Source organism: Pseudoalteromonas rubra, assembly GCF_000967655.1.
Classification (GTDB): Bacteria; Pseudomonadota; Gammaproteobacteria; order Enterobacterales; family Alteromonadaceae; genus Pseudoalteromonas; species Pseudoalteromonas rubra_A.
This window is the reverse complement of the sequence record NZ_JXYA01000044.1, coordinates 1-48,071: the sequence shown is the minus strand read 5'-3', so window position 1 is coordinate 48,071 and position 48,071 is coordinate 1. Positions and strand designations below refer to the sequence as shown.

Genomic DNA, 48,071 nt, shown 5'->3' with positions numbered 1-48,071 from the left:
TAAGCTTTCCGTTTGGCTTTCGCTTCACTTGGCTCGTTGCTTTTCAGCGTTGTGCCCCGTGTCGGTGGATGCGCATTATAGGGAAATCGAAACTCAGCGCAACCCCTTTTTTGAAGAAAAGTGAGAAAAACGGCGCGTTCGAATAAAATTTATACCAAACTAGGCATTTTCCACTAAAACCAGGTTAAATTGGATTCGATATGAAGTAAAAGAGAGAGATTTAGAGCTGCCCAGCGGTTAATTAACGGTACTAGCAGAGACCATAAAGGAAGGGGGTATGTCGAAAAACACAGAAGTGTGTACCACTACCAAAGGCTTCTTAACGACATAGGTCAGTTTCTCTTATGATGCGCTCGACTAACAAACCGCTTCATAAAAGTATCGCTTGTGCTTTTTTGCTGAAACACCGGACTGTTCTACTTCCATCATATTATTGTCATCAAGACAGACCTGAAACTCATTACAACCAGTCACTGCACTTAATGGCATAACCAGTTTAGGATTAGACCAGGAATCACCGAAACCAACTTCCAGTTCATGGAGGTCCTCAAATTCAGCTGACAGCTTATAGGAAGAACCCGGAAAGATCTGCGTCAGGGTAAGCGCTTTGATCTCTCCTTTTTGACATAGAAATGCAAAAATTGGCTTTGATGTTTTGTTTTCGTATGTAACGGCAATATTTGTAATCACGGCAGCATTCTCTGACTGAATAATCTATGTGCAAACTATAGATTTCTGACAGATAAAAGCAATTACGGGCCATTACAGTGCGTACCCTTATCTTACACTAGTTACTGACATGCCGCCGGAGCTGATTAAACTGCCATAACACATTCAGGATCTGCCAATTGCCCGACTTGTTCTTATATAGATGCATATAAATGTTTATAATTTATCGCCCCATTTTTAGCTAAATTTGCTACGCTAGCGAATCCAAAAGAACGACTAAAATCGAAAGGACTATCATGTCGACCACAACGTGCCAAGACCAGCCTAACGACTCCCCTATTTTACTTGCGCTGATCTGTGCCATGCTTTTTTGGGGCATGAGCTGGATCTCCGGAAAAATAATCGCCGACGTGGCTCCGGCTCAGGTCACCGTATTCTACCGATTGTTTCTGGCTGCTATCAGCATGCTGCCGATTATGTGGTTAATGAACAGACTCAAGCTACTGAGCCTGCAATATGATAGACGCGCGCTAGCCTGGTCGTTACCCGCGGGCATTTTGCTGGCAGTATACAATGAGTTGTTTTTTCTCGGGCTGGCCGACGGACTCCCTGGCAAGGGCGGTATGCTGGTCACGACCTCAAATCCAGTGTTTACCTTTATTCTGAGTGCCGTTTTACTGGGCCAAGCCATTAACCGGCGTCAGGGCGTTGGACTTGCACTGGGTTTGGGCGGCGGACTGCTGATGATTGAGGTGTGGCATTTCAATCTCGAACAAATATTGGCTGCAGGTAATCTGTACTTTATTCTTGCTGCGCTGACCTGGGCCTTTCTGACGTTAATCAGCCAACGTGGCACCCGCTATGCGGATTTCATTACCTTCAGCACACTCATGTATTTTTGGGCCTCATTGATCAGTTACGGGTTTGCGTACAAGCACGCTCCGTTCACCAGTGCCGCACAGTATCCCGCGTATTACTGGCACCATTTACTCTTTTTGTCGATTGTTGTGGTGAGTATTGCCACCAGCGTATTCTTTTTAGCAACACAAAAGCTTGGTCCCAACCGCTCAAGTTCTTTTGTCTTCGTCGTACCGGTTACCGCGATGGGATTGTCGGCCTGGTACTTTGGTGAGCGACTCAGCCTTGGGGTTGCAGTGGGTGGTGCTTGCGCTTTGTGCGCGGTCTATTTGCTGAATAAAAAAGCGTCGGGTTAAACTGTCAGAGGACAAAGCCGACTCTCAGATCGGCTTTGTGATTGTCATCGCGACTAATTGATGTCCTTCTTTAAGTTTGCAGCACTGAAACGGTCAAATAAAACGGGCAGTACGAACAAAGTCAGCAAAGTTGAAGTAAACAAACCACCGATAACCACACTGGCTAAGGGTTTCTGAACCTCTGAGCCCACACCCGCTGATAACAAAATTGGCATGAGCCCCAGTGCGGAGGTAAGCGCAGTCATCAATACCGGACGCAACCTTGAAGCGGCCCCTTCTTGAATGGCCGTAGCTCTGTCCTCTCCTGCGGCAATGCGCTGATTAATACTCTCTACCAGCACCACCGCGTTTAACACAGCAACACCAAATAAAGTAATAAATCCTACAGACGCCGGTACTGATAAATATTGCCCGGACAGGTATAAAGAAAAGATGCCACCAATCACTCCCAGTGGAATGCTCAGCATAACCAGGGCCGCCTGACCTGGCGAATTAAAGGTCACGAACAGCAGCAAAGCCATCAGTAACAGGGCACAGGGCACCACCAGTGCCAATCGCTTTTGAGCACGCTGCTGGCTTTCAAACTGACCTCCAAATTCAATGCTGTAGCCCGGCGGCAGTGATAATGCGCTATCCATCTTCGCTTTAATATCCGTGACAACACTGCCCATATCTCTGTCCGAAACATTGGCTTGCACAACAATTCTGCGCTGCACGTCATCACGGCGGATCTGTACCGGACCTTCGGCAAACTCAACGTTTGCCACTTCTTTTAAGCTCACCCAGGCACCTGTGGGTGACAGCAGCCTGAGAGATTCAATTGCAGCGGGGTTGCGCCTGGCCGGTTCAGCCAGCCTGACGTAAATGTCATACCTTTCATTGCCATTGACTATCTGCCCTGCAGCGCTGCCCCCTAAACCACTGCTGACCAGCTCCATTACATCATTAACGGAGAGCCCGAAACGTGACAACGCCTGCCTGTTCGGTGTGATCACCAGTTGTGCCTCTCCACTTAACTGCTCCAATGCCACATCCGTGGTGCCCGATACTGCCTTTACCAGATGCTCAAGTTCTTCCCCTTTTTGCGTCAACACCGCCAAATCGGGTCCGAATAATTTAATGGCAAGCTGAGCTTTAACGCCTGACAATAGCTCATCAACACGCGTTGCTATCGGCTGAGAAAAGTTAAAAAGTAAACCCGGATGAACCGCAAGCGCCGCTGCCATTTTTTCTTGCAAGGCAGCGCGTGTATGGGCATTTTTCCACTGTTCAACAGGTCGCAGCCCGATATAGATTTCGATATTGCTCACCGGCTCAGGATCGCCCCCCAGCTCAGGGCGACCAATGCGGCTCAATGCATAAGTAACTTCTTCAAATTCCAATAACGTTTGTTCCAGTTTAGGTGCAACCGATAAGGCCGTATCCAGGCTGGCAGAAGGTGCCAGCGTTACACGCAAATTCAGCGTTCCTTCTTCCAGCTCCGGAACAAACTCAGTGCCAATTTGCGTCAGCGTGTATACCGCGAACATAAACAGCACCGAGATTGCACTAAGGAGTGCTTTGCTGTAGCGCTGCGCCAGTTTCAGTAACTGATGATAATACGCTTCGACCTTATCCAATACCGGATTGCGCCTCGCTGGTTTGCGGCTTTTCAGCAAGTAGCAGGCCAAGGGCGGCACGACCAGTAAGGCAATGACCACGGCGCACAGCATGGCCAACATAATGCTGGTTGCCATGGGCACAAACAGCTTGGCCTCAACGCCCTCGAATGAAAATAAGGGCAAAAAAACCAGCAAGATAATTGCAGAGGCAAAAAAGATAGGCCTAGCAACATCCTTTGCTGCTAAGCTCACCAGTTCATGAAACGGTCTGACGGCACTGCCGGGTGATGTCGACGACTGAGCGTGTCGTTGCAAGATACGCTCAACCATAACCACGGAGCCATCGACCAGCATACCTATGGCTACCGCCAACCCACCGAGTGACATTAAATTGGCCGACATGCCCATCACAGACATCAGCCCCAAAGCCAGAATGATGGCCGCAGGTACGGAAAGTATAACCAGTATTGCCGCACTCAGATTAAGTAAAAACAAGACCAGCACCACGGCAATAAACACGAAGGCCAGCAACAGCGCCTGGGCGACCGTGCTCACGGCCTTGTCGATCAGCATGCTTTGATCGTAAAACGGCACAAATTTAACCCCCTGCGGCAGGGCTCGGGTGATCTGAGCTACTTTGTTGTTGATCCCGTCAATGATCGCTTTGGTGTTGGCCCCCATACGTTTGAGTACGATCCCACTGACAACCTCCCCCATCAGCTGCTGTTTACCGGCGTTATCTCGCCGGGTCATGGTCACTGCCCCCTGGCGGATCTCACCTCCCAGTTTAACCTGTGCAACATCGCTCACCCGGACCACAGTGCCGTTGTCCGTCTTGACGGGCACCTGGCGAATTTGCGCCAGGCCTGCTTCACCACTTGCAAACCAGCCAACCCCTCGGATCACCAGTTGCTCCTGACCCCGCTCAAGATACCAGCCACCAGCATTACGATTATTATCCATCAGGGCTTGCTGAACCTGTGCCTGAGTGAGTCCGTAGGCCAGTAAACGTGCAGGATCTACATCCACCTGATATTGCTTAACCTGCCCACCAAATGACAACACATCAGTCACCCCCTCTACTGGCATCAGCAAACGTTTAACCACCCAATCATTAAGGCTTCGCAGCGCCATCTCGTCAAAATCCGAGCCGGGCTCTGCTACCAGCAGGTATTGATAGACCTGACCCAGCCCGGAGGTATTGGGGCCCATATCCGGTGTTCCAACGGAATTCGGGATCAGTGAACGGGCAGCCTGGAGCCGCTCAAACACCAGTTGTCTGGCAAAGTAAATATCCGTGCCTTCCTTAAACACCACAGTCACCCCGGATAACCCTGTTTTCGACACTGAACGCACCTGCTCAACATCCGGTAGCGCATACATCACTGCTTCAATGGGATAAGTGATCAATTGCTCCACTTCCTGCGCCGCTAATCCGGGCGCTTCAGTATTGACAGCAACCTGAATATTGGTCACATCCGGAAAAGCATCCAGATCCAGGCGAGGTATTTGCCACAATGCCGCCGTCAGAGTCATAAGCGCCAGCAATAACACCAGAGCACGGTATGCAATTGCACCTTGAATGAGTTTATTTAGCATCTTTCGCGCCCTCAGTGATTGTGTGGATCAAAGCCACTTTTGGCCAATTCGGAAGCAACAAAGAATGCCCCTTCAACAACCACCCTGGCACCAGATTCAATCATCTGTGAGGACAATGCCGACTCAATAATGACCCTATCTCCTATCTGCTTGTTGCGCAGCACAGGAGTGGCAATAAACTCACCCGCCTCATGCTCCACAAATATTTGCCACTGACCGTCAGCGCCCCGGACCAAGGCTGATTCAGGCACCGCGATAACCGCTTTTGCGGTGTTAAACATAAAATACGCACTGACGAACATCCCCGCATGTAAGGTATCGTCCGGGTTGTCTACCTCCAGACGAACAACCCGGGTACGCGTCAGTGGATCCAGTGTATGCCCCTGCTGGATCACCTTTGCCGGATAACGCCGAAGATTATGTTCAATCTCAACGGGTGTGCTGGTATCAATCGGGCTTTGCTGTGTAGCTGCTAGCCTGACTTCGACCCACAGGGACGATTCATCGGCAAGTTTCATAATCGCCTCTGAGGGCTCAAAGCGCTGGCCCTGAGCAAAATTATCCGCCAGAACAATCCCGCCACGCTTTGCAGTCAAAGTGTATATGCCCAGCGACTGAGTCTCTTGTAACTGGCTGACATCAGACGGGCTCATCCCCATTGCAAATAACTTACCCTGTGTTGCCTTAAACCGGGCTTTGGCTTCAACCTGCTGATTTTCGCTCAGGCTCGTATCGGTTAATTTTGCGAACCGCTGCCACTGGCTGGCAGCAATAAGATAATCTGCCTGCGCCTGCGCCATATCCTGGCTAAATAGGGTAACCAGCTTATCGCCCGGCTCAACTATCTGGCCCAATACGGCATGACGGCGCTCAATGACAGAATCAATCCGCGGCGTTACCACATAGCTGGTGTAACTGTTGGCCTTAAGTTCGCCCGGTGCATAAAGTGGCATGCGTTCATATGCTGGCTGGATTGTCTCCAGCTTTAGATTGATCTTTGCTTGCTGGGCTTGATTAAGCAGCACACTTTGTGCGTGAGGCTGCGCAGCATGAGCAGCACCTGCAGGGCGGTGTTGTTCTGTATGGTTGTGGTCTTGGTCGGCACTTAAACCCGCATCGACCCTCAGTGATATCAGTAGTAATCCAGCTGCATAGCTAAAAATACGTTTGTTCATGGTTATCTAAACCTCTTAACTCGTGGCTTGTCACACATCTAAACTGTCGGCAAGCCACAGCCTGTTTGTTGCAGGCAAAAGGAGACTGACTCATTGCACTGCCCTGTTGTCACATAGCAACAGGCACACGGAAGCAATCCGTCAAACGACAAAAAATATGGCTGATCTGAATACGATCAGAGAGAAACAGAGTTAAGCGATGGGAGGTTTAAACTGAGATTCAATCCGTCGGCGAACCTGAGTGTCGCCGGGTAAAAAGGCGGGGTCACAATTGATAAGGCCGGACACCATAGCAAGCCGGGCTGACATCCAAATAGTATGACTGCCACTACAATGGCCACAATGGTGACAGTCGGAGATCACATGTCCCTGCTCATCAAAAATAAGCCTGTCCGAGACAGAATAGTTGTCATCATGAACGTGCTTAGTTTGCAGGTGTGCCTGATCAGGTTGATGAAAGTTGCCGGGATCGACCGCAGCAGTCACCGATTGAACGCCAATCAGTAACATCATAATTATGCTGAGCAGACCCTGTAGTAAACGCAACTTACCTTCTCACGATTGATTAAGTTGCCAGCAATATAGGCGGGCCAGGAGGCGATGTCAATGCCTCTTTATAGCCTATGGTATTGATATGAAATAACATTATTGTTTTTAGTCGAGCCATTTATACATGATATGGCTATCAGTGAAGCCCAAACGAGGATGACGATAAGCCTTTGGAATTGTTCCGATTATTTGATACCCCAGCCTTTGCCACAGCTGCACCGCCACCTGATTACTGGCAACCACAGAGTTGAACTGCATAGCCAGGTAGCCCCGCGCTTTTGCCTCATTTTGCGAATGCTCACACAAGGTGCGCGCAACCCCTTTACCTCTTGCCTGAGTTGTGACCATATAGCCACAATTGCAAATATGATTGCTCGGGCCCATCGCATTGGCTTTTAAATAATAGCTTCCGAGGATCTCGTCACCTTCGACCATAACATAAGCACAGTCTACTTTTTCGCACCACAGTGCATAGGCCGCCTGCTGCGACATGTCGGGGTCAAAAGCATAGGTCTCTTGTTGTTCAATCACCGCTTTAAAGGTTGGCCAGAAACGTTGAAAGTCGCTTTGTGTCATTATTCTTATCATTTTTTCTCCTGCTTCACGTCTAGTCTTATTCGAGCACTTGCCTACATAAAACCGCACTAGTGATCTCAATCAGCTTTTGTAGCGTATGAATTTCATTCAACTACACCATGTTTTGACTATAATTTATAGCCCGTCGCCTGATAACAGCCGTATTTGATCAGCGCAATCCAACACGCCGTGACTTGAAAGGAGACACAGCAATGCAAGCAAACGACCGCCCTGGTACCTGTCCGATACTACATAACAGCCCCACTACAGAGCAAATGACCCAGCCCAAGTGGTGGCCCAAAACACTGAACCTCGACATACTGCACCAACACGACAGCAAAACGGATCCAATGAACCCAGACTTTTGCTATCGCGAAGCGGTAAAGCAACTCGACTTCGACGCCCTCAAACAAGACCTGCATGCGCTGATGACCGATAGCCAATCCTGGTGGCCAGCTGACTGGGGGCATTATGGTGGACTGATGATCCGCATGACCTGGCATGCCGCCGGGACATATCGGATAGCCGATGGCCGCGGGGGTGCGGCCACCGGAAACCTGAGATTTGCACCGCTCAACTCATGGCCAGATAATACCAACCTCGATAAAGCGCGCCGTCTGCTTTGGCCAATTAAACAAAAATACGGGAACCGACTGAGCTGGGCAGATCTGATAGCCTACGCCGGCACCATAGCGTATGAGTCTATGGGGTTAAAAACTTATGGATTTGCGTTTGGCCGCGAAGACATCTGGCATCCGGAGAAAGACATTTACTGGGGTCCCGAATCTGAATGGCTAGCCACCAGTGACAGCGACAACAGTCGCTATCACGGCGAGCGGGAGCTGCACAATCCATTAGCCGCTGTAATGATGGGCCTGATCTATGTCAACCCGGAAGGGGTGGACGGCCAGCCCGATCCGCAAAAAACGGCCGAAGATGTGCGCACAACATTTGCCCGTATGGCAATGAATGATGAAGAGACGGTTGCACTGACCGCAGGTGGACACACGGTTGGCAAATGCCATGGTAATGGCGATGCAGAGGCGCTCGGCCCCGAGCCTGAAGGGGCTGATCTGGAAGCACAGGGGTTTGGCTGGCTCAATGACGGCGCGACTGGCAAACATGCCGTGACCAGTGGACTGGAAGGTGCCTGGACAAGCCAGCCGACCCGCTGGGACAACGGATATTTTCATTTACTGCTCAACTATGAGTGGGAACTGAAAAAGAGCCCGGCAGGTGCCTGGCAGTGGCAACCCATCAATGTAAAAGAAGAAGATAAATATCCGGATGTTGCCGACTCACAACAACGCCACAGCCCGATCATGACCGATGCCGATATGGCGATGAAAGTAGACCCGGAGTACCGTAAAATTTCGCAGCGTTTTTATGATGACCCGGATTATTTCTCCGAGGTATTCGCCAAGGCCTGGTTCAAACTCACGCACCGCGATATGGGCCCGGTGTCACGTTACATCGGACCAGACGTGCCGACAGAGACCAGCCTCTGGCAAGATCCGGTTCCGGTGGGTAATACCAGCTACGACCTTCAGGCGCTCAGGCAAGCCATCGCGGCCTGCGACCTGAGTATTGCAGAGCGCGTTGCGACGGCCTGGGACAGTGCAAGAACATTTCGCGGCTCAGACCGGCGTGGTGGTGCCAACGGCGCGCGTATTCGCCTGGCACCGCAAAAGGATTGGCCCGGGAACGAACCGGCTCGACTAAATAAAGTGCTGGCCACCCTCACTCCCATCGCAGAGCAACACAACGCCAGTCTGGCAGACACCCTGGTGCTGGCAGGTAACCTTGCTGTTGAGCAGGCCGCACAAGCGACAGGTTTTGACATTCAGGTGCCGTTTACGCCCGGACGAGGCGACGCCACCGATGAGTTAACGGATACCGAGGCATTTTCCGTCCTGGAGCCGCTGCATGATGCGTTTCGTAACTGGTTAAAAGCGCCCTATCAGGTGAGCCCGGAAGAGCTCATGCTGGACAAGGCCCAGTTGCTGGGACTCACAGCCCTGCAGATGACGGCACTGCTGGGTGGCATGCGTGTACTCAACACCAATCATGGCGCCACGCAACATGGTGTATTTACAGAGCGGCCTGAAGTGTTAAGCAACGACTTTTTTGTCACGCTGACCGACATGCAGTACCAGTGGCAACCTAAGGACGAGCACACTTATCAATTGATTGACCGCAACAGTGGCGAGGTGGCGTGGACGGCAACGCGCGTCGACCTGGTATTCGGCTCTAACTCCGTATTGCGCAGTTATTCCGAATTTTATGCTCAGGACGATAACCGCGAGAAGTTTGTGCAAGACTTTGTTGATGTGTGGGCTAAAGTAATGCACGCCGATATGGCATAAGGACCAAACGACACCGGCTCGGAGTGAGTCGGTGTCGATGGGATTAGGCTTTGTTTTGTTGCAACCAGCGGTCGAGGCTGTTGGCAAATTGTTGTTTTTCGGCCTGCCCCAGCGGAGGCGGGCCACCACTGACCATACCGCTGCTGCGCATGGTATCCATAAAATCGCGAATGTTCAGCCGGGAACGAATGTTTTCCCGGGTAAATTCTTCACCGCGCGTGCTTAGCGCTAATCCGCCTTTCTCTATGGCCTCTGCCGCTAGCGGAATGTCACTGGTGATCACTAAATCCCCCGCGTTCATACGGCGTACAATTTCGTTGTCGGCAACGTCAAAACCACTGCTAACTTGTAGCTTATGAATATAAGGGGACGGCGGTGTTTTAATATACTGATTTGCAACGAATGTGACTGGCATCTGGGTTCTGGCTGCGGCACGGAATAAAATTTCGCGGATCACCACAGGGCACGCGTCGGCATCTACCCATATGTGTTTCTTGTTGTCCAAAATTGGCTCATTTGTTTTATTGACTATGCGGCAAGTGTACAACTTGCCGCAACCAAGCAAAAGCGTGAATTAAGCTAAAGCGTGAATTTAGATAGCAGCCCTTCTTGCTCATGGGCATGTTGCGCCAGTACTTTACTCGACTCGAACTGACGAATAGCAAAGCTCCCTACTTCTACGCTAATATCGTTGATATTAGAGGTGTTTTTGTTAATTTCCTCAATCACCACACTTTGCTCTTCTATGGCCGTTGCAATTTGAATATTGCGATCCATGATGTCTTTCACGGCCTCGGATATTTCATTAAGCATGCCCGTGGCTTGCTCCGTTTGCTCTACACAGAGCAAGGTTTTATCGCGACTACTGCCCATGGCGCTTTGGACCTGAATAGACGAGGCCTGGATCTGCTCTATCATCGACTTGATTTCGGTGGTCGACTCTTGTGTTTTGGTTGCCAGTGAACGTACTTCATCGGCAACCACAGCAAAACCACGACCCTGCTCGCCTGCCCGAGCCGCTTCAATGGCGGCGTTCAGCGCCAGCAAGTTAGTTTGCTCGGCAATACCATTTATAACGGAGAGGATATTTTCAATACTCTGACTGTATTCCGCCAGTTGTGTGCTCATTTCGTGTGAGGTGTTTATTTCATCCGCCAAGGCGCTGATCTCACCCCGTGTTTTCTGGAACACTTGCTGACCTTGAGCCGCTTTTTCGTTGACCGAGGTTATAGACATCGCCGCGTTTTGCGCGCTGCCGGCAATTTCACTAGAGGTGGTGCTCATTTCGTGCATTGCCGTTGCCAGCCCCTCAATATGCTGTACCTGCTCAGTAAGCTGAGAGCTAGACTGATTTGCCAACGTCCGGGCCTCATCACAGCTGGCAACCACCATATCAGCCCGCTGTTTCACATCAGTTACCAGCGCGTGTAAAGAGCCCAAAAACTGGTTGAACTCCTGCGCCACCTTGCCGCACTCATCCTGATGCTTAATGCGTACGCGCTGGGTCAGGTCGCCACTGCCCGAGGCGATGTTAGTGATCGCATCGTTAAGGTCTTTCAACGGTTTAAGTAGCTGGATTGCCAACGCCCGACTTAAAAATGCGCCCAGCAAAATGGCCACCACGGCCAGCACCAGCGTGCTCATAGACAACTCTCTCAAATCGCGAAATACCAGCGCTTTGTCGAGCAGAACCGCCAGATACCAGTCGGTACCGTATTGCTGAGACAAAGGATAGAAGTACAGCAACTTAGCTTCCCCTTTTACCGTCACCTCCAACAAGGTTTGCTCTGCCGATTTATGCAACTGAGGTGACAAAGCACTGAGTGGCTTGCCATTGAGTTTGGCATTTTGGTGAGAAACGATGGTCCCTTTGCTGTCGACTAAAAAGGCGTAGCCCGTACCATCAAAGTTAACTGCGTTAACGCTTTTGGCGATGGTATCCAGGCTGAGATCGCCGCCAATGGCGCCGCGAAACTGGCCAGCAACATTTATAGGTGCTACGACTGAGAGCAATAGCTCACCGGTCGCGGCATCCGTATAGGGGCTGGTAAATACGGTTTTACCTTTATCTCTGGCCAGCTTGTACCACCCCCGCTCACGAAAATCGACATCCGGCGGGTTTTGTCGGTTCGGATTGTTTGACCTCAAGATAGGCTCATTACTCAAGGTGCCAAACGACAGTAAAAAAGCCTCTTTAAAATACGGTGATTCAAGCCCTTTTTGAAACTGTTCCGGGCTAAAATCGGCCTCAATCTGGCTGCGCAGCAACCTTATCAAAGCCGCTTTTTCGGCCAGCCAGTTGTCTATGCCCAAGGCCAGTAATTGTGCGGAATCGCTCACATAAGCCGTGGTTTTTTTATTCATGGAATTGTTGACCAGCCAGTAAGTGGTAATGCTGATCACCAGTATGATCACAAAGATAAGAAGCGCCGATGCCAAAGAGAATTTGCTGCGGATTTTCATATAATTTAGGCCAAATAAAATCACCCTTTACCAAAGTGTTGTCTATAATTCGATTTATCGCAACTAACGCAACAAATTTGGTAACTTGCTATGAACCACGCGATCTCCTCTGTGACTAAAGCCATCCTCGTCGCCCTGTGCGTACCTTTAACTTGCGCCCATGCTAACACTGAACGTGCTGTTACCATGGCCGATATTGAAGCGCTCGAAGCTCAGCTTAAGGCCTTAAAAGCACGCTTTGAGCGGCAAAATCCAGCTACCGCACAACCGGCACAAAACACGCAATCTGCCAGCGCAGCGGCACCTGCCAAGGCACAAACAACCCGGGCCCCAGCTGCAACTACAACTGCAAAATCACCACCCGCAGAAGAAAAGCGCCAACTGGATGTCTATGCGACCATGCGCCCTACTTATGGTCGACTTGAAACCAATGGCGAGGATAACTGGGATGTCCGCGATGCCTTATCTCATGCCGGGCTCAAGGTAACACACGAATTTGATCAGGACTGGAGTGCAGAGCTGCATGGCGAGTGGAGCATTGATGTTGCTAATGAAGGCAATTTTGGCCGCTCCCGGCGCGCCTATACTGCGCTCAATACCCCCGTTGGGCGTTTTGGTATTGGTAAACAGCGACCAGCACAATATCTGTTTATTGCTGAGTACGTGGATATCTTCAATCACGCGAACAGTCCGTTTGCCTATGACCCCGAGAGTCTGTTCTTTGTTGATAACCTGATCAGCTACCGGCTCACGCCCGGACCTTTTACCTTTGTTGCGGTGGCCCAGTTTAATGGTGAATCAGGCAGTAACTCTGACGACTTAGTCAATGTGGGCCTGAGCTATGACGCCAATGACTTACACGCTGCGATCACTTATCAGCAAAACGATGTTTATGCAGACGATATCCAGCTTGGGGACAATAATCTCTGGGCGACTTCGCTCGCTTATCAATTTACTCCCCGCTTCTATGCAGCAGTTGCCTATCAGGACAAAAACTATGACAGACGCGCTCCGGGCGCCGATCGCAGCGGACACACCTTTGATCTGTCATTCGCCTATCAACTGGCCAAAGCCTATAAACTTAAAACCGGTTACTTTGACTTTGACGACGGTTATCAGGATTCAGATCCCGCTGCCGGGGGCTTTGATGGCTACAACGTGACGCTGGAATGGAGCCCAATTAAGGCACTCAGAGTGCACCTTGAGTACCTGAACAAGTCGTTCGTCAATGGCGATGACTTCGACTCGATTTCCATCGGTTTCCGTTACGATTACAAAACTACAATCGAATACTAGCACTTGGTATTATAAAGAACGGGAGACTGGCCCTGCCATTGCTGCCACAAGTGTGGGTCGAGCACCAGTTGACACATAAAGTGAGCAACATTGGCTCGACTGGTTTTTCCCGCATCAAAAATGGCGTCGCGTAGTGGAGATGGATGCGCTTCGTAGGCTGTGACCTCAGGCTCATTCACCAGAGAATCCGGGCGAACAATGATCCAGTCAACGCCCGTTTCTGCGCTCGAATACGCGCGCAACGTGCGTGCCGCAGCTTCATTGTCAGGATGAGGTGGCAAGCATACCCGCAGTAATGCAACCACAGCGCGATGCGCCAAAGATGGGCGCTCACTTTTTGCTTCATCACGACATCCGGTGCTGTTCATCAGGATAAATTTAACCGGGACGTCAGTGTAATTTCTGACGATGGCCTGACACACATGATTGACCGCATCTGTGACCAGACGCCGAGGATGACCAAATATGCCCTGAAACGTAGCCCGATGCCCAAGACAACAAATAACCGCCGTCACCCCCTTTATCATCGTGTCCAGTTCACTGCTGCTGAATTCAGCAATATTGCCTACTCTGACATCCAGTTGCGGGTAAGCCCTGAACACCTCCAACTGTGCGCTGTTTGGTCTTACCAATACTCTGACCTGTTGCTGGGCCAGCAACAGCTGCTCAACAACCAGCTTACCCGTTGCGCCGCTTGCACCAATCACTAAGATCATACCACCTCCTGTGCCTGTGTTTTCTCTGAGTGTAGCGTAAAAGGGACGGGGTAAAACAGGCATGAAAATATGACAATTGGTAAGCAAATTTATCAGCCGGCCTGCAAGGCCGGCTAAATTCTGAGAGCTAGTTGAGTTCCTTGTCTTGCCAGAACTTGGTGCCCTTGATGGTCGCTTGCAATGCCAGGCCGCTTTCGGTCAATGTATACACCGTCACATCACCATAATAGACCTCTCCTTCGATCGAGGCCCCTTTGTCTGCGGCTCTTGCCGCCGCATCGGCGTTACCCCCAAACGTCCAGCCCGACTCGACAAACTGATTCATTGCGGCTTTGGTGTGAAACACCATCACAATACGATAATCTTTGGCGCCCAGGCCAAGCCCGACACCGCCCTCCGCCATATTCATGTACGTTGATTTGCCCGAGGTGTTATCTTCCACCACGCCATAACCCGTACCGGCGGCGACAAAAATGATGTTCAGATTTGCATTGGAAAACACCGCATACCCCGGCGCATTGCTCAGCTGAGCGCGAACATCCGGTTTTTTGCTATACAGCTTGGTTAGCGTCTCTCGTTTCATTTTCTGGATTTCTGCGCGCTTTTGCGCGGCATCGCCCGGGCCCATAGATGCACAGGCACTCAAGAATACAGATAAAACAACCGACATCAGCAATGGAATTGTACGCATACCTTTTTCCTTTTACAGTTGACGCAGGCAGTAAGGTTACCGCCCGCAGAAAAGTATCATCTTAAAGGTAGGCAGGTTAGGCGCAGCTGAACAGACAATGAGGGTAAAAAAAAGGCCGCATAAAGCGGCCTCAACACACATCATGGGTAATCATGAAGGGATAAATGTGAAAACAAGACCATTGTAGCGTGGCAGTTATAAAATAAAATCATATTATTGCGTTTGTTTAATTCGGTATTTTCGATTGGTTATTTTCGTCTTGTTGATAATTGCGCCCTTAACACAGTTAAGTCAATGGCTGCGCCTGGATCATCGGTACTCTTATTGTCTTTAATGGTGCGACAAGCAAACCTTTTCCTGTTGGAGACAAAAAAGCACAGCCACCTGTATATAAGTTATTTTTGGTTTAGCAAAAATGCAGACAAAAAAAAGGCCGCATAGAGCGGCCTTAATACACATCATGGGTAATCATGAAGGGATAAATGTGAAAACAAGGCCATTGTAGCGTGGCGGTTATAAAATAAAATCATATTATAACGCTCATTTTACTCGGTATTTTCGATGATTTATATTCTATCTCGTTTACGTGTGATCAGCCGCTAAGAGCAGTTAGACCACTTGCAGCGCCCGACTCACCTGGGCCATTGGTGTTTTTGTTAGTTAAATCAAGCCACTCTGAGGTATCATTGCGACTACCCTGTGAACCTTTTGACTGCTCTGATATGTATCACCTGATTTTTATCACCCTGGTATGGGCGTTTTCGTTTAGCCTGATCGGCGTATATCTGGCCGGATCGGTCGATCTTTGGTTTGCCGCTCTGAGCCGCATTGCGCTGGCAGCTCTGGTTTTCTTGCCGTTTATCCGCTGGCAACAAACGGCGCGCCCTGTGATGCTAAGATTGATGACAATTGGCGCTATTCAGATAGGCGCTATGTATGGCTTTTATTATCACGCCTTTTTATTCCTGTCGGTGCCAGAAGTGCTGTTGTTTACCGTGATGACGCCGGTATACATCACTTTGCTCAATGACGTGTTTGCAGGGCAATTTAATGCCCGCTACTTGCTGGTTGCACTGTTGGCCACACTGGGCGCTGTGGTGATCCGTCTGACGGTGCCTAATCCGGACTTCTGGCTGGGCTTTATAATTGTTCAGGGTGCCAACCTGTGTTTTGCTTTGGGTCAGGTTCTGTACAAGCGCCTTGCTGAGCAGCACACGCTGGTACATCATCAGTGCTTTGGCTTTTTCTTTCTTGGCGCGCTGGTCGTATCCTTGTTCAGCTTTGCGCTGTTTGGCGATTTAGCGCGATTACCCGCAACTGCTCAGCAATGGGGGATCCTGGTTTATCTGGGCCTTGTTGCTTCTGCTTTGGGCTATTTTGTCTGGAACAAAGGGGTCACCCTGGTGTCGGTTGGCGCACTGGCAGTGATGAACAATGTGTTGATCCCGGCCGGGATCCTGGTGAATATCCTGATCTGGAATCGCACTGCGGATCTGTTCAGCTTAGGACTGGGCAGTGCGATTATCTTCGCGGCTTTAGGGCTCAATCAGTACTTTGATGCACGTAAGCATTAAAGTGCCTTACGAAATCGGATCTGAACATCCAGCAAGGTTTGCGAAGACGTTGCTGGAGGGGTGAGCTCGGCAATATGGTAGTCATGGCTCACCAGCATTTGCAGCATCGTTTTAAATTGGTTCATGGTCTTCACTTCAATGTGACTGATACCCTGCTCTCGACACCAGCGCTCCTGTTCAAGTAACAAAGCCCGTGCCATCCCTTGCCCTCGATACGCTGGTATCACGGCGCCCAGCCAACTATAAAACTGCTTTGGTGCCTGCTCAAACCCCAGTTTGTAAGCAACCGGCTGGCCATTGCAGCTGACTATCAACGCCAGGTAAGTGCGCCCCGCCAGCCTCTGAAGGATTTGCTCGCGGGTTTTGGGGTTTGAGAACTCCGGGATCTGCTGCTCAACCACCAGCATATCGTCAATACTGCCCTGATGAATATGCCACTGTGCTTGCGTCATGACTTAACCTCTTCAAAATGATGTGATGCATTACCGTGCGTGTTTATGCGTTATCGCCTGCGCTTTCCACGTTGACCCAGTACCCGCTTTTTGTCGCGCTGTCGGCGAGACTTTGTAGAGTTTTGCCGCTCATTTTTAGGCTCCCGGGTCAGGTCGGGCTCATAGCCACTCAGCCATTGTGGTGTCAGGCGCTCATCCAGCAGCACTTCAATCTCCTCCAGCAACCATTGTTCATCAATGCTGACCAGGGAAATGGCTGTGCCTGCTTCTCCGGCTCTGCCGGTGCGCCCGATACGATGGACATAGTCTTCCGCCACATAGGGTAATTCAGCATTGATCACATAATTGAGTTGCTGAATATCGATACCCCGTGCCGCCACATCGGTGGCGACCAGCACACGAATTTCGCCGTCCTTAAATTGTGCCAGCGCCTTGTTACGTGCCCCCTGGGATTTGTCGCCGTGGATCGCCTGGGTTTTCAGGCCATCTTTATTCAGCTCTTTGGCGTATTCATCGGCCTGCTTTTTGGTACGAGTAAAGATGAGCACCTGATGCCAGTTTTGCTTGCCTATCAGATGTGCGATCAACTCTCGTTTACGCTCCTCATCCACCGCATAGAAAATTTGCTCAACCCGCTCAGCAGCCTGGTTTTGTACTTCAATTCCTATGCGCTTGGGCTCCTTCAGCCAGTCTTTGACCTGATTGAAGATAGCCTCATCAACGGTGGCCGAAAACAGCAATGTTTGTCGGCTGGCTGGCATTTTACGCATAATGCGGCGTATTTCGCCCATAAAGCCCATGTCCAGCATACGATCGGCTTCGTCAAATACCAGATACTCTATCGCGGATAGATTTAATGTGCCTTTGATCAGGTGATCCAGTAGTCGGCCAGGTGTTGCAACCACAATGTCAGCGCCTTCACGCAGTGCTTTTTCCTGAGGCCCAATATTCGACCCGCCATGCAAACACACAGTTACCAGCTCAGTGCAAGCGGCATAGGCACAGGCATGCTGTGTCACCTGTTGTGCCAGCTCTCGGGTTGGCGCCAAAATCAAAGCACGCACACCTGAGCCAGGTTGCTCGAGTAGCCGCGTCATAATCGGCAGCATAAACGCGGCGGTTTTGCCGGTGCCCGTTTGCGCACATGCCAGCAGATCGTGACCTGCCAGGATCACTGGAATACTTTGCGCCTGAACAGGGGTCGGCGTGGTAAAGTCAAGCGCCTTCAGCCCTTCTAACAGGGCAGGCGCTAAGGCAAGAGATTCAAAGGACATGTTTTTTGTACAACTCAAAAAAAGAATGGCGGGAGTATAGCAAAAATGTCGCGCGTCGCGTGCAATTGATATTGCAGCCTATTTTAGCGTCAACTCCATATAGACACTCAGGGGATCGGGTTCGTAGCTGCCAAAGGCGTCTCGTTGCACAAAACCCAGCGAAGCATACAAGCCTATTGCCTCGGTTTGGCGGATCCCGGTTTCCAATCGCAGTATCCTGAATCCAGCTTGCCTGGCGTGGCCAATTAATGACTGCATGATCCGCTTGGACACACCAAGTCCCCGATAAGGTGGCTGAACATACACACGCTTCAGCTCGCCATACCGTGTCTGGTCGATGTCCTCAGCCGTTTGTGGCACTAATGCACCGCACCCCACCACAGCGGTTTCTGTGCGGGCGCCAACAAAATAAACACCGGGTGCAGCTAACTCATCCGCCGGGATCAGCTGGTTACTGCTCGGTGGATACAATGTATTCATCAACTCATCTATGTCTCTCAGTAACTGCGACACTTCCGGGTGATGCGGATCAAGATTTATTATTTCCATAACGAGATTTTACCTTGCTAGCCTGGTCATCATCACGGCACGACACATGACGATGTTTGATGACCGGGCATGATATAGAGACTAAAATACTATGTTCTTTATAATGATACTAGCTTATTTTCCGAGCTCAAATCGTACCTCTTAAAGTTACAAAGTCAAATTTCTCCCCAAAACATCCCCACGGGGTGTCAAAATGACTAAAATACCACCAATCCTGCCGACTATTTAGTCGCTCTAAACCCAAATACCGCTGAAAGCATGCATATCGGCCACATTTTTTATATTATCCGCGCGCATATAATTCTAATCATAGGACAACAAGTATGAGTAATACCCCTGAAGGGCTGTCAGCAGAGGCGCTTGCCACTGACATGACCCAAAGCAGTCGGGGTCGCTGGACACAGCACGACACTAACTGGGTACTGAGCCTGTTTGGTACGGCTGTCGGCGCCGGTATTTTGTTTCTGCCTATCAATATAGGTATTGGCGGATTTTGGCCGTTGGCTATCATGGCATTGCTGGCCTTTCCAATGACCTATCTGGCTCACCGTGGGCTGGCGCGCTTTGTACTTTCTTCAAAAAATAAAGATAGTGACTTTACCGATGTCGTTGAAGAGCATTTTGGTGCCACCGCTGGCCGATTAATCTCCCTGCTCTATTTCTTCTCAATCTTCCCTATTTTATTAATCTACGGCGTCGGACTGACCAATACCGTAGACAGCTTTATGGTAAATCAGCTGGAAATGGCATCGCCTTCGCGGGTATTGCTGTCCGCTCTGCTGGTCGCAGGCATGATTGCCATTATGCTGGGCGGCGAAAAACTGCTGTTGCGTGCCTTTGCACTGCTGGTTTACCCGCTGGTTGGGATCCTGCTGATGCTGTCACTGTATCTGATCCCGCACTGGCAAGCGCCGGTTGTCACAACACCGGATATCGCCGGCTTGAGTGAAACCCTGTGGTTATCTGTACCCATTATTGTTTTTTCATTCAGCCACGCTGCGGCCATTTCAAGCTTCGCCAATGCGCAGCGCCGTCACTATGCTAATGGTGCCTCACACAAGTCTGAAGCCATTTTGCGTAATACCTCGCTGATGCTGATTGTCTTCGTGTTGCTGTTTGTTTTTTCATGTGTGCTGTCACTGAGCCCGGAGCAAATGCGCGAAGCCAAAGCGGCCAATGTGTCTGTGCTGTCTTACCTTGCTAATGTGTACGACAATCCGTTTATTGCCATGCTGGGTCCGCTGGTTGCCTTTATTGCCATTACTTCTTCTTTCCTCGGCCACTTCCTGGGCGCACGTGAGAGCTTTAATGGCCTGCTGAGCAAGCAGTCGTCTTTGTCTGTGGGTTTGATTGATAAGCTAGGTGTTGGCCTGATGTTTATCGCCATTTGGGTCTGTGCGGTCATGAACCCCAGCATTCTGGATATGATGGGCGCCATCTCTGGGCCGATTATTGCCATGATCCTGTTCATCATGCCAACCATTGCTATTTTTAAAGTACCGGCACTTAAGCAGTATCGCAACCACCTGGGTACCTACTTTATCCTGCTGGTCGGCATTTTAGCGGTTTCTGCACTGCTGTATAATATGGCGGGTTAAGCAGCCGTCAATTGGATAAAATGAAAAGGGCCTAAGCGCCCTTTTTTTCTGCCACACAGGCCCGGTTACGCCCCTGATGTTTGGCGTTGTAAAGCGCTTCGTCTGCCGCAGCGATCAGCGCTTCCAGGTCCTGGTAACACTCACCCCGAGTATTGCTGGCCACACCGGCACTGATGGTCACCACACCACTGTCAGAGTCCTCATGCACAATCCCCAGCGCTTTTACCGCAGCAACAAATTGATCAGCAAGTTGTTTCGCCCCGTCAGGCTCAGTGTCTGGCAATAAAATCGCAAACTCCTCACCGCCATAGCGATACACCCCATCCATAGGCCGACGTATCTCACCGTCTATGGCACTGGCAACGGCTTTAAGCGCATCATCACCGTTAAGATGACCGTATCGGTCGTTAAACTTTTTAAAGTGGTCAATATCCAGCATCACCACGGAGCAGGTATGCTGCTGGCGAACACTTTGCTTAAACTGACGTGCCCCTTCCATATCAAAAAAGCGACGATTGAACACTTTGGTCAGACCATCGTAATAAGAGTAGCGCTTTAGAGTATCGGCCTGTTGTTTGTATTTCAGGTGAGTCTTTACCCGGTTGATCAGGGTCTTGGCGACGATGGGCTTAGGAATAAAGTCGACCGCGCCGGCATCCCAGCATAAGTCCTGCTGCTGCTCGCTGATGTTGGAGGTCACAAAAATAATCGGAATATCTGATAATCCTTCCATATCCTGTAGCTGTTTACAGGCCTCAACACCGGACATGCCTTCGAGCACCCAGTCCATCAGGATCAGATCCGGTGGCGTAGCACGACAAAACTCAATCGCCTTTTCTCCGGATGTCACCATTTGTACCGAACAAATCCCCTCTAAAAAGCATGAGATGACTTTTTGCGTCAGCATTGAGTCTTCAACAATTAGCACCAGACTCTCGCTCAGGTCTTCAATTTCCTTAAACAAAGTATATTTACCTATTACAGTGATTCTTCGGCTTAATCAGGACCGGACTTTTCCGGTCTTGATTGCAATTATAGCAGGCGCACAAATAAACACCCGTTAACATGATATGACTAACTTATCATGCGTGCTGCTTATCTGAAAAGGATTAGAGACTTAGGATCAGTCATTTAGCTCCGTGAATCGCATTTGGACGTAGTACACACTTTGCCAGCTTATCAATCCGCCTCACCTTTGTGGTTGTGCTGCCTGCGCCACAGAGCAGGTGTCACCCCGTAAGCCGCTTTAAACTGACGAATAAAATGAGTGGGATCAGACCAGCCCAGCTCTTCGACCAAAACCGCAATGGGTGTGTGGGTATGCATTAGCCGGTTACACGCCTCACCAAGGCGCTTTTTAGTCAGCCACTGCCCCACAGAATACCCTGTTTCACGCTTAAACAAAGTTGCCAAATAGGGTGCGCTGACAAACACCGCGTCGGCCACACTTTGTAATGACACCGGCTGTAACCCCTGGCTTTCTATGTAGGACAGTGCCGCAACCACTTTAGGATGCATACCCGCACGCCAACTCACAGGTTGCAGTGCCAGTGACACTTCGTGCAACAACAAAAACACAAAGCTTTTCATGACTTCCAGCGGCAACGATTGCGCAAGCGCCAGCTCAAATTGCTGATATAAGGTCTGCACAAATTCAATACGTTCGGCCGATAAGGTTAATGCGGGTAAAGCGCCGAGCCGCACCTGCTGAAAAGGCTGCAATAAAGTACTGCCAGGTTCAAGCCCCAGGCAATCCGGGCAAAAGCTCATCCAGTGAACGTGTAAGTCGGACCCCGACAACAAAGTATGTGGCATCCCGCCGGGCACCAGTACAAACATCCCCTCGGTGGCCGTGAAGGTCTCCCCGTGTAACATATCCAACGAGCCCGAGCGGATAAAACTCAAAACACTTTCACTGTGTGTGCCGTGTGGCTCCTGCGCCAGCCTGGCCACTTTCATCTGACCACAGGCTGCAACATGATTGGTCATCTTGATCCACCCACAATCTTAAAATAAGCCGATTAATGCAAAAAACCAACCATAACATCACCAAGCTTTATTGGGAATAATAGACACAGATAAAACAATACACCGATTTACAGGAGACACGCATGACTTTTTCACTCGTTTTAATGGGCTTGACTATCCATGTGCTTGTGTGGGAAAAATTACCCGACTGGGGCACCTGGTTCACTAAGCTGGTTGAGCGCTTACCTGCCCCGCTGGCCTATTTGTATTCAGCCTGGCATTGCCCTTACTGCTTTGGCTTTTGGATTGCCTTAGCCCTGCAGCTGCTCACCGGGGTCTATACTCTGCCTGAGCTGGCTGCGCTAACGGAAACATTCGGTCTGGCTGGCACAATCATGGCCATGAGTCTGGATGCGCTGGTCACCGCACTGTTGATTATGGTTGGCAGCCTGGCCCTCAAAGCACTCGCATTACCGGCCATAAAGGGTTTCGAATTGACCCAGACATTTAAAGCCGGCATGTCGCAAGCGCAAAGCACACAGGAGCAACAGCATGACAACGCATAGATTCAGTACAGCCCGGCTGGAAGCCATCCCGGCGTCCAGGCTAATTGATGAACTCAGCCCGGCCCAGTTCAATCAGCTCATGCACCTGCTGACCCCAAAAACCTTGCACTTTTTGCCCGACGACTGGCAACAGTGCCCGCAAACTCCGGCGCAGCTGACCGACTGGCTGGCGGACAAACTCGCTCGCTGCGGGCTGTTACTAGTGCAAAATAAACAGGCACAGTTTATCGGCCTTGTCATGCTGCACTTTTCGGCCAACACGGTACAGCTGGGTTATTTGATCGGCGAAGCACACTGGGGCCAGGGCTATGCCAGTGAGCTATTACAGGGGCTGGTCGCGCATTTGCAAGCAGCTCAGTCCAATGTGATACTCAATGCCGGCGTTGCAGAGGACAATCCAGCGTCAATCAAAGTGCTGGAAAAAGCCGGTTTTGTCCCTTGCCAGCCACATTCGGAAGAAGCTGGTACACAGCGCTACTACACCTTATCCTAAAGTAGATTGACTTGAGCATAGCGGTCGCTTCTGCTACTTTGCTCCGCAATTAACAACAACTTGCGGAGCAAGGCCTGACAGGTCTATGAGCATGCACTATACCCCTTTCAGCCAGACACAAATAACGGAACTTCTGACACTTTACGCGCAATTGCCCGCCGAACAGCAAATTATGCTGGAGGTGCTGGCATTGATTGGCAAACCGGTTGCTATTAGCAGGCTCAAACGCTTGCTGAAGTTATTGGTCGACGCACAGGTGCATGAACTGCCTGCTCTCAATCAGGGCATGCTGGCGGAGCAAAGAACGGCGCTGGTCGAAGCCGGATTGCTGATCAGCAACCAAAAGGGTCTCAGGGTAGCACCGCTCATAGAAGTGTCACTGTGTTATAACGCGCTGCGTCAGGATCGCTTTATCAGCACACTCAATTGCGCCGAACAAGTCGTGCCTATCATTAACCTGTATGAATGGGAGCGCGATTTTGCAGACGAACAGCGCTTTATCCGCGACTTGCTGATACTGGGCCAGTACGACAAAGCCACGGCTTTGCTGTCTTTTCACAAGAATCCACAGTATCTGGACCATAATACCAATCAGGTACTGATCAGCACTTTGTTTTTTCCAGCAGACGTCGACCGTCTGGCCGAGCTGCCACCGCAGTTGCTCTATCAGGCGTGTGCCACATTGGTTCATTCATTGCAAAGCGACTGTCAGAACAACTTTGCCGCACTCAAGCTTATCGAGCAACTGTGCGAGCGTCAGCCTGACAATCAACAGCTGCATTGCTTACTGGCCGAGCAATATCTGTACCGTGCACAACTGGACGCGTGTATTTCTGCGCTTGGCAACGACACCAGTTGTTATGCACTTCAGCTGCGTGCCATCGTTGCCATGTGCTCTGGGGATCAGCAAACTGCACTGACTTTGTTTGAACAAGCCATTGTGGCGAAAAACAAAATTGCCCGCCGCAAACAGCAATATCTGGGCGGCCTGCCGGGCCTGTTCCATAAACTGGCAGTGCTGATCCAGGCAAGTCAGGGGCAGCCTCAGCTGTTTAGCACCGTTCGCGAGCTGGTTCGCACCGAATCCGCCGACAGAAAAGCCCCTACCTTTAACTATGCCATTTTGAACTTACTGGAATATCTCGCCGAGTGCCTTAATAACGGCCAGTCATTTAGCGAGCAGTATCAAGATTATGAGGTGCTCAGGAAAGCGCAGCCCTTTAACTTTGCGCTGTTGCAGTTGCTGATTGCCCTTGCAACCCACTGGACGGGTGCCCATGTGCATGCTGCCAGGCTTAGTCGCCTCAGCGAGGCCTGCACCACCTTCACCTCAATGCAGCAACCTTTATTTGCCTGTATGGGCGCAGATCTGCTGGTACTTAATCAGGCGCCGGTCCCGCCCATAGCGCAGCGTTTGGTGCTTAACTTTGCTGCTATGGTGGAGCAAAAAAGCGACTGGGAGCTGGCACTGGAAAAGCTGCAAAACCTGTCGCCCGCTGCCACAGCCCCTGCAGATAAGTCGCCACAAAGCCATCGGCTCATCTGGCAACTTGAACAATCACGATTCGAACTGACCCTGAAACCTCGCGAACAAAAGCTCGGCAAAAATGGCTGGAGTAAAGGCCGCAATGTGGCGCTGAAACGCTTGATCGACGAGCCCGAGCAGTTTGACTATCTGAACGACAAAGACAAAGAGATCATTGCAGCCATTCGGGTGTACGAGAATCACAGCTATTACGGTGGTCGCACCTTTGAACTGGAAGGCGCAAGTGCGCTTAGCGCGGCCGCTGGCGCCCACAACCTCTATCTGGGCGATGATTTTAGTCGAGAAATTGAACTGACAGAATATCCGGCTGAACTGCAGATCCGCGACAACGGTGACGAGCTGCTGATCTCAATACCTAACCTGCCACAGGGCATAGACTATCGCTTGCAGCTGGATGAACACACCCGAGCCGGCGAGTACGCCTTTTACCCGCTGCAGGGGCACCGCTACGGCTTTACCCTGTTCACGCGCCAGCACCTGCAAGTTGCCGAGATCATCGGCGAGAGCGGCCTGGTTGTACCTAAGACCGCCAAGCCCAAGCTGCTCGCAAGTATCACTGCCATCGCCCCGCTGCTGAATATTCAGTCCGACCTTGAAGGCGTCGAGACCGGGCTCACCACAGTGGAAGCTGCTGAAGAGCTGGTGATCAATATCACTCCTTATCAGGGCGGCCTCGAATTTCATTGCGTCAGTATGCCCTTTGGCGATCAGGGCCCAATGTTGCACCCCGGTATTGGCAGCCCCAGCCTGACCACAGAAATTGACGGCAAGCGCGTCGCTACTCGGCGAGATTTGGCGCAGGAGCAAGGCTTGCTCGAATTACTGGACGAGCACTGTCCGGCATTTTTGGCGATGGCAGATAATCGCCTGCAACTGGACGACACAGAAATGGCGCTGGAAGCCCTGGAGCAGCTCGAGCACTGTGTTGGCGCGCCGCCAGCGGGATTTGCGCTGCGGCTGCGCTGGCCGCGAGGGAAAAAATTCCGCCTCAGTAAAGCGCTTGAATCTCAGCATCTGGCGCTGGCAATGACCAAGCAAAATCAGTGGTTTGACGTGACCGGTGAGCTACAGGTCGACGATACTCAGGTGATCGAGCTGAAAAAACTGCTCAGCCTGATGGCCACCAGCAACGGCCGCTTTGTCAGCCTGGATGGCGAGCAAATTCTCGCCCTGTCACAGGACCTGCGTAGTCAGCTCGCAAAACTCAATGAAGTCACGGATCAGGGGCAGTTCCATCCCCTTGCCAGCGGTCTGGTGGCCGAAGCAACAACAGGTATGCGGATGAAAACCCTGCCCGCCTGGGAAGAACAAAGCAAAAAAATGCACCAGGCCAATACGCTGGCGCTCAGTGTCCCCTCCACCTTGCAGGCGCAACTGCGCGATTATCAACTTGCCGGGTTTGACTGGGCCATGCGCCTGGCGCACTGGGGCGCCGGGGCGTGTCTGGCTGATGACATGGGACTGGGTAAAACCCTGCAGGCACTGGCCGTGATCCTGGCGCGTGCCAGTGAAGGGCCAACGCTTATCATCGCACCGACCTCAGTGTGTTTTAACTGGCAACAAGAGGCGAGCAAGTTTGCGCCGGTGCTGAACATGACGCTGTTCAGCGATCACAGTAGCAGCCAGGAGCGCGAACAGCTGCTGGCACAGGCAGGGCCATTCGATTGTGTGGTCATCAGTTATGGCCTGCTTCAACGTCAGGCTGAACTGCTGAAAAGCAAACACTGGCACACCATTGTCGCCGATGAAGCGCAGGCACTGAAAAATCCACTGGCAAAACGCACCGTAGCAGCCTGTGCGCTCAAAGGTGAGTTTAAAATGATCACCACAGGGACGCCCATTGAAAATAACCTCACTGAATTGTGGTCACTGTTTCGCTTTGTTAACCCCGGCCTGCTCGGCAACCTGAAGCGCTTTAATGCCCGCTTTGCTCAGCCAATGGAAAATGCCGAGCAGGATAAACTGGCGGCGCACAAAGCACGTCAAAGCCTTAAACAACTGGTGAAACCCTTTATTTTGCGGCGTCTGAAAAGCCAGGTACTCACCGAGCTACCAGAGAAAACCGAAATTAACCTCACCGTCTCACTCAGTGATGACGAAATGGCCTTTTACGAGGCGCTGCGACAACATGCAATCGATCAGATCACTGAGTCTGCCAGCACCAGCTCGGCGGCAGAGCAGCGCATTAAAATGCTCGCAGAGCTGACTAAGCTGCGCCAGGCCTGTTGTCACCCTAAACTAGTGATGAGTGAAAGCACGCTGCCCAGCAGTAAGCTGGATGCCCTCAGTGAGCTGCTTGACGAATTACGGCAGAATAACCATAAGGCGCTGATCTTCAGCCAATTCGTGGGCCATCTGCAGATCATCAAAACGCTTCTTGAGCAACGCGGAGTGACCTACCAGTATCTGGACGGCAGTACACCAGCCGCGCAACGCCAGGAGCGGGTCAATGCCTTTCAGCGTGGTAATGGCGAGGTGTTTTTGATCAGCCTTAAAGCCGGTGGCTCGGGGCTGAACCTGACCGCCGCAGACTATGTGATCCATATGGACCCTTGGTGGAATCCGGCGGTTGAAGCGCAGGCCTCAGACAGAGCACATCGCATGGGCCAGCAGCGCCCGGTGACCATTTATCGCCTCATCGCCAAAAACACCATAGAAGAAAAAATTGTGGCGCTACACCAGCATAAACGCGATCTGGCTGATCAATTGCTGGCAGGCAACGAGCAGGCCAGTAAGCTGTCGGTGGAGGATATGCTTAACTTGCTCAAAGAGACCTTTTAAACGCTGGCCACTGCAATGTAGCCAGCGGCTTTGATCAATGGTGATGATGGCTGAGCAACGGCTGAGAAGAAAACTGATGCAGTACCAGCTGGGGGTCAGCCAGATCGATAAACACTGATCCCATCACGGTATTGCCCTTCCAGGTCCAGTTCTCATGTTGATGGCTATTTAGCGATACCGCGATCTGGTTAACTCCTGCCTTAAACCAGCTTGCAGGCAGATGTACATATTGACCATAAACGCGCATCTTTTTCTCGCCATTAATGAATAAGTGCGCATGACCTGTCAGACTCTGTTGTACGTTTTCCGCCACTGCGGGCGAGTTAAGCACATAGTTGACGATGTCAATGCTCAGGTTGAGACCATCAGATTCATCCCGTACGACGGTCAGAGCAACCCGGGGCAGCAGGCTTTGCTGCTCAATTTCCAGGCTTTTGTGCTGGTGAATGTCTTTATCAGCGTACGCCGTCATGGTGGTGAAAAACAGGCCAAGTGCAATTAAAGTAGCGAATATTTTCATTATGTTACTCCTATTCACGACCCGGACCGCCGGGTCCTCTGCCACCACAACTGGTTAACGCATTACTTTGTAATTCACCGGCAAATCTATCACCAATGGTGTATGGAAATGTGGGGGTTAGCTTACCGTTATCATTGCGGGCCGTTACATGATAATGATAACCGCGCGCCTCATCATAATGACCATTGTATTGGTCAAGATAATTGCCCCCCTGCGCGCTCAGCGCACTGTTCCAGTAAAAGTCTTCTTTGAAGTAACCATTTTCGGCCACCAGCTCATTGCGCGATAAAGTGCGCACCACAGTATCAAAACCCGGTCCACTGGCAACGTTGCGTGTGCCCTGGCTGACATCATATTGGTCATTAAGCACACAACTACGTGCGCCATCGCTGCATCCTGTCGGTGTATTGGCGCGATAGTCACGGACTTCCCAGCTACTGATAGCTAATTCCCCTTCAGACTCCCACGGGCCGTATATGGCGTAACCATCCGCGGCATATCCATAAACAGGAGAGTGTCCGGCACCTGTGTCACCGACCATGTCGGCCAGGCAGGACGAATAATAGTGGTGGTGATAGTCACCTTGTGCAGCATGACCGCCACACATATCCACGTCATATTGTTCAGCAACCGGTGCCAGCGTTTGCCATACCCTTTCATTGTTGTAGCTATGACCATCGCCCCAGTTATACACTGAGGTACCATTGACCCAAAACCCGACTGTGCCTAAACCCGTTTCACACCTCTCAGTGTTCTGTGTGGGCTGATTTGGAAACGTACCGGTTTTATCCATCACTTCAGGGCAGACCGGTCCGGGCGGCCAATAGCCCTGTCCGGCATCCAGTGCACAGCTGCTGTTACTGTTATAGCCGATATCCTGACCGAACTCGACCACATCACCAATCGCAACTTGCGGCGAGCCGGTGGCAAAATCCGACGCGGCTCTGGGCCGGGAGGATAAACTTGACAGCATCTCCTGATCAACTGTCACCTGATAATCAGGGATACCTGATGCAGTGACCACGGTATAATGTTGCCCGGATTGCTCCTGCGCGCTCACTGTCTGCACATTAACCTGAGCAAGCTGTCCCTCCCCATCCAGCATAACAGCGGCAGTTGCACCATCAGCGTTAAGGATCCAACCAGGTAGCGTATTGTGTTGATCCGGGGTTTCCTCACCGTCGCCCTCGCCCGGTCCCGTCTGAGCATCCCCCTCATTTTTATCTTCATCCTCTGAGTCCGGCGCGGTGTCACCATCACTGCTGTGTGTATCAGAGTCAACATTATCTGAAGCCCCATCAGGGCTCTCATTTTCCTGACTCGTGCTTGTCTCATCTGCAGCGACTGACTGAGCGTTTTGACTGGTGGCCGCTGGCGTCTGTGAACCACCAGAGCCGCATGCGCCAAGCAGCGCTGCAGTCATAATCGCGGTCAGTACATTCAGTGCGCCGGGTTGTTTTATCGTGTGCTTTGAGTCCATTGCCTGTCTCCGTTGCTGTTAGGCCTGTGATCATCAGCCTAACGAGACAATGTGCAAACAGATGGCAAACAATGTGCAAACAATATGAAGCGCCCCACCACACTCTGGTGACATTCCTTTAATATACGTAACTACCTAAAATATATAACTTTATCAATCCTCAAAATAACTCTCCTCTTTTACTTCGCCAGCTTGTTTATGACATTTAAGTTGCGGTACCATAGCGTCCTAATAATAAATAATTCTTATCAAGGTTTGCATTACCTCTATGACACTTGCAGATTTAAAACCCAACGACACAGCAATTATTGCAGGCATTGAACACCCGGATGCAGCCCTGATCAGCCGCGTGATGGCACTGGGCCTGATCCCCGGCGAGGCAATCTCAGTCTTAAATGTCGCCCCGCTGGGCTGCCCAATCCAGACCAAGGTTGGCAACACCTATATCAGTATCCGTAAAACAGATGCGCGTTTTATCCAGCTAAGCCGCTAAATTCAAGGAGTAAGATAACGTGAGAATCGCCCTCGTTGGTAACCCCAACTGTGGTAAAACTACCCTCTTTAACCGTCTTACAGGTGCCAGACAAAAGGTCGGCAACTGGCCCGGCGTTACTGTCGAGCGCAAAAGCGGCGAACTAACATTACAGGGCCAGCAGGTTGAGTTAATTGACTTACCGGGCCTGTACAGCATGGCACAGATTGATCCGGGCCAGGATGAACAAATCGCCATTGACTATATTCGCGCTCAGGATGCCGATCTAATCATCAATGTGGTCGACTGTGCCAACCTTGAACGCAACCTCGTCCTGACCACACAGATGCAGGAAACGGGCACGCCCGTCATTGTGGTTGCCAACATGACCGATGTAGCGCGTCAGCAAGGTAAGGAGCTTAACCTTGAGCTGTTGGCGCAACGCCTTGATACGCCCGTGATCGCTATGGTGGGTTCAACCGGTGAAGGGTTGACGCTACTGACCGACGCGCTGAATAATCACCTGAAAACTGCGCAAGCTACTACACGCAAGCAGCAAGATACGGGGCCGGATCTCAGCAACGAAGACACTATTAAACGCTATCAAAACGTCAAAACGCTGAGCAATGGCGTCAGCATCATGTCGCAGACTCGCTCTGATTTCACCACGTCGCTCGACAAACTGGTGCTTAACCGCTGGCTGGGCGTTCCTATCTTCCTGTTTATGATGTACCTGATGTTTACCATTGCCGTGAACTTCGGGGCCGTTTTTATCGACTTTTTCGACATTCTGGTCGGCGCTATTTTTATTGACGGCACTAAGCTGTTGTTGGCCAATCTGGGGGCGCCCCAGTGGTTAGGTGTATTGCTGGGTGACGGCTTCGGGGCCGGCTTGCAGCTGGTTGCGACCTTTATTCCGGTAATAGCGGTGCTGTATTTTTGTTTGTCTATTCTGGAGGACAGTGGTTACCTGTCACGCGCCGCCTTTGTGATCGACCGTCTAATGTCCTCCATCGGATTGCCGGGCAACGCTTTTGTGCCGTTGATTGTGGGCTTTGGCTGTAACGTCCCGGCGGTGATGAGTGCCCGCACCATGAGCCGCGAGTCGGATCGCCTGCTCACGGTGATCATGGCACCTTTCATGTCCTGTGGTGCCCGCTTAACTGTATACGCTTTGTTTGCTGCCGCCTTTTTCCCAGTCAATGGCGCTAATATCGTCTTTGCCCTGTATGTGTTTGGTATTCTGGTGGCGGTGGGCTCCGGCTATTTGTTCAGAAAGCGCGTCTTTAAGCAGGAGAAAGTCCCTTCTTTTATTGAAATGCCCGCCTATCATTTACCTGTCTGGCGCAACCTGCTGATGACCACCTGGCAGCGTTTGCGTAGCTTTATCACCCGTGCCGGTAAAACCATCGTATTCGTGGTCGCGCTGCTGAGCATGATCAACTCCATTGGTACAGATGGCAGTTTTGGTCATGAAAACAGCGACGCCTCTTTGCTCTCTAAAGCTGCGCAGGTGGTTACACCGGTGTTTGCACCGCTGGGTATTGCAGAGGATAACTGGCCGGCCACCGTGGGGATTGTCACCGGCTTATTTGCCAAAGAGGCCATTGTTGGCACCATGGATGCCCTGTACGTAGGGGCGCAGGAACAGCCCGGTGACTGGTCTCTCAAAGACGCCGCAAGCGAAGCGGTGATGACCCTGTGGGATAATTCCGTTGATTTGCTTAACAACCTCGGTGACCCACTGGGTCTGGGTGCCGTTGAAGAAGGCGCAGATGCGGGCAACGAGTTACTGAGTGCGATGGCGGCGCAGTTTGATGGTCAGCTCGGCGCCTTTGCCTACCTGGTGCTGATCTTACTTTATACGCCGTGTGTGGCGGTACTGGGCGCTATTAAGCGCGAGTCGGGCAGTCAGTGGATGTGGGTGGTGATTGGCTGGACAACCTCGATTGCCTATATTCTGGCGACCCTGGTCTACCAGATAGGACAGCTGAGCACGGCACCGGCCTCGGCTGTAATGTGGATTGCACTGATGCTGGCGGCTTTGTTTGCCTGGTGGCTGCTGCTTGGACATCTGAGCAAAAAGGTCAATCCCGTACCAACTTACAAAATTGAGTTGAGCTAAGTGCACAACAAAACGGGAGCCACTGGCTCCCGTTTTTTATTCAGCTTGTGCTGGTTTTACTTTTACCAGGCCCGTGCGGATGGCCGCGAAGTAAAGGCCTTCTGCAATCAATACTGTTGGCAGCACCACCTTTATCCAGAAGCCTTCTGAGCCATAGAAGTGCCATAAGATAGCACTGATCAGCGCCATTAAGATACCCGCGACAATGCCCGCGCTCACCAAACTCAGCGCGATCGGCGCTTTACAGCTACCGCATTTTAGCTTGAACGGATTCGGTGTATTTAGTACCGACATAAAAGAAATATCGCTGTCACATTTACCACATTTACTCATGCTTTTACTCTCAGTGCTACTGTTCAAAATACTGTTTTGCGTCACTGGCATACAATACCCACATCGCTAACGCCGGGTAGATAAACAAGTCCGCCAGCGGCCACAGGGGCACCTCATCCTCGCTTGCTAATAACAAGTCAGCCCCCTGCACAAAGACACAAATCCATACGGTGTAAAAAAAGAACTTACGTCCGCTGGGCTTTTTCTTTGCAATGTGCCACATCGCCACAAACTGAATAAATACCATGCTTAACCAAAACAACATCAGCACCATGGCATCCAGCGACTGCTCAGATACCAGGTAGCCCAGTACACTGAGCGCCAGTGGCCAGAGCCCGTAACCGACAAAACACACCAAAACGGTGATCAATACTACAAACGGGACCATAATTACCTGCTTAATTTATTGGCTCAGAGCTGAGCCAGGATATCCTGTACGGTCAAAGCGAGTTTTGTATAACCGACCTGATCCATGAATTGGCCGCGCAGTGTACAGCATTGCAAAGATAGAAAGAATAGCTGATTTACATTCGTATACATTTCACCCACCTCTGCTGCGCTGTGCCATTTCATTTACTTTTCACCCGAGCGTGTTAGCCTAGTCCCGCTTTTGCGACCTAACAGTGCGTGTAAGGCAACCTCCATCCAAAGGAAAACCCTAGTCAGAAAAGGATCTAAAATGAAATTGAATACACTTATGCTCAGTGCCATGCTGGTATTGAGCAACACCGGCCATAGCGCCGATCTCAGTGAAACCTATCCGGTCACCAGTACCACTTATCTCTCTGATGGCACCCCAGTTAACATGCCCTTTCATGTTCAGGGTGAAGCCACCAGCGCGGTCGTCGGATTAATTGATGCCAATGTTGCTCAGTTCTTTTTATGGAACTGGCAGTGGGAGCCGGTGCGACTGCATTGTGAGGGCAGTGCGTCAAAAGGGATTGGGGCTCTGTATACACAAAAAATCACGGCCAGCCCGGCCGGTGCTTATAACGAGACAATATCAAGCTTTTATGTAAAACGCCGTGGCAGTGAAGATCCCACTTTGCCCTGCCCGGGAGATATGACCGAGCCCGGTGCCCAGCTGGATTTTACCGCTAAAGTACTGGCGGCACTAGGTGCTGCCAATGCCCAGCAGCAAGCGGCCGGAAAACCCCATAACTATGCGCTTTACAACCAGCACCTGATGCTAGACAACCCCATTGCAATTAAAGCTGGTCGTGAGATCTGGGGCTATCCCAAGCAAGCTGGCGATGTGTCGATCACTATCACAGCGCATCAGCATGCTTTAACCCTGGCCAACCAATATACCGGACAACCGATGCTGGATGTGTCTTACACACGTCAGATTGGGGTCAATCTGCCGCTCCATTCTGTGGGCGACAACGTGCTGCCCGACTACCTGCTCCCGGATTTTGGCAAAGTGCCTCAGTTAAGCGGCGTGTTATCCAGCGACAGTGGCTGGATGATGCCGTTTGTGGGGGAGTTTACCATCCACTCCCGTGCCAGCCTGACGACGTTTTTCCTCGCAGAAAGCGACTTTACCCCTGTCGCGGTGCTGGAATTTCCTGACGTCTCAGGTGTTGCCCTGCCCCTGTACGACCGGGAGTAGACTCTGAGCTGCCAGTGTGAGTCATTACTTACGCGTTATCTTTCGCAACTGGCGTAAATAGGGCTGTGTGAATGAGATGCTGGCACTTGGTACACCTGTGTCCCTTTATCATCACAGCCCTGATAACAGGGTTGTCTGCCAATTCTGTTTGTGATTCCAATCTCCCCCGACCACCGCATGTCGGCTTATCGCATGAAACTGATACGCTTTTAAAAAACAGGTAGCGCAGTGCAACCCACAGCAGTGCTGGCACAACCAGCTGTGTCAAAACAAATCCTACCAGAGCGGGTCCTGACGCTTCGGATAGTAATGAGCCAACGCCCAGGCACAGTAAAAACAGAGTCACCTCAACCAGATAACACACAATTTTATTCATAACAGGCGTAACGTCCTTTTCTATCTAATAAAGGCGCATTTTACCAGAAAATCTGCATTTACAACAAAACCTTATAACTCACCCTATGCAATAAAATCTGCGCTGCACAAGGGTTCCTCAATAGCCAAACAGTTCGCCATAGCCTGTTGCGACAAATCCACCGCGGCTGCGGATCCGACCCTCCCAGTAAGGTACGCTCAGGCTATTAAAAGAGTCGCGCTGCAATACATCAATGATCACGGCTTCTTTGCCGGGTACCTGCAACTGCCAGCTTATCGGGTGCGTTACTCCCCGGGTTTGCGCCCTGTCCAGTACCGTCAGTGTGACCTGCTCATGCGGGTAGGCTGTAACCTGACCCGAAGGAGATATCTCTGAGGCGCTGCAATAGGCATAGGCCTCTTGCCCATCACGTGTACAAAACGCCATCAGTGCGCCCTGCTCAGGATCTTGGCTCTGTAAACTGAACCAGTCCCAGCCGCCATTCTGGTTATCGATCAGGGCAGAAGACCATTCTCTGTCGAGCCAGGCCTGCCCCGTAACTTCATAAGACTTTCCGGCGTATGTAAGCGTGCCCGTAACTTGTAAAAAGGGATAACTGTAGTAAAAAGAAGCATGGCCTTGTTGGGTTTTCTGGCTGTATCCTTGCTCGCCATGCAACACCAGCGGACTGTTTGCCAGTGTAATATCCAGGCCATACCCGGACGTCTGAGTGTGTAATTGCAGCGGCAAGAAGGCATTCCCCCGACTGGCCAGCTGCCAGTCACCCAGCCGGGCAATGAAGGGGCTGGCCTGAATGTCGACCTGCCCGGCTCTGCCATAGCGCTCAAACGCCTGATGTGTCTGGCCATCCTGCAAAGCAAAATGCGCAAAATAAAGCTGTCCGTCCCACCAGGGAGAAGACTGAAAAGTTGAAAAACCCGGGTCAATGATACGAAACAAGGTCCACTGCATACCAAACTTGCTGCCATCGTCCGCCGTCAGATTGCCCGTCACATACCACCATTCAACCCCTTGTTCGGGATGGGCGCCATGGTCACGGGGAAACACCAAAGGCTGACTGGCATCTACCGGCGCTCCCAAGGTTTGTCCCAGCACGGCCATTGCCGCATTGTTGCGCTCGGTTGGTGGCGCAACCGGCTGGCAGCCCGTTAATACCAGTAAAACTAACAAAAGGGAGCTGACTTTTTGCATAATTGGTTCCTCAGAGCTGCGCCACATTATCAGCCACATTACGTTTGACCAGTTTGAGTAACGGAATAGCGCTTACCACCAGCGCCAATACAAGCACCACAGCACAAAATCCCCAGATATCGCCCCAACTGAGAACCATGGCCATGCTCCAGCCAAAGGCGATGGGCATCACATATTCCAGTAACACCCAGCCCAGCAGGATCCCAAGTGGTACGGCCAGCAGTAACGTTAAGCCCAGGATAAGCCCGGCCTGACACAGCTTGAGGAGCAGCAATTGCTTCTGGGTCACCCCCAAAGTTTGTAGTACCGCCATTGGCTGAAGCTGCTGTCGTCCAAGTGTTAAAAAGCTCACCCAGACACCAAATAATGCGATTGCCATAATGCAGATATTCAGCGCATGAGTAACCAGAAAAGTCTGACTAAATAGCTGTTTTGCATAACGTTTAAAGACCTGGTTGTGGACCAACTGGTGCCCCGCCAGTGACCAGCGCTGACTAATCACATCGGCCACCCGCTCTGCATCAGCCCCTTGCTCTAACGTCAACATAAACCCCACCGCGTCATACAAAAAAGCCTGACGCACAATCACAGAGCTGCTGACCACCAGATTAATCCCCGGCTCTCCGTAATCGTAAAAAACACCGCTTATCTGACAGGAAAAAGCGCGCTCCCCTTGTTGTACCTGGATCAAAGTGCCAACAGCCAGATCATAGCGACGCATGCCCGGTTCATTGACCAAACACGAAATGGCCTCAGCGGCACTGCTAAGATGACTGGCATGCAACGGCTGCTTATTCAGTAAGGTCAGATGCTGATGATAGCGAGCATCTTCACCAAAACTCATCAGCGTCACGGGCACAGTCTCATTATCCATTTGGACTTCGCTGTGTGCCGACCAGTAAACTCCCACCTGCGTCACATCTGGTAGATCCAATAATGCCTGACGCATCTGCGCGGTTGGGTTATCCGGCCTGACATACAAGTCGGCATTCAGGCGGGTTTGCAGATGCGCATCCAGTGCGCTGCTAAAGCTGCCCACCATTACCTGCATGCCAATGGCAGCCCCCATTGCCATCAGTATCGCCAGCACCGAGCTCAATAGCGCCGGCAATTGCGTCAGGCTGTCGCCTTTGAGCCAGACAAGCAAAGACGCCTGAGTTGGCCATCGGACCCGAAACACCAGACGCACCAACGGCGGCGTCAGCGCAAAAAACACCAGCAGCACACACGCGCACAGCAGCAAAGCCTGCCACTTGGTCTGCGCCAGTGCCAATAACGTCAAAGCGCCCACACCCGCCAGTACTAAAAGTGCCAGGGTTAACCACTTAGTCAGCCGCTGTGCAATGGTTGTTTGTAACACCATAAATGCGCTCAGAACCGCCAGATTAAGCACAGTGCCGATGAGCACCAGCGCAACGTCAAAACTGACCGTCAGCGACCGGTCCAGCTGATAAAAACTGCTCAGCACCGCGCTGATATCCGCCATCATCAGATTGGCCATCAGCACCCCAAGCAGGTTGCCCAATGTCGCGGCTACCACACTCAGAATCGTGACTTCCAGGCACAGCGCCTTGAGTAGCTGGCCCTGACGGCAGCCAAGCGTGGCCATTTGCTGTTGCAAGGATAACCGGCTCTGATAGGCAAGCTTGATGGCATTCAGACTTAAAAAAGCGCCCACCACATAGCCAAGCAATGCCAGTGCCTGCAAGTTGAAGAAAAAGGCGCCCGACAGCGCATCGAATGTTTGCGCCTCGGCAGACTCAAGCCTGCCCTCGTTGCCAAGCAGTATCTTGAGTTGCTGTAACTGCGCGGCATTCAGCCCCGCCACTTCGAAATAGCTGACTTGCCCCTGTGCCTTGAGCAATCGGTCTGCCAGGCTGATGTCCGCAAGCGCAAAATGACCGGCTCCATCGAGCTGACTTACAGGAACACGCTCACCGTTAAAGTACAACACGGCCTCATCGAGCTGTAACCTGGCCAGGCGCTCGGGTGACACAAACAGCGTGTCGAACAGGGCATGCTCAGTATTTGACTGCTGAGATTGACGCTGAGCAGGCTGGGTGACACCGGCGGTTTGCCATTGCAGTAAATTCACACCTCGCACTGCAATGAGCTTGTTGTCATCACTTCTCACTCGCCCTTCAAGCACCGGCTGAGCCTGCACAAACCCGGCAGCTGAAAGCCGTTGCCACAGAGAAAGCGATAAGCCCGACTCCCCCAGAGGCGGTCGAATAAAATGACTCACGGGCTGGGCTAACAGCGCGGTGCTGGTTTGATAGCGCTGCGAGGCCTCCTGATTTAACCCCAGCGTTGCACTGAGCAAGGCACTGCCCAGGCTCAAACCAATCAGAAAAAGTACCAAAAGGCCGGCATGACGACGATAAAACTGGCTATAGGTCAGCAAGATAAGACGCAATTCACTCATGTATGCGCCCGTCACGTAACTCCACCTGTCGTGGCAACTGCGCGGCAAGGGCGCGGCTGTGTGTCACCATGATCAAATTGACCTGCTGCTCTTTACATAACGCCATCAGCAGCTCTAACACTTCCTGGCTGCGCTCGCTGTCGAGGTTACCGGTAGGCTCATCGGCCAGCAGTATGCGGGGCTGATTAAGCAGCGCCCGGGCAATCCCAACGCGTTGTTGCTCCCCACCACTGAGCTGCGTTGGAAAGGCATCGAGCTTATCGCCCAGCCCCAGCCGTTTTGCCATCAATGCAATGTCTTCACGACTCACAGCGCGGCCATTCAGCCTTGCCTGAAACGCCATATTGTCGGCAACACTTAGCGGGCTGAGGAGCTGATAATGTTGAAAGATCATGCCAATGGTGCGGCGGTACAAAGCCAGCTGTGTGGCGTTGTAGGTATGGATAAATTGCTCGTTGATGCAAATGGTGCCAGCGTCCGGGCTCAGCAAGCCCGCCAGTATATTCAGCAAAGTCGTTTTGCCCGAGCCACTTTCACCGGTTAACGCAACCTGCTGCGCCCCTGACACTGACCAGCTCAGGTTGTCCAGCACATGTCTGTACCCAGCCCCGTCTCGGCGCCTTAAGGTTATCTTGTCTAACTGGATCATCGTATCTCCTTTACCACTTACTTAACAGCAACTTAGTATGATCACTATGGTACAGGATCAGGTCGGCAAAGCCAGTGTATTGTGGCTCGGCTATGCACTGAGCTACAACACGGTGTCCGGACACCCGTCTACTGTCCGCGTACTGTCCGCTGTCCGTCCGCTGCGCTGATACTCCACTATCAAAAAGAGAAATAACTCTATAATTTCAGTGCATTACGCTTTGGCACTGTTTTTGTAATAAGAACAAGTAATCGAAAAAACAAGGAGCCGTACCCGGCATGATCCGAGATACCAAACAACAAGACAAAGCGATTAAACCAACGCGCAGGCTACCGCGCTGGTGGGTAAGTGCGGTAGCAGCCTTTGGACTGATAGGGGCCACCACAGCCTCATACAGCAGCTTTGATCAGTTACTTAGCGCCGATCAGGTAGTGTCACTGCAATCACTGCGCACCGCCACGGTCGTGCGCGGTGATATGGTCCAGGACCTGCGCGTAGAAGGCCGCACCATGGCCGCAAACAGCCCTTCTTTGTATGCCATCGCAGCAGGCACAGTCACTTTGTTTGTCAAAGCGGGTGATGAGATTGCAGCGGGCCAGGCGCTATTGAGCATCGACAGCCCTGAGCTGCGCAATCAGTTACTCCAGGAAGAAGCGACCCTGGCACGCCTGGAGATGGAAGTCAGTCGCCAAAAAATCGCCATAAAACAACAGCAGCTGGATAACACCCAACAAATGGAGCTGGCCAAAGTCGAACTGGAAGCCGCACAAAGTGAGATGGCCCGCGCCCGTAGCAGCATAGAAAAACAGATCATCTCAAAAGAAGAACTGGAACAGACCCAGGTCGCCCTGAAGCGCGCCGAACTGAATGAACGTCATGCCATTGCCAGCCTGCAACTGGCACAGGAGCGCCTGAGCTTTGAGCTGAAAAGCAGCGAACTGAACCTGACCCGCCAGCGTCATCTCACCGAGGAGTTGCGCCGTCAGGTTGAGGCACTGACCCTGCACTCCCCTTTATCCGGCATTGTCGGCACCCTGAACGTTCAGCAAAAACAACATGTGCAACGCAATACCCCGCTGATGTCGCTGGTTAATCTCAATGAGCTGGAAGTCGAAGCCTATATTCCTGAAAACCTCGCTGATGAGCTGGGGATAGGCCTGCAAGCCAATGTGCAAATTAACAATGAACAATACGGAGCAACTTTAGTGGCGATTTCCCCCGAAGTTGAGCAGGGCCAGGTTCGCGGTCGTATTCGCTTTACCGAGCAGCCGGGAAATTTGCGCCAGAACCAGCGGGTCAACGCCCAGATCATCCTGGCGCACAAGCAAAACGTACTTAAAGTCGAGCGTGGTGCCTTTGTCGAAACCGGCGCATCAAGCACCGCCTATAAAATTGAACAAAACTCCGCATACAGGACCCCGGTTTCACTGGGTGTCAAAAGTGTCCGGGAAGTAGAAATTACCCAGGGGCTGCAAGCTGGTGATACAATCATCATCTCAAGCCTGACAGCTTTTGGACAATCACAGCACGTGATCCTCAGCGAATAATAATAAAAGGAATCATCCCATGTTACGCATGAAAAATATCAGTAAAATCTACCGCACCGAATTAGTCGAAACCCACGCGCTGTCAGACGTTAACTTCACGGTTGAAGAAGGCGAGTTTATTGCCGTCACAGGCCCGTCGGGCTCAGGTAAAACCACCTTTTTGAACATCACCGGGTTACTGGAAAACTTCGAACAGGGTACCTATGAGCTGGACGGAGAAGACGTCAGCACCCTGGGTGACAAGCAGCTCTCGCGCCTGCGAAATGAAAAAATTGGCTTTATCTTCCAGGGATTTAACCTGATCGGCGACCTCAATCTTTATGACAACATTGAAGTGCCGCTGATTTTCCGCGGTCTGTCGGCCAAGGCACGTAAGCAACGCATTGAGGAAAGCCTGGAATTGGTGGGGCTTGGCGGTCGCGCCAGTCACTTTCCGGCACAACTGAGTGGTGGTCAGCAACAGCGCGTTGCCATTGCCCGCGCGCTTGCCGGTAAACCGCGCTTTTTGCTTGCCGATGAGCCCACCGGAAACCTGGATACGCTGATGGCCAGACAGGTGATGGAACTGCTCGAAGAGATCAACCGCCAGGGCACCACCTTGCTGATGGTCACACATGATCATGAACTGGCGCAGCGAGCGCATCGCAACATTCAAATTCTCGACGGACAACTGCGAGATATCAACAAGAATGAACTGGTCGAACTGATCTCTTAGGTGGCCGCAATGAAGGATTTAATGCAACTGGCCTGGCGCGGCCTGAAACAGAAGCGCAAATTGACCTTACTGATGGTACTTAACCTGGCCATTGGCATCACCCTGTTGCTAACTATGGGCACCATAGTCACACGCAGCGGCCATTCTCCCATCGACCAAAGAGCCGATCGGGTGTATCACGTCAGCCTGAATTTTATGGACCCGGAGTTTGACCGGCGCTCTGAGTTTCGCTCGCCTCCGCTGACCTATCGCGATGCAGGCGCCTTGGCTGAGGCATTCAGCGCAAACGACACTACCCGCATTTCGTTCAATTACACCACCTCGTTTGTGCTCGACCTGCCTGATAACAGTGTCAGGCCGGTTACCGCCGAGGCCTCTGCCGCTGATCCTCAGTATTTTGACCTGCTCCAGGTGCCATTTATTTATGGTGCGCCCTGGCGCGAGGACATGCAGGATGCCGCGGTAATTGTATTAGATAAAAAAGCCAATGACTTGTTATTTGGCGGAGCAAACTCCATCGGCAAACAGGTGGTGATCAACAACCGTCAGCTGGAGGTCGTCGGTGTGATGGACATGTCTGCTTACCTGCGCCGTTTTCAGAATATGCGCTTTCAGGCCCGCGCCAACGATATGGCCGTCGTCCCGCTTGGATATGCTCACGCCAACAATCTGCCACGAACCGGCTATATGCCATGCCGCACTAAGGAAGAAGCCGCAAGAACCCGTTATCGTCGGGAAGATGTGCAGGGACTCAAAAGTGCCGAGTGCGGTTATCTGCATGCCTGGGCGGTGCTTGACCCAATGCAGCACGACAACAGCCATGCAGAGCTGATCCTGTGGATGCGCAACTATACGCAGCAGCAGGCGTCTCAGGGCCGCTTTGGCCACTCAGAGTCTTACTATCTGACGCAGCTGGCCAGTCTCAACGACAGAATGAGCGACAACCTTTATTGGGAGCAGATTTATCTTAAGTTTGCCTACCTGCTGTTTGCCATTTGCCTGATCAACACCATCGGCATTTTACTGGCTAAAAACCAGAGCCGGGCCAAACTGGTCTCCCTGTATCGGGCGCTGGGCGCAAACAAACTGTATATTCTCAAGGTGCAACTGCTGGAGCTGAGTATGCTCAGTGGCGCTGCAATTGCGCTGGGTTTATTGCTGGCACAATTTGGCTTGGTTGCTATGTTTCACCTTGCCCTGTATCAGGCCGATTATCTGGCCGACGCCGAGCAGGTGCGCCGTATGTATAGCATGGACACGCTGTTTGCGCTGCAAGCTGCCGTAGGGATCTTTGTGGCGATATTTGCCGCCGGACTTTACCCCATTATCAAAGCTAGTCGTATCGCCCCCGCAGCACAGTTAAGAGGATAGTCGCATGTCACTCAAACACATACTCAAAATCATTGTAAAGCACCGCAATATCTCTGTGATGCTCCTGATCCAGATAGCCATTGCTGTGACCATAGTCGGCAATGCCAGTTTTATCAGCTACGGGACGCTTAAGAACTGGTTGATCCCCTCGCACCTGGACGAAGTCGAGATACTCAACGTCTACACTAAGGTGTTCGACAGTCAGGCCGATAAATCGGCCTTGATCCAGCGCGATTTAACCAATCTCAGCGCGCTGGGTGAGGTGACTCAGGTGACGTATGCCAGTAACGAGCTGGTGCTTGCCACCGTCGCCGGCAGCAACCTGGTGTACAAAACCATCGACCAGGAAGAAGCGGGCTTTGAAAACGCCCAGTTTGACGTAACCTCACAGGGCGTTGCAACCCTGGGCTTAACCATTACGCAGGGGCGCAACTTCTACCCCAATGAGTTTGTTTTTGCCGAGGCCTCGCAAAATCGCTATGCCAGTGTCGTCTTGATCAGTGAAACTCTCGCGAAGAGCCTGTTTGGTGAGCAAAGTGCGCTGGGACAAACCGTCTACCTGCAACGCGCTCGCCGCCCCTATCAGGTGGTTGGGGTGTATGCCGATAAAATGCTGGGTGAAGGAGCCGTTTATGAGCAACAATGGTATCACTCAACCATTGTCCCTCAGGCCCATTTTGGCAGTAACAACGTCAACTATTTAATCAGGGTTAAACCAGGCACCAACGAAGGCGTTCTTAAAGACGTTGAAGATGTGCTGTATCAACAACACGGGCGCATCGTGGAGCGGGTGGAGTTTGCCGCCCGCGCGAAAAAGCGCTTATGGGATGGCCGCAGCACGTTTGCGTTCATTATGATAGGGATCAGTGTTATCGCCATTACCGTCACCGGGTTTGGTATTATAGGTCTGGTTTCTTTCTCAGTCTCGATTCGTCAAAGGGACATCGGCATTCTGCGTGCCCTGGGTGCCAGCCAGCATACCGTACTTAAAACCCTGTTGCTGGAAAATGCTTTGCTCGCTTTTGTGGGTATTGTGCTTGGCAGCTTCACCGCGCTGTGGCTTAATAACTATTTTGTGACCCATTTACGGGCACAAGGCCTGGTTGAGCCCTGGCTGGCCGTACTGGTTGCCCTGGCAGTATGGCTGCTCAGTGCCGCTGCGGTCTATATTCCTGTGCGTAAAGCCGCTAAGATAGCCCCGGCAAGGGTGACCAAAGCCAATTAATATAAGGGCTGACAAGCCCTTTCATCTTAACAACAATAACGATAAAAACGCGATGCAACATAAAATTCTCGTCATTGATGACAACACTGATGTCATTAAAGCGCTCAAAATTCTTTTTTTAATTAATGATATCGACTGCGAAGGCGCCGACTCACCCGAGCAGGGTTTGGCAATGCTGCAAGCACAGGATTACGATTTAGTGATCCAGGATATGAACTTTACCAGTGACACCACCTCAGGCGAAGAAGGTAAAGCCCTCTATCACCAGATCCGTGCCCTCAATCCGGACTTGCCAATTATTCTGCTGACCGCCTGGGCCCAATTGGAGATGGCAGTGGAGCTTATCAAACATGGTGCCGCAGACTATATCGCCAAGCCCTGGCAGGATGACAAGTTACTGAGCTCGGTCAATAATTTGCTGGAAATGTACCAGCTACAACAATCCCAGACGCGCAGCAAGAAGCAGTTTAAGCTCAGACGAGACAAGTTGTGCTCTGAATATGACCTCAGCGGCCTTACCTTTGCCGATCAAGCCATGCTGCCTTTGCTGGAAACCGCAACACAGGTGGCCTGCTCCGACGCTCAGGTGTTGATCACCGGTCCCAACGGCGCGGGTAAAGAAAAAATCGCCGAGCTGCTGGTTGCCAACAGTGCCTATCGGGATAAACCCTTTATTCGCGTTAATGCCGGTGCGCTGCCTGCCGAGCTGATTGAAGCAGAACTGTTTGGCGTGGTCAGCGGGGCCTATACGGGCGCAACGAAAAGCCGCGAGGGACGTTTTGCCGCTGCAGATGGGGGGACGCTGTTTCTCGATGAAATAGGCAATCTGCCGCTGACGGGCCAGCAAAAGCTATTGAGGGTACTGCAAACCGGAGAATTCGAAGCTGTTGGCAGCAGCAAGACACAAAAAGTCAAAGTCAGGGTGATAAGCGCCACCAACGCGAACCTCAATGAGGCCATCGCCCGCGGCACCTTCCGCCAGGACTTGTACTACCGCCTCAACATGATTGAGCTGCGCCTGCCCCCTTTGGCTGAGCGACCCGACGACATTATTCCGCTCGCGCACCATTTTCTGACCTCGGGCAAGCTGCTGAGTGACGGTGCCCAGCGATTACTCAAACGCTACGCCTGGCCGGGCAACGTCCGCGAGCTGCAAAATGTGATTGGCCGCGCCGAGCTGCTTGCTTGCGGTGAACAAATAGAAGCGACGGATCTTGGCCTTAGCACCGCAGCCTCTGCTATGGTGAATCATGAATTTAGCATTGAGGACATTACTCAGGCGCTCGATAAACACCAGGGCAATGTGACGCATGCAGCAAAAAGCCTGGGGTTAAGTCGCCAGGCCATGTATCGCCGTATGGACAAGTTTGGAATCAAACGATGACGCCCTCTGCGCGCTGGTCTTTTTCGGGTCGGGTCCTGTTCAGCTCAGCGTTTGTGCTGACATCTGCGCTGATTGCACTGGCCATTGCATTGCAACAGGGCATTCCTGCCGTCCTGGCCTGTGCTGTGACTTTACTGACGTCGTTGCTGAGCCTGTTTATGCTACTTGGCCGTCAGATAAGGCGTCGTCAACAGATCCTGGCGACGCTGGAAGATGGGATCAAAAGCATTAAGGATGGCGATCTGTCACTGCGTATCTCACCGTCTTCGGATCCAGATTTAGCCCGCCTGATAGCGCTGTACAACCAGCTCAGCGCAAACCTGAAGCAACAAAAGCAAAAGCTGAATCAAAAAGAGCTGGTACTGGACAGCATAGTTCAGGCCTCGCCCATGGCGACCCTGCTGCTCGATAAACACCGTCATATTGTTTATCACAATGCCGCCGCACGTCAGCTTCTGAACAAACAGCCAGGCGCCCTGACTGGCAGCTCGCTGGATATGGCCTGCGATACCTTGCCTGAAGCGCTGGCGCAGGCGCTGAATAACGGCTACAGCGGGATGTTAAGTTTCGAACAGCAGGAGCAAAAACATACGTTTTACCTTGGGGTTGAGTCGGTAACACTGAACTATCAGCCACACAGCTTGGTGATCTGCAAAAACGTCTCGGCGGAGCAAAACCGTGAAGAAATAATGCTGTGGAAAAATGCCATTCGCCTGATCAGCCACGAGCTGAATAATTCGCTGGCCCCTATTCAGTCCCTTACGGGCTCAGCGCAGACTATGCTGAACCAGCAAAAGCACCTTGACCTGCTGCCCGATATGCTGGATACCATTTCACAACGCGCCCAAAATCTGAGCGAGTTTATTCAGCGCTATGCCGAATATGCACGCTTGCCCGCGCCATGTTGCGCTGCACACCCGGTTGCGCCCCTGCTAGAACGCCTGCAGGTACTCTACCCTTTCACCCTGCTCGGCTCTGCGCCGACGTGCAGCGGCCACTTCGATGTCGCTCAGATTGAACAGGTGCTGCTCAATTTGCTCAAGAACGCCCATGAATCGGGCAGTGACAAGGCGGATATCGCCGTGCAGGTGGCTCAGGAGCAAACCCGGTTGCGGTTTGCGGTGGTCGACCGGGGCTCAGGGATCCAGTCTGGAAATTTACATCAGGCACTGCAACCCTTTTACTCCACCAAATCGCACGGCACCGGTTTGGGTCTGAGCCTGTGCCATGACATCATCACAGCACATCAGGGCCAGTTAAGGCTTCGCAACCGAGAAAAGGGTGGCCTGATGGTAGAATTCGACTTACCCTTAAAAGAGAATACAAAATAACCCTATTCACAAGGATCGACTGTGCACTCATCTGTATTGTTCGCTCTGCTGGTGGGCACCGTCATGCTCACTGGCTGTAAAACCCTTTCACAGCAGCCACGAGAGCGTCAGCCCACGCATTTACCATGCTGGGTTCAGTCGCCCAAACAAGCCGGGCAGCTGGGCTTTATTGGCACGGCAGCGCCATTCAGTGCGATTCCCAATGGTTCTGAGCTGGCAAGCCGAACCCGGGCACTGAAAAAACTGGCGGCCTATCATGCTATTGAGTTACAGCGCAGCGATCTGCAAGGTGTGACACCAGATGAGTCCACTCAGGTATTATCTTCCGGTCATACCATCTATTACTCAGCGCCCTTTAATACCCAGGATACCCAATACAGCTATGTCAGCTTTACGCCACCTGATGAAAGCGCCAGCTGTCGTGTAAGCCTGTGTGACTTTTCACTCTGTCAGCCTGCCTGGCTATGTGAAAACGAACAGCGCAACCAAGTGCTGGGAGTGAGTTACTACACCGCTTCGCCCCATCAACAGATCTCAATCAGTGAGCGCAATGCCAAAGCAGTGGCGAGCTTTTTGCTGCAGGCACGGGTGAACGCCACGGAATATCTGCAAGAGCGCGCAATCAATCGCGACGGCACTGTGCAGCACGAGGTAAGCTTTAACCGCAATGGTGAAGTAAAGGCACAAGGTATGCCTGCACGCCTGGCACTACACCAAAGCTGTCAGTATGGTTCAACGCTCATTGGTCTGTATAAGCCTGATGTGCTTGAGGCTGTGAGTACACCGACAACAAGCGCCATGGCCAACATAAAACGCAGTGAACACCTGGTGTTAGGCGCGTTTGGTGAAGATGGCACTATGACCTCAGATAACCTGCTCAGCACCGCCATCAAGCTTGCTATTCAGGATGCCCTGACAGAGATTGCCAAAAACAAAGGGATCACCATAGATGCTCAGGTAGAGGTAAAGCATCAGCAGGGGCAATACCTGCTCACCAGCAGCGAGTTTACCATTAATGAAAGTGTCAGCGGTGAGTTAGTAGACCTGAGAATTCAATATAAAAACGATATACCGGTAATTTACGTGTGGTTATTGGAAACAACTGGAAAAAGAATTTAAAAAATGAGGTAGATAAGGAAGGAAATGGAGGCGGAACCCGGAGTCGAACCGAGGTAGACGGATTTGCAATCCGCTGCATGGCCACTCTGCCATTCCGCCGCATTGTGTGATACTTAGTGTATCAGAGATTGGAGCGAGTAACGAGGTTCGAACTCGTGACCTCAACCTTGGCAAGGTTGCGCTCTACCAGCTGAGCTATACTCGCGTTCCATATTGCTTTTTAACTTAGTGTCAAAATTCAAGAAACAAGATTGCGTCTTTTCATTCATCCAGCTGAGCTATACTCGCGTTCCATATTGCTTTTTAACTTAGTGTCAAAATTCAAGAAACAAGATTGCGTCTTTTCATTCATCCAGCTGAGCTATACTCGCGTTCCATATGCTTTTATTTATAAAAAGCATTTTATCGATGCTACGATAACTTAATCTTACTGTCATATCAAGCGATTAAGCTGTCTGTAACAATGGTGCCCGGGGCCGG

The 48,071-nt window shown here is 51.5% G+C and carries 40 protein-coding genes and 2 tRNA genes; 19 read left to right on the top strand and 23 right to left on the bottom strand.

All coding sequences use genetic code 11. From position 1 onward, the window contains the following. Positions 1-357 precede the first annotated feature (357 nt). Positions 358-690 carry a hypothetical protein gene (locus TW77_RS17980; RefSeq protein WP_046006365.1) on the bottom strand — a complete coding sequence of 111 codons (333 nt, stop codon included), beginning with the start codon at positions 688-690 and terminating at the stop codon, positions 358-360. 275 nt (positions 691-965) lie between these two features. Between TW77_RS17980 and TW77_RS17975 the strand changes: the two genes are divergently transcribed. Continuing rightward, entirely contained in the window at positions 966-1,883 is a 918-nt protein-coding gene (locus tag TW77_RS17975) for a DMT family transporter (RefSeq protein WP_046006364.1), read from the top strand. Positions 1,884-1,936: 53 nt separating this feature from the next. Here TW77_RS17975 and TW77_RS17970 read toward each other — a convergent pair whose 3' ends face one another. From TW77_RS17970 to TW77_RS17955, 4 genes are all read right to left on the bottom strand, one after another. Further along, complete coding sequence (locus TW77_RS17970) at positions 1,937-5,083, bottom strand: efflux RND transporter permease subunit (protein ID WP_046006363.1); 3,147 nt, start codon at positions 5,081-5,083, stop codon at positions 1,937-1,939. Positions 5,084-5,094: 11 nt separating this feature from the next. Continuing rightward, entirely contained in the window at positions 5,095-6,258 is a 1,164-nt protein-coding gene (locus TW77_RS17965) for an efflux RND transporter periplasmic adaptor subunit (RefSeq protein ID WP_046006362.1), read from the bottom strand. 192 nt (positions 6,259-6,450) lie between these two features. Beyond that, positions 6,451-6,771, bottom strand: coding sequence for a hypothetical protein (locus TW77_RS17960; protein ID WP_046006368.1), 321 nt, complete (start codon positions 6,769-6,771; stop codon positions 6,451-6,453). Between the two features lie 141 nt (positions 6,772-6,912). After that, the gene (locus TW77_RS17955) at positions 6,913-7,395 is read right to left on the bottom strand and encodes a GNAT family N-acetyltransferase (protein ID WP_046006361.1); all 483 of its coding nucleotides are present in this window, start codon (positions 7,393-7,395) and stop codon (positions 6,913-6,915) included. 200 nt (positions 7,396-7,595) lie between these two features. On the opposite strand from TW77_RS17955, the gene katG reads away from it, so the two are divergent. Beyond that, a complete protein-coding gene (gene katG / locus TW77_RS17950; protein ID WP_046006360.1) occupies positions 7,596-9,749 on the top strand; it encodes a catalase/peroxidase HPI in 2,154 nt (717 codons plus the stop codon). A gap of 43 nt (positions 9,750-9,792) precedes the next feature. Here the strand turns inward: katG and TW77_RS17945 are convergent, their stop codons facing one another. Next, complete coding sequence (locus tag TW77_RS17945; protein WP_046006359.1) at positions 9,793-10,254, bottom strand: YaiI/YqxD family protein; 462 nt, start codon at positions 10,252-10,254, stop codon at positions 9,793-9,795. Between the two features lie 74 nt (positions 10,255-10,328). Beyond that, on the bottom strand, positions 10,329-12,212 hold the full coding sequence (locus TW77_RS17940) for a methyl-accepting chemotaxis protein (RefSeq protein ID WP_046006358.1): 1,884 nt from the start codon (positions 12,210-12,212) through the stop codon (positions 10,329-10,331). 90 nt (positions 12,213-12,302) lie between these two features. Between TW77_RS17940 and TW77_RS17935 the strand changes: the two genes are divergently transcribed. Next, on the top strand, positions 12,303-13,508 hold the full coding sequence (locus TW77_RS17935; RefSeq protein WP_046006357.1) for a porin: 1,206 nt from the start codon (positions 12,303-12,305) through the stop codon (positions 13,506-13,508). On the opposite strand, the gene TW77_RS17930 is transcribed toward TW77_RS17935, so the two are convergent. Next, entirely contained in the window at positions 13,505-14,224 is a 720-nt protein-coding gene (locus TW77_RS17930) for an NAD(P)-dependent oxidoreductase (protein WP_046006356.1), read from the bottom strand. The two genes, TW77_RS17935 and TW77_RS17930, sit on opposite strands and share 4 nt — an antisense overlap. Positions 14,225-14,351: 127 nt before the next feature. Further along, positions 14,352-14,915 carry a YSC84-related protein gene (locus tag TW77_RS17925; RefSeq protein WP_046006355.1) on the bottom strand — a complete coding sequence of 188 codons (564 nt, stop codon included), beginning with the start codon at positions 14,913-14,915 and terminating at the stop codon, positions 14,352-14,354. Between the two features lie 722 nt (positions 14,916-15,637). Between TW77_RS17925 and TW77_RS17920 the strand changes: the two genes are divergently transcribed. Then, on the top strand, positions 15,638-16,489 hold the full coding sequence (locus TW77_RS17920) for an EamA family transporter (RefSeq protein ID WP_046006354.1): 852 nt from the start codon (positions 15,638-15,640) through the stop codon (positions 16,487-16,489). On the opposite strand, the gene TW77_RS17915 is transcribed toward TW77_RS17920, so the two are convergent. From TW77_RS17915 to TW77_RS17905, 3 genes are all read right to left on the bottom strand, one after another. Continuing rightward, on the bottom strand, positions 16,486-16,941 hold the full coding sequence (locus tag TW77_RS17915) for a GNAT family N-acetyltransferase (protein WP_046006353.1): 456 nt from the start codon (positions 16,939-16,941) through the stop codon (positions 16,486-16,488). The two genes, TW77_RS17920 and TW77_RS17915, sit on opposite strands and share 4 nt — an antisense overlap. A gap of 50 nt (positions 16,942-16,991) precedes the next feature. Continuing rightward, positions 16,992-18,215 (bottom strand): DEAD/DEAH box helicase, encoded by a 1,224-nt coding sequence (locus TW77_RS17910; protein ID WP_046006352.1) that lies wholly within the window; start codon positions 18,213-18,215, stop codon positions 16,992-16,994. Positions 18,216-18,293: 78 nt separating this feature from the next. Continuing rightward, positions 18,294-18,764 carry a GNAT family N-acetyltransferase gene (locus tag TW77_RS17905; protein WP_046006351.1) on the bottom strand — a complete coding sequence of 157 codons (471 nt, stop codon included), beginning with the start codon at positions 18,762-18,764 and terminating at the stop codon, positions 18,294-18,296. Between the two features lie 371 nt (positions 18,765-19,135). On the opposite strand from TW77_RS17905, the gene TW77_RS17900 reads away from it, so the two are divergent. Further along, the gene (locus tag TW77_RS17900; RefSeq protein ID WP_156158705.1) at positions 19,136-20,362 is read left to right on the top strand and encodes an aromatic amino acid transport family protein; all 1,227 of its coding nucleotides are present in this window, start codon (positions 19,136-19,138) and stop codon (positions 20,360-20,362) included. Positions 20,363-20,393: 31 nt separating this feature from the next. Here TW77_RS17900 and TW77_RS17895 read toward each other — a convergent pair whose 3' ends face one another. Beyond that, positions 20,394-21,326, bottom strand: coding sequence for a GGDEF domain-containing response regulator (locus TW77_RS17895; RefSeq protein WP_046006349.1), 933 nt, complete (start codon positions 21,324-21,326; stop codon positions 20,394-20,396). A 215-nt stretch (positions 21,327-21,541) separates the two neighbouring features. Beyond that, on the bottom strand, positions 21,542-22,351 hold the full coding sequence (locus tag TW77_RS17890) for a helix-turn-helix domain-containing protein (RefSeq protein WP_046006348.1): 810 nt from the start codon (positions 22,349-22,351) through the stop codon (positions 21,542-21,544). Between the two features lie 122 nt (positions 22,352-22,473). Between TW77_RS17890 and TW77_RS17885 the strand changes: the two genes are divergently transcribed. The 3 genes from TW77_RS17885 (at position 22,474) to TW77_RS17875 (ending at position 27,716) form a co-directional block, all read left to right on the top strand. After that, positions 22,474-22,896, top strand: a complete 423-nt coding sequence (locus TW77_RS17885) for a hypothetical protein (RefSeq protein ID WP_046006347.1) — start codon at positions 22,474-22,476, stop codon at positions 22,894-22,896. Next, positions 22,883-23,389, top strand: a complete 507-nt coding sequence (locus TW77_RS24420) for a GNAT family N-acetyltransferase (RefSeq protein ID WP_052713256.1) — start codon at positions 22,883-22,885, stop codon at positions 23,387-23,389. Before TW77_RS17885 ends, TW77_RS24420 begins: the two co-directional genes overlap by 14 nt. Positions 23,390-23,474: 85 nt before the next feature. After that, positions 23,475-27,716 (top strand): DEAD/DEAH box helicase, encoded by a 4,242-nt coding sequence (locus tag TW77_RS17875; RefSeq protein WP_046006346.1) that lies wholly within the window; start codon positions 23,475-23,477, stop codon positions 27,714-27,716. Positions 27,717-27,750: 34 nt separating this feature from the next. Here the strand turns inward: TW77_RS17875 and TW77_RS17870 are convergent, their stop codons facing one another. Both TW77_RS17870 and TW77_RS17865 read right to left on the bottom strand, forming a co-directional pair. Beyond that, entirely contained in the window at positions 27,751-28,236 is a 486-nt protein-coding gene (locus TW77_RS17870) for a hypothetical protein (RefSeq protein ID WP_046006345.1), read from the bottom strand. A 10-nt stretch (positions 28,237-28,246) separates the two neighbouring features. Beyond that, entirely contained in the window at positions 28,247-29,716 is a 1,470-nt protein-coding gene (locus TW77_RS17865) for a YHYH protein (protein WP_046006344.1), read from the bottom strand. A 268-nt stretch (positions 29,717-29,984) separates the two neighbouring features. Here TW77_RS17865 and TW77_RS17860 point away from each other — a divergent pair, with 268 nt between their 5' ends. Both TW77_RS17860 and feoB read left to right on the top strand, forming a co-directional pair. Then, the gene (locus tag TW77_RS17860; protein WP_046006343.1) at positions 29,985-30,209 is read left to right on the top strand and encodes a FeoA family protein; all 225 of its coding nucleotides are present in this window, start codon (positions 29,985-29,987) and stop codon (positions 30,207-30,209) included. 19 nt (positions 30,210-30,228) lie between these two features. Continuing rightward, positions 30,229-32,313, top strand: a complete 2,085-nt coding sequence (gene feoB / locus TW77_RS17855) for a ferrous iron transport protein B (protein ID WP_046006342.1) — start codon at positions 30,229-30,231, stop codon at positions 32,311-32,313. A 36-nt stretch (positions 32,314-32,349) separates the two neighbouring features. On the opposite strand, the gene TW77_RS17850 is transcribed toward feoB, so the two are convergent. Both TW77_RS17850 and TW77_RS17845 read right to left on the bottom strand, forming a co-directional pair. Next, positions 32,350-32,646, bottom strand: coding sequence for a hypothetical protein (locus TW77_RS17850; protein ID WP_046006341.1), 297 nt, complete (start codon positions 32,644-32,646; stop codon positions 32,350-32,352). A 16-nt stretch (positions 32,647-32,662) separates the two neighbouring features. Then, complete coding sequence (locus TW77_RS17845) at positions 32,663-33,034, bottom strand: hypothetical protein (protein WP_046006340.1); 372 nt, start codon at positions 33,032-33,034, stop codon at positions 32,663-32,665. Between the two features lie 291 nt (positions 33,035-33,325). Between TW77_RS17845 and TW77_RS17840 the strand changes: the two genes are divergently transcribed. Continuing rightward, the gene (locus tag TW77_RS17840) at positions 33,326-34,258 is read left to right on the top strand and encodes an acetoacetate decarboxylase family protein (RefSeq protein ID WP_046006339.1); all 933 of its coding nucleotides are present in this window, start codon (positions 33,326-33,328) and stop codon (positions 34,256-34,258) included. A gap of 493 nt (positions 34,259-34,751) precedes the next feature. On the opposite strand, the gene TW77_RS17830 is transcribed toward TW77_RS17840, so the two are convergent. The 3 genes from TW77_RS17830 to TW77_RS17820 are packed head-to-tail and all read right to left on the bottom strand — an operon-like array spanning position 34,752 to position 38,899. Next, positions 34,752-35,825, bottom strand: a complete 1,074-nt coding sequence (locus TW77_RS17830; protein ID WP_046006366.1) for a lipocalin-like domain-containing protein — start codon at positions 35,823-35,825, stop codon at positions 34,752-34,754. 10 nt (positions 35,826-35,835) lie between these two features. Then, on the bottom strand, positions 35,836-38,250 hold the full coding sequence (locus TW77_RS17825; RefSeq protein ID WP_046006337.1) for an FtsX-like permease family protein: 2,415 nt from the start codon (positions 38,248-38,250) through the stop codon (positions 35,836-35,838). Next, positions 38,243-38,899: an ABC transporter ATP-binding protein gene (locus TW77_RS17820; protein WP_046006336.1), complete on the bottom strand. Its 657-nt coding sequence runs from the start codon at positions 38,897-38,899 to the stop codon at positions 38,243-38,245. Before TW77_RS17820 ends, TW77_RS17825 begins: the two co-directional genes overlap by 8 nt. Positions 38,900-38,936: 37 nt before the next feature. Here TW77_RS17820 and TW77_RS25980 point away from each other — a divergent pair, with 37 nt between their 5' ends. From TW77_RS25980 to TW77_RS17785, 8 genes are all read left to right on the top strand, one after another. Further along, positions 38,937-39,068, top strand: a complete 132-nt coding sequence (locus tag TW77_RS25980) for a hypothetical protein (RefSeq protein WP_275041938.1) — start codon at positions 38,937-38,939, stop codon at positions 39,066-39,068. A gap of 109 nt (positions 39,069-39,177) precedes the next feature. Then, positions 39,178-40,446: an efflux RND transporter periplasmic adaptor subunit gene (locus TW77_RS17815; RefSeq protein ID WP_046006335.1), complete on the top strand. Its 1,269-nt coding sequence runs from the start codon at positions 39,178-39,180 to the stop codon at positions 40,444-40,446. A 19-nt stretch (positions 40,447-40,465) separates the two neighbouring features. Next, positions 40,466-41,161, top strand: coding sequence for an ABC transporter ATP-binding protein (locus TW77_RS17810; protein ID WP_046006334.1), 696 nt, complete (start codon positions 40,466-40,468; stop codon positions 41,159-41,161). A 9-nt stretch (positions 41,162-41,170) separates the two neighbouring features. Beyond that, the gene (locus TW77_RS17805; RefSeq protein ID WP_046006333.1) at positions 41,171-42,532 is read left to right on the top strand and encodes an ABC transporter permease; all 1,362 of its coding nucleotides are present in this window, start codon (positions 41,171-41,173) and stop codon (positions 42,530-42,532) included. 4 nt (positions 42,533-42,536) lie between these two features. Continuing rightward, complete coding sequence (locus tag TW77_RS17800) at positions 42,537-43,757, top strand: ABC transporter permease (protein WP_046006332.1); 1,221 nt, start codon at positions 42,537-42,539, stop codon at positions 43,755-43,757. Positions 43,758-43,809: 52 nt separating this feature from the next. Beyond that, the gene (locus TW77_RS17795; RefSeq protein WP_046006331.1) at positions 43,810-45,141 is read left to right on the top strand and encodes a sigma-54-dependent transcriptional regulator; all 1,332 of its coding nucleotides are present in this window, start codon (positions 43,810-43,812) and stop codon (positions 45,139-45,141) included. After that, positions 45,138-46,472: a sensor histidine kinase gene (locus tag TW77_RS17790; protein WP_046006330.1), complete on the top strand. Its 1,335-nt coding sequence runs from the start codon at positions 45,138-45,140 to the stop codon at positions 46,470-46,472. The genes TW77_RS17795 and TW77_RS17790 overlap by 4 nt, the downstream gene beginning before the upstream one ends. Positions 46,473-46,493: 21 nt before the next feature. Further along, a complete protein-coding gene (locus TW77_RS17785; protein WP_046006329.1) occupies positions 46,494-47,591 on the top strand; it encodes a hypothetical protein in 1,098 nt (365 codons plus the stop codon). A 25-nt stretch (positions 47,592-47,616) separates the two neighbouring features. Here the strand turns inward: TW77_RS17785 and TW77_RS17780 are convergent. Together TW77_RS17780 and TW77_RS17775 are read right to left on the bottom strand one after the other, a co-directional pair. Next, positions 47,617-47,690, bottom strand: a tRNA-Cys gene (locus TW77_RS17780). 30 nt (positions 47,691-47,720) lie between these two features. After that, a tRNA-Gly gene (locus TW77_RS17775) sits at positions 47,721-47,796 on the bottom strand. Positions 47,797-48,071: the final 275 nt, after the last annotated feature.

Bases quoted from the DNA above. Each gene is read 5' to 3' on its own strand.
- TW77_RS17975 (WP_046006364.1), top strand. From the start codon at position 966: ATGTCGACCACAACGTGCCAAGACCAGCCTAACGACTCCCCTATTTTA.
- TW77_RS17970 (WP_046006363.1), bottom strand. From the start codon at position 5,083: ATGCTAAATAAACTCATTCAAGGTGCAATTGCATACCGTGCTCTGGTG.
- TW77_RS17965 (WP_046006362.1), bottom strand. From the start codon at position 6,258: ATGAACAAACGTATTTTTAGCTATGCAGCTGGATTACTACTGATATCA.
- TW77_RS17960 (WP_046006368.1), bottom strand. From the start codon at position 6,771: ATGATGTTACTGATTGGCGTTCAATCGGTGACTGCTGCGGTCGATCCC.
- TW77_RS17955 (WP_046006361.1), bottom strand. From the start codon at position 7,395: ATGATAAGAATAATGACACAAAGCGACTTTCAACGTTTCTGGCCAACC.
- katG (WP_046006360.1), top strand. From the start codon at position 7,596: ATGCAAGCAAACGACCGCCCTGGTACCTGTCCGATACTACATAACAGC.
- TW77_RS17940 (WP_046006358.1), bottom strand. From the start codon at position 12,212: ATGAAAATCCGCAGCAAATTCTCTTTGGCATCGGCGCTTCTTATCTTT.
- TW77_RS17935 (WP_046006357.1), top strand. From the start codon at position 12,303: ATGAACCACGCGATCTCCTCTGTGACTAAAGCCATCCTCGTCGCCCTG.
- TW77_RS17930 (WP_046006356.1), bottom strand. From the start codon at position 14,224: ATGATCTTAGTGATTGGTGCAAGCGGCGCAACGGGTAAGCTGGTTGTT.
- TW77_RS17925 (WP_046006355.1), bottom strand. From the start codon at position 14,915: ATGCGTACAATTCCATTGCTGATGTCGGTTGTTTTATCTGTATTCTTG.
- TW77_RS17920 (WP_046006354.1), top strand. From the start codon at position 15,638: ATGTATCACCTGATTTTTATCACCCTGGTATGGGCGTTTTCGTTTAGC.
- TW77_RS17915 (WP_046006353.1), bottom strand. From the start codon at position 16,941: ATGACGCAAGCACAGTGGCATATTCATCAGGGCAGTATTGACGATATG.
- TW77_RS17910 (WP_046006352.1), bottom strand. From the start codon at position 18,215: ATGTCCTTTGAATCTCTTGCCTTAGCGCCTGCCCTGTTAGAAGGGCTG.
- TW77_RS17905 (WP_046006351.1), bottom strand. From the start codon at position 18,764: ATGGAAATAATAAATCTTGATCCGCATCACCCGGAAGTGTCGCAGTTA.
- TW77_RS17900 (WP_156158705.1), top strand. From the start codon at position 19,136: ATGACCCAAAGCAGTCGGGGTCGCTGGACACAGCACGACACTAACTGG.
- TW77_RS17890 (WP_046006348.1), bottom strand. From the start codon at position 22,351: ATGACCAATCATGTTGCAGCCTGTGGTCAGATGAAAGTGGCCAGGCTG.
- TW77_RS17885 (WP_046006347.1), top strand. From the start codon at position 22,474: ATGACTTTTTCACTCGTTTTAATGGGCTTGACTATCCATGTGCTTGTG.
- TW77_RS24420 (WP_052713256.1), top strand. From the start codon at position 22,883: ATGACAACGCATAGATTCAGTACAGCCCGGCTGGAAGCCATCCCGGCG.
- TW77_RS17875 (WP_046006346.1), top strand. From the start codon at position 23,475: ATGAGCATGCACTATACCCCTTTCAGCCAGACACAAATAACGGAACTT.
- TW77_RS17870 (WP_046006345.1), bottom strand. From the start codon at position 28,236: ATGAAAATATTCGCTACTTTAATTGCACTTGGCCTGTTTTTCACCACC.
- TW77_RS17865 (WP_046006344.1), bottom strand. From the start codon at position 29,716: ATGGACTCAAAGCACACGATAAAACAACCCGGCGCACTGAATGTACTG.
- TW77_RS17860 (WP_046006343.1), top strand. From the start codon at position 29,985: ATGACACTTGCAGATTTAAAACCCAACGACACAGCAATTATTGCAGGC.
- TW77_RS17850 (WP_046006341.1), bottom strand. From the start codon at position 32,646: ATGAGTAAATGTGGTAAATGTGACAGCGATATTTCTTTTATGTCGGTA.
- TW77_RS17845 (WP_046006340.1), bottom strand. From the start codon at position 33,034: ATGGTCCCGTTTGTAGTATTGATCACCGTTTTGGTGTGTTTTGTCGGT.
- TW77_RS17840 (WP_046006339.1), top strand. From the start codon at position 33,326: ATGAAATTGAATACACTTATGCTCAGTGCCATGCTGGTATTGAGCAAC.
- TW77_RS17830 (WP_046006366.1), bottom strand. From the start codon at position 35,825: ATGCAAAAAGTCAGCTCCCTTTTGTTAGTTTTACTGGTATTAACGGGC.
- TW77_RS17825 (WP_046006337.1), bottom strand. From the start codon at position 38,250: ATGAGTGAATTGCGTCTTATCTTGCTGACCTATAGCCAGTTTTATCGT.
- TW77_RS17820 (WP_046006336.1), bottom strand. From the start codon at position 38,899: ATGATCCAGTTAGACAAGATAACCTTAAGGCGCCGAGACGGGGCTGGG.
- TW77_RS25980 (WP_275041938.1), top strand. From the start codon at position 38,937: ATGATCACTATGGTACAGGATCAGGTCGGCAAAGCCAGTGTATTGTGG.
- TW77_RS17815 (WP_046006335.1), top strand. From the start codon at position 39,178: ATGATCCGAGATACCAAACAACAAGACAAAGCGATTAAACCAACGCGC.
- TW77_RS17810 (WP_046006334.1), top strand. From the start codon at position 40,466: ATGTTACGCATGAAAAATATCAGTAAAATCTACCGCACCGAATTAGTC.
- TW77_RS17805 (WP_046006333.1), top strand. From the start codon at position 41,171: ATGAAGGATTTAATGCAACTGGCCTGGCGCGGCCTGAAACAGAAGCGC.
- TW77_RS17800 (WP_046006332.1), top strand. From the start codon at position 42,537: ATGTCACTCAAACACATACTCAAAATCATTGTAAAGCACCGCAATATC.
- TW77_RS17795 (WP_046006331.1), top strand. From the start codon at position 43,810: ATGCAACATAAAATTCTCGTCATTGATGACAACACTGATGTCATTAAA.
- TW77_RS17790 (WP_046006330.1), top strand. From the start codon at position 45,138: ATGACGCCCTCTGCGCGCTGGTCTTTTTCGGGTCGGGTCCTGTTCAGC.